Annotated in this window: 56 protein-coding genes and 1 riboswitch (1 of these 57 only partly in view); of the genes, 23 read left to right on the top strand and 33 right to left on the bottom strand. The window is 72.5% G+C overall.

Annotation, left to right across the window (positions count from 1 at the left end; genetic code table 11):
* Window positions 1-288: 288 nt before the first annotated feature.
* A complete protein-coding gene (locus QE359_RS11530) occupies window positions 289-684 on the bottom strand; it encodes a DUF3040 domain-containing protein (protein ID WP_070418646.1) in 396 nt (131 codons plus the stop codon).
* 83 nt (window positions 685-767) lie between these two features.
* On the opposite strand from QE359_RS11530, the gene QE359_RS11525 reads away from it, so the two are divergent.
* A complete protein-coding gene (locus QE359_RS11525) occupies window positions 768-1886 on the top strand; it encodes a polyprenyl synthetase family protein (protein WP_309779268.1) in 1119 nt (372 codons plus the stop codon).
* Window positions 1887-1958: 72 nt separating this feature from the next.
* Here QE359_RS11525 and QE359_RS11520 read toward each other — a convergent pair whose 3' ends face one another.
* Entirely contained in the window at window positions 1959-2324 is a 366-nt protein-coding gene (locus QE359_RS11520; RefSeq protein ID WP_229087087.1) for an Rv2175c family DNA-binding protein, read from the bottom strand.
* Window positions 2325-2487: 163 nt separating this feature from the next.
* Between QE359_RS11520 and QE359_RS11515 the strand changes: the two genes are divergently transcribed.
* Together QE359_RS11515 and pknB are read left to right on the top strand one after the other, a co-directional pair.
* Entirely contained in the window at window positions 2488-3720 is a 1233-nt protein-coding gene (locus QE359_RS11515) for a LysM peptidoglycan-binding domain-containing protein (RefSeq protein ID WP_309779267.1), read from the top strand.
* Window positions 3721-3889: 169 nt separating this feature from the next.
* Entirely contained in the window at window positions 3890-5914 is a 2025-nt protein-coding gene (gene pknB, locus QE359_RS11510) for a Stk1 family PASTA domain-containing Ser/Thr kinase (RefSeq protein ID WP_309779266.1), read from the top strand.
* 500 nt (window positions 5915-6414) lie between these two features.
* Here pknB and QE359_RS11505 read toward each other — a convergent pair whose 3' ends face one another.
* From QE359_RS11505 to QE359_RS11495, 3 genes are all read right to left on the bottom strand, one after another.
* Entirely contained in the window at window positions 6415-7758 is a 1344-nt protein-coding gene (locus QE359_RS11505) for a class II 3-deoxy-7-phosphoheptulonate synthase (RefSeq protein WP_309780425.1), read from the bottom strand.
* A gap of 97 nt (window positions 7759-7855) precedes the next feature.
* The gene (locus tag QE359_RS11500) at window positions 7856-8596 is read right to left on the bottom strand and encodes a 1-acyl-sn-glycerol-3-phosphate acyltransferase (protein WP_070418642.1); all 741 of its coding nucleotides are present in this window, start codon (window positions 8594-8596) and stop codon (window positions 7856-7858) included.
* 32 nt (window positions 8597-8628) lie between these two features.
* On the bottom strand, window positions 8629-9582 hold the full coding sequence (locus tag QE359_RS11495) for an ROK family glucokinase (protein WP_070418641.1): 954 nt from the start codon (window positions 9580-9582) through the stop codon (window positions 8629-8631).
* Window positions 9583-9703: 121 nt separating this feature from the next.
* Here QE359_RS11495 and QE359_RS11490 point away from each other — a divergent pair, with 121 nt between their 5' ends.
* Entirely contained in the window at window positions 9704-11548 is a 1845-nt protein-coding gene (locus QE359_RS11490) for a long-chain fatty acid--CoA ligase (protein ID WP_309779265.1), read from the top strand.
* A gap of 111 nt (window positions 11549-11659) precedes the next feature.
* On the opposite strand, the gene QE359_RS11485 is transcribed toward QE359_RS11490, so the two are convergent.
* From QE359_RS11485 to QE359_RS11470, 4 genes are all read right to left on the bottom strand, one after another.
* Window positions 11660-11791: a hypothetical protein gene (locus QE359_RS11485; protein ID WP_258027649.1), complete on the bottom strand. Its 132-nt coding sequence runs from the start codon at window positions 11789-11791 to the stop codon at window positions 11660-11662.
* Between the two features lie 110 nt (window positions 11792-11901).
* Window positions 11902-13776, bottom strand: coding sequence for a hypothetical protein (locus QE359_RS11480; RefSeq protein ID WP_309779263.1), 1875 nt, complete (start codon window positions 13774-13776; stop codon window positions 11902-11904).
* Window positions 13777-13876: 100 nt separating this feature from the next.
* Window positions 13877-14380 (bottom strand): peptide deformylase, encoded by a 504-nt coding sequence (locus tag QE359_RS11475; protein WP_070418638.1) that lies wholly within the window; start codon window positions 14378-14380, stop codon window positions 13877-13879.
* 1 nt (window position 14381) lies between these two features.
* Window positions 14382-17792, bottom strand: a complete 3411-nt coding sequence (locus tag QE359_RS11470) for a pyruvate carboxylase (protein ID WP_309779262.1) — start codon at window positions 17790-17792, stop codon at window positions 14382-14384.
* 60 nt (window positions 17793-17852) lie between these two features.
* Here QE359_RS11470 and QE359_RS11465 point away from each other — a divergent pair, with 60 nt between their 5' ends.
* Window positions 17853-18665: a ParA family protein gene (locus tag QE359_RS11465; RefSeq protein ID WP_070418636.1), complete on the top strand. Its 813-nt coding sequence runs from the start codon at window positions 17853-17855 to the stop codon at window positions 18663-18665.
* A 545-nt stretch (window positions 18666-19210) separates the two neighbouring features.
* Here QE359_RS11465 and QE359_RS11460 read toward each other — a convergent pair.
* The 5 genes from QE359_RS11460 to QE359_RS11440 all read right to left on the bottom strand — a co-directional run bounded on the left by QE359_RS11460 (window position 19211) and on the right by QE359_RS11440 (window position 23244).
* Window positions 19211-19771, bottom strand: a complete 561-nt coding sequence (locus QE359_RS11460) for a MerR family transcriptional regulator (RefSeq protein ID WP_070418635.1) — start codon at window positions 19769-19771, stop codon at window positions 19211-19213.
* Between the two features lie 193 nt (window positions 19772-19964).
* Window positions 19965-20669 carry a MerR family transcriptional regulator gene (locus tag QE359_RS11455; RefSeq protein ID WP_071301860.1) on the bottom strand — a complete coding sequence of 235 codons (705 nt, stop codon included), beginning with the start codon at window positions 20667-20669 and terminating at the stop codon, window positions 19965-19967.
* Window positions 20669-21148, bottom strand: a complete 480-nt coding sequence (locus QE359_RS11450) for an FHA domain-containing protein (protein WP_071294956.1) — start codon at window positions 21146-21148, stop codon at window positions 20669-20671. The genes QE359_RS11455 and QE359_RS11450 overlap by 1 nt, the downstream gene beginning before the upstream one ends.
* A gap of 123 nt (window positions 21149-21271) precedes the next feature.
* Window positions 21272-22252, bottom strand: a complete 981-nt coding sequence (locus QE359_RS11445; RefSeq protein ID WP_309779260.1) for an iron chelate uptake ABC transporter family permease subunit — start codon at window positions 22250-22252, stop codon at window positions 21272-21274.
* Window positions 22249-23244, bottom strand: a complete 996-nt coding sequence (locus QE359_RS11440; protein WP_309779259.1) for an iron chelate uptake ABC transporter family permease subunit — start codon at window positions 23242-23244, stop codon at window positions 22249-22251. The genes QE359_RS11445 and QE359_RS11440 overlap by 4 nt, the downstream gene beginning before the upstream one ends.
* A 198-nt stretch (window positions 23245-23442) precedes the next feature.
* On the opposite strand from QE359_RS11440, the gene QE359_RS11435 reads away from it, so the two are divergent.
* Window positions 23443-24909, top strand: a complete 1467-nt coding sequence (locus tag QE359_RS11435; RefSeq protein ID WP_309779258.1) for a trypsin-like peptidase domain-containing protein — start codon at window positions 23443-23445, stop codon at window positions 24907-24909.
* A gap of 11 nt (window positions 24910-24920) precedes the next feature.
* On the opposite strand, the gene QE359_RS11430 is transcribed toward QE359_RS11435, so the two are convergent.
* Both QE359_RS11430 and QE359_RS11425 read right to left on the bottom strand, forming a co-directional pair.
* Window positions 24921-26078 (bottom strand): hypothetical protein, encoded by a 1158-nt coding sequence (locus QE359_RS11430; RefSeq protein WP_309779256.1) that lies wholly within the window; start codon window positions 26076-26078, stop codon window positions 24921-24923.
* Between the two features lie 199 nt (window positions 26079-26277).
* Window positions 26278-26535 carry a hypothetical protein gene (locus QE359_RS11425; RefSeq protein ID WP_309779255.1) on the bottom strand — a complete coding sequence of 86 codons (258 nt, stop codon included), beginning with the start codon at window positions 26533-26535 and terminating at the stop codon, window positions 26278-26280.
* A gap of 33 nt (window positions 26536-26568) precedes the next feature.
* On the opposite strand from QE359_RS11425, the gene QE359_RS11420 reads away from it, so the two are divergent.
* The gene (locus QE359_RS11420) at window positions 26569-26931 is read left to right on the top strand and encodes an RNA-binding S4 domain-containing protein (protein ID WP_070418630.1); all 363 of its coding nucleotides are present in this window, start codon (window positions 26569-26571) and stop codon (window positions 26929-26931) included.
* Window positions 26932-26952: 21 nt separating this feature from the next.
* Here QE359_RS11420 and QE359_RS11415 read toward each other — a convergent pair whose 3' ends face one another.
* The 3 genes from QE359_RS11415 to QE359_RS11405 all read right to left on the bottom strand — a co-directional run bounded on the left by QE359_RS11415 (window position 26953) and on the right by QE359_RS11405 (window position 29968).
* Complete coding sequence (locus QE359_RS11415; RefSeq protein ID WP_309779254.1) at window positions 26953-27900, bottom strand: DnaJ domain-containing protein; 948 nt, start codon at window positions 27898-27900, stop codon at window positions 26953-26955.
* 222 nt (window positions 27901-28122) lie between these two features.
* Window positions 28123-29199, bottom strand: a complete 1077-nt coding sequence (locus tag QE359_RS11410) for a winged helix DNA-binding domain-containing protein (RefSeq protein ID WP_309779253.1) — start codon at window positions 29197-29199, stop codon at window positions 28123-28125.
* Between the two features lie 22 nt (window positions 29200-29221).
* Window positions 29222-29968: a phosphotransferase enzyme family protein gene (locus tag QE359_RS11405; protein ID WP_070418627.1), complete on the bottom strand. Its 747-nt coding sequence runs from the start codon at window positions 29966-29968 to the stop codon at window positions 29222-29224.
* Window positions 29969-30107: 139 nt separating this feature from the next.
* Between QE359_RS11405 and QE359_RS11400 the strand changes: the two genes are divergently transcribed.
* Together QE359_RS11400 and QE359_RS11395 are read left to right on the top strand one after the other, a co-directional pair.
* Entirely contained in the window at window positions 30108-30758 is a 651-nt protein-coding gene (locus QE359_RS11400) for a GntR family transcriptional regulator (protein ID WP_309779252.1), read from the top strand.
* Window positions 30755-31999: an MFS transporter gene (locus QE359_RS11395; protein WP_309779251.1), complete on the top strand. Its 1245-nt coding sequence runs from the start codon at window positions 30755-30757 to the stop codon at window positions 31997-31999. The genes QE359_RS11400 and QE359_RS11395 overlap by 4 nt, the downstream gene beginning before the upstream one ends.
* Before the next feature lie 14 nt (window positions 32000-32013).
* Here the strand turns inward: QE359_RS11395 and QE359_RS11390 are convergent, their stop codons facing one another.
* Window positions 32014-32904, bottom strand: a complete 891-nt coding sequence (locus QE359_RS11390; protein ID WP_309779250.1) for an NUDIX domain-containing protein — start codon at window positions 32902-32904, stop codon at window positions 32014-32016.
* Window positions 32905-32972: 68 nt separating this feature from the next.
* Window positions 32973-33068, top strand: a riboswitch (TPP riboswitch).
* On the opposite strand from QE359_RS11390, the gene thiM reads away from it, so the two are divergent.
* The 3 genes from thiM (at window position 33057) to thiD (ending at window position 36133) form a co-directional block, all read left to right on the top strand.
* On the top strand, window positions 33057-33905 hold the full coding sequence (gene thiM / locus QE359_RS11385; protein WP_309779249.1) for a hydroxyethylthiazole kinase: 849 nt from the start codon (window positions 33057-33059) through the stop codon (window positions 33903-33905). (Overlaps the previous riboswitch by 12 nt.)
* Window positions 33902-34594 carry a thiamine phosphate synthase gene (locus QE359_RS11380; RefSeq protein ID WP_309779248.1) on the top strand — a complete coding sequence of 231 codons (693 nt, stop codon included), beginning with the start codon at window positions 33902-33904 and terminating at the stop codon, window positions 34592-34594. The genes thiM and QE359_RS11380 overlap by 4 nt, the downstream gene beginning before the upstream one ends.
* A gap of 45 nt (window positions 34595-34639) precedes the next feature.
* The gene (gene thiD, locus QE359_RS11375) at window positions 34640-36133 is read left to right on the top strand and encodes a bifunctional hydroxymethylpyrimidine kinase/phosphomethylpyrimidine kinase (protein WP_309779247.1); all 1494 of its coding nucleotides are present in this window, start codon (window positions 34640-34642) and stop codon (window positions 36131-36133) included.
* A 272-nt stretch (window positions 36134-36405) separates the two neighbouring features.
* On the opposite strand, the gene QE359_RS11370 is transcribed toward thiD, so the two are convergent.
* From QE359_RS11370 to QE359_RS11355, 4 genes are all read right to left on the bottom strand, one after another.
* Window positions 36406-36915 carry a YfcE family phosphodiesterase gene (locus QE359_RS11370; protein ID WP_309779246.1) on the bottom strand — a complete coding sequence of 170 codons (510 nt, stop codon included), beginning with the start codon at window positions 36913-36915 and terminating at the stop codon, window positions 36406-36408.
* Window positions 36912-37382, bottom strand: coding sequence for a MarR family winged helix-turn-helix transcriptional regulator (locus QE359_RS11365; protein WP_070418620.1), 471 nt, complete (start codon window positions 37380-37382; stop codon window positions 36912-36914). The genes QE359_RS11370 and QE359_RS11365 overlap by 4 nt, the downstream gene beginning before the upstream one ends.
* A gap of 85 nt (window positions 37383-37467) precedes the next feature.
* A complete protein-coding gene (locus QE359_RS11360; protein WP_070418619.1) occupies window positions 37468-37929 on the bottom strand; it encodes a VOC family protein in 462 nt (153 codons plus the stop codon).
* 22 nt (window positions 37930-37951) lie between these two features.
* On the bottom strand, window positions 37952-38248 hold the full coding sequence (locus QE359_RS11355) for a GNAT family N-acetyltransferase (RefSeq protein WP_070418618.1): 297 nt from the start codon (window positions 38246-38248) through the stop codon (window positions 37952-37954).
* A gap of 80 nt (window positions 38249-38328) precedes the next feature.
* Here QE359_RS11355 and QE359_RS11350 point away from each other — a divergent pair, with 80 nt between their 5' ends.
* The gene (locus QE359_RS11350) at window positions 38329-38976 is read left to right on the top strand and encodes an NAD(P)-binding domain-containing protein (RefSeq protein WP_309779245.1); all 648 of its coding nucleotides are present in this window, start codon (window positions 38329-38331) and stop codon (window positions 38974-38976) included.
* Between the two features lie 192 nt (window positions 38977-39168).
* Here QE359_RS11350 and QE359_RS11345 read toward each other — a convergent pair whose 3' ends face one another.
* A complete protein-coding gene (locus QE359_RS11345) occupies window positions 39169-40137 on the bottom strand; it encodes an aldo/keto reductase (protein ID WP_309779243.1) in 969 nt (322 codons plus the stop codon).
* A 98-nt stretch (window positions 40138-40235) separates the two neighbouring features.
* On the opposite strand from QE359_RS11345, the gene QE359_RS11340 reads away from it, so the two are divergent.
* Window positions 40236-41495, top strand: a complete 1260-nt coding sequence (locus QE359_RS11340; protein ID WP_309779242.1) for a hypothetical protein — start codon at window positions 40236-40238, stop codon at window positions 41493-41495.
* Between the two features lie 13 nt (window positions 41496-41508).
* Here the strand turns inward: QE359_RS11340 and QE359_RS11335 are convergent, their stop codons facing one another.
* Window positions 41509-42366, bottom strand: coding sequence for a LysR substrate-binding domain-containing protein (locus tag QE359_RS11335; protein ID WP_070418614.1), 858 nt, complete (start codon window positions 42364-42366; stop codon window positions 41509-41511).
* 143 nt (window positions 42367-42509) lie between these two features.
* Between QE359_RS11335 and QE359_RS11330 the strand changes: the two genes are divergently transcribed.
* Window positions 42510-43835, top strand: a complete 1326-nt coding sequence (locus tag QE359_RS11330; RefSeq protein ID WP_083403507.1) for an MFS transporter — start codon at window positions 42510-42512, stop codon at window positions 43833-43835.
* Between the two features lie 170 nt (window positions 43836-44005).
* Here the strand turns inward: QE359_RS11330 and QE359_RS11325 are convergent, their stop codons facing one another.
* On the bottom strand, window positions 44006-44653 hold the full coding sequence (locus QE359_RS11325; RefSeq protein ID WP_309779241.1) for an NAD(P)H-binding protein: 648 nt from the start codon (window positions 44651-44653) through the stop codon (window positions 44006-44008).
* Window positions 44654-44746: 93 nt separating this feature from the next.
* Here QE359_RS11325 and QE359_RS11320 point away from each other — a divergent pair, with 93 nt between their 5' ends.
* Together QE359_RS11320 and QE359_RS11315 are read left to right on the top strand one after the other, a co-directional pair.
* Window positions 44747-45115, top strand: coding sequence for a helix-turn-helix domain-containing protein (locus QE359_RS11320; protein WP_309779240.1), 369 nt, complete (start codon window positions 44747-44749; stop codon window positions 45113-45115).
* Between the two features lie 44 nt (window positions 45116-45159).
* Window positions 45160-46188 carry an NADPH:quinone reductase gene (locus tag QE359_RS11315; protein ID WP_309779239.1) on the top strand — a complete coding sequence of 343 codons (1029 nt, stop codon included), beginning with the start codon at window positions 45160-45162 and terminating at the stop codon, window positions 46186-46188.
* A gap of 66 nt (window positions 46189-46254) precedes the next feature.
* On the opposite strand, the gene QE359_RS11310 is transcribed toward QE359_RS11315, so the two are convergent.
* Together QE359_RS11310 and QE359_RS11305 are read right to left on the bottom strand one after the other, a co-directional pair.
* Window positions 46255-46440: a hypothetical protein gene (locus QE359_RS11310; protein WP_309779238.1), complete on the bottom strand. Its 186-nt coding sequence runs from the start codon at window positions 46438-46440 to the stop codon at window positions 46255-46257.
* Window positions 46441-46481: 41 nt separating this feature from the next.
* Window positions 46482-47309, bottom strand: coding sequence for a GAF domain-containing protein (locus QE359_RS11305; protein WP_309779237.1), 828 nt, complete (start codon window positions 47307-47309; stop codon window positions 46482-46484).
* A gap of 113 nt (window positions 47310-47422) precedes the next feature.
* Between QE359_RS11305 and QE359_RS11300 the strand changes: the two genes are divergently transcribed.
* The 3 genes from QE359_RS11300 (at window position 47423) to QE359_RS11290 (ending at window position 51368) form a co-directional block, all read left to right on the top strand.
* Complete coding sequence (locus QE359_RS11300) at window positions 47423-48172, top strand: S1 family peptidase (RefSeq protein WP_309779236.1); 750 nt, start codon at window positions 47423-47425, stop codon at window positions 48170-48172.
* 151 nt (window positions 48173-48323) lie between these two features.
* Window positions 48324-49196, top strand: coding sequence for a patatin-like phospholipase family protein (locus QE359_RS11295; RefSeq protein ID WP_309779235.1), 873 nt, complete (start codon window positions 48324-48326; stop codon window positions 49194-49196).
* A gap of 60 nt (window positions 49197-49256) precedes the next feature.
* On the top strand, window positions 49257-51368 hold the full coding sequence (locus QE359_RS11290) for an alpha/beta fold hydrolase (RefSeq protein ID WP_309779234.1): 2112 nt from the start codon (window positions 49257-49259) through the stop codon (window positions 51366-51368).
* A gap of 293 nt (window positions 51369-51661) precedes the next feature.
* On the opposite strand, the gene QE359_RS11285 is transcribed toward QE359_RS11290, so the two are convergent.
* Window positions 51662-52855 carry an acyl-CoA dehydrogenase family protein gene (locus QE359_RS11285; protein WP_071296679.1) on the bottom strand — a complete coding sequence of 398 codons (1194 nt, stop codon included), beginning with the start codon at window positions 52853-52855 and terminating at the stop codon, window positions 51662-51664.
* Between the two features lie 46 nt (window positions 52856-52901).
* Between QE359_RS11285 and QE359_RS11280 the strand changes: the two genes are divergently transcribed.
* Both QE359_RS11280 and QE359_RS11275 read left to right on the top strand, forming a co-directional pair.
* On the top strand, window positions 52902-53477 hold the full coding sequence (locus QE359_RS11280; protein ID WP_309779233.1) for a QsdR family transcriptional regulator: 576 nt from the start codon (window positions 52902-52904) through the stop codon (window positions 53475-53477).
* On the top strand, window positions 53474-53920 hold the full coding sequence (locus QE359_RS11275; RefSeq protein WP_309779232.1) for a thioesterase family protein: 447 nt from the start codon (window positions 53474-53476) through the stop codon (window positions 53918-53920). Before QE359_RS11280 ends, QE359_RS11275 begins: the two co-directional genes overlap by 4 nt.
* On the opposite strand, the gene QE359_RS11270 is transcribed toward QE359_RS11275, so the two are convergent.
* Window positions 53908-54057 carry a hypothetical protein gene (locus QE359_RS11270; RefSeq protein ID WP_309779231.1) on the bottom strand — a complete coding sequence of 50 codons (150 nt, stop codon included), beginning with the start codon at window positions 54055-54057 and terminating at the stop codon, window positions 53908-53910. The two genes, QE359_RS11275 and QE359_RS11270, sit on opposite strands and share 13 nt — an antisense overlap.
* 19 nt (window positions 54058-54076) lie before the next feature.
* Window positions 54077-54517, bottom strand: a complete 441-nt coding sequence (locus tag QE359_RS11265) for a VOC family protein (RefSeq protein WP_070418603.1) — start codon at window positions 54515-54517, stop codon at window positions 54077-54079.
* Between the two features lie 115 nt (window positions 54518-54632).
* On the opposite strand from QE359_RS11265, the gene QE359_RS11260 reads away from it, so the two are divergent.
* The gene (locus QE359_RS11260; protein WP_309779230.1) at window positions 54633-54857 is read left to right on the top strand and encodes a hypothetical protein; all 225 of its coding nucleotides are present in this window, start codon (window positions 54633-54635) and stop codon (window positions 54855-54857) included.
* Window positions 54858-55433: 576 nt separating this feature from the next.
* Here QE359_RS11260 and QE359_RS11255 read toward each other — a convergent pair.
* Window positions 55434-56262: the final stretch of a bifunctional proline dehydrogenase/L-glutamate gamma-semialdehyde dehydrogenase gene (locus QE359_RS11255; RefSeq protein ID WP_309779229.1), read on the bottom strand. Its footprint extends 2633 nt past the window's final position; the window shows 829 of its 3462 coding nt (coding positions 2634-3462); its start codon lies off the right edge, out of view; its stop codon occupies window positions 55434-55436.

The raw sequence follows: 56262 nt of genomic DNA, 5'->3' as shown, positions 1-56262 counted from the left end.
CGCGGACCACCGAGCGGTCACGATCGGCCGCCGCGCGGGCTCGAGCGGGACGTATTTCGCCCGCTCACCGAGCGGTCACGACCCGCCGCATGCGGACCGCCGAGCGGGCACAGTCGGCCGCTGCGCGGGCTCGAGCGGGACCGATTTCGCCCGGTCGCCGAACCGGTCGCGGCGTGTTCCGCACAGTCGGCGCGGCGCCCGCCGACCCGGCGCACCCCGGCCGCGCCCGGACGCACGAAACGGGGCCGGCCCCGAAGGACCGACCCCGTGGAGGAGTGTGGAGGGCCGCTAGCCCTGGTTGTCGTTCCGCTTGTCCCAGCGGTCGTTCATCCGGTCCATGAAGGACCCGCCGCCGCCCTGACTCGGCCGCGAGGCTCCGCCCGTCGACGGCTTGCCGGCCCGAGGCGCCTTCGCCTTGGGGGCTCGCATACCGGGACGCAGCGCGAAGAGGACTCCGGCCAGCATCACGACGAAGCCGAGGATCCCGATGAGCGGCTGGCGCATGACCAACCCGACGATGACGATGGCGACGCCGGCGAGTGCTCCGAGCACCCCGAGCGTGATCGACGTGTACGTCGGACGACCCTGGCGACGCGTGACACGCGCGACGAAGTCGGAGTCATTCTGGTAGAGGCTGCGCTCCATCTCTTCGAGGAGGCGCTGCTCTTGCTCCGAGAGTGGCATCTTTGTTCCCTCTGTTCCTGGGATCGACGCGTGGTTGAGGTGGACCGAGTCTACGACTCGACCGCTCCACTAGGGTAGGGAGTGTGGCTGAGAGTACGCGATTAGTGGACCTCGTGTCGGCGCGGATCGATCGGGCGCTGGACGACCAACGGGAACGGCTCGCCGCGATCAGTCCGGACCTCGCTCCGTTCGACCAGTACGCGCGTGACCTGCTGTCCGGCGGCAAGCGGTTCCGGGCCCTGTTCTGCTACTGGGGCTGGCAGTCCGTCGCGGGGCGGTCGGGCTCGTTCGACCCGCTCGGCGAAGGGTCCCGGCAGACCACGGCCGAGGCGATCGTCACGGTCGCGGCCGCGCTCGAGATCTTCCACGCCGCGGCGCTCGTCCACGACGACATCATGGACCGCTCGGACACCCGTCGCGGGCGTCCGGCAGCGCACCGCCGGTTCGAGTCCCTGCACGAGGAGTCGGGCTGGGTCGGCGACCGGGCGCTCTACGGCACGAACTCGGCCCTGCTGCTCGGCGACCTCCTCCTCTCCCTGAGCGATGCGGTCTTCGACGAGGGGCTCGCCCTGCTCGACCCCGCGCGGGGCCGCATCGTCCGCCAGGAGTTCCACACCATGCGCCTCGACGTCACGGCGGGGCAGTACCTCGACGTGCACGAGGAGACCGCCTGGCCGACCATCGACGAGGACGAGCACCTCGTCCGGGCCCAGCGCGTCATCGTCTTCAAGTCCGCGAAGTACTCGATCGAGGCGCCGCTCGTGATCGGTGCCCTCGTGGCCGGGGCGTCGGACGCGCAGCTCGAGGGGCTCCGGGCGTTCGGCCTCCCCCTCGGCGTGGCGTACCAGCTCCGCGATGACCTGCTCGGCGTCTTCGGCGACCCCGAGGTCACCGGCAAGCCCGCCGGCGACGACCTGCGCGAGGGCAAGCGCACCGTCCTCATCGCCTCGGCCCGCAAGGCGTTGCCGAGTGGCCCCCGGCAGTTGCTCGACGAGCTCTTGGGCGACCCGGACCTCGACGAGGCCCAGGTGCAGATGCTCCGCGCGACGCTCACCGAGTCCGGTGCGGTCGCCGCCGTCGAGCGGTCCATCGAGCGGCACGTGCAGCGCGCGAAGGCGGCGATCGAGGCGGCACCGCTGACGCCGTCGGCGCGCGAGCAGCTCGTCGCACTGGCCGACACGGTCAGCCGCCGCTCCGCGTAGACGCCCCCACCTGCATGCCAGGAGGCACAGTGCGGGCTGGCACCGCGCCTCCTGGACCCGACGTGGGAACCGCTAGAGCAGCGACTGGGCGATGCGACGCACCTCGGCCTTGCGGCCGGCGCGCAGCGCGGCGATCGGCGAGGTGCCCATCGCGTCGTCGACGGAGAGCATCCAGCGGACGGCCTCGTCGTCGGTGAAGCCGTTGTCGGACAGGACGATGAGCGTCCCGCGGAGTTCCGGCAGGGGCTCGGTGTCGTCGAGGAACTCGCTCGGCACACGCAGGACGCCGTCGATGCGCGCGGCCAGCAGCGTCTTCTGCTCGAAGAGCCGATGGACGCGTCCGGGGCTCACCCCGAGCAGGTCCACCAGGTCGGGGACGGTCAGCCATCGCTCGGAAAGGGTCGTGTCGTCGATGGGTGCAGCACTCACAGGCCCCATGTTGCCAGAGTGGGACGGGGCGTCACACCGCCTCGTTCGTCACATTCGTCACACACGCAACATCCGACTCTCTGGTTGACTTGGGAATCACGCCATGCCAGCGTGGGAACACCTGTGAGTGCGCACGCACGTGCAACGGCTCACCGCTCGAACAGGAGACACCGTGGACAACGCTGCAGACGAAGACGCCCGGCGCGCACGATCCGCCCGGTTCGCGACCATGCCCATCGTCCTCGCGGGGACGATCGCGGTGACCGCCGGACTCACCGGCCCGGTCGCCCACGCCGAACCGCGCCACGACGACGACAACCGCAACAAGCGGCACGTCGACGAGGACCGCACGGTGACCGATCGACCGGTCTTCGAGACCGCGGTCGCCCGTCCGTCGCAGACCACCGTGACCACGGTCGCCGCCGTCTCGACGAAGGCGCCCACCACGGCTGTGCCCACGAACTACACCGTCCGTCAGGGCGACACCGTGTCGGGCATCGCCGCCCGCTACGGCCTGTCCGCGCAGGAGGTCCTCGTGCGCAACGGCCTCGGCTGGAACACGATCATCCACCCCGGGCAGACGCTGCACCTCTCCTCGACGCCGGCGGTCAGCACGACGTCGGCGACGACCTCGGCCACGGGCAGCTACCACGTCAAGCAGGGCGACACGGTGTCCGGCATCGCCTCGCGCGTCGGTGTGTCGACCACGGCGCTCCTCAGTGCGAACAAGCTCTCCCAGCGCTCGGTGATCTACCCCGGGCAGACGCTGCGGGTGCCGACCGCGGGTGCGACGGCAGCGCCGGTGGCCGCGGTCGCGTCCGCTCCGGCATCCGCGTCCGGCAGTGCGTCGTCGGCCCGGGCCGGCAGCGTGAGGATCGGGACGGGTGACACCATCGCCTCGATCGCCGCCTCGCACGGCGTGACGGTCTCGGCGCTCCTCTCGGCGAACGGGCTCACCTACACGAGCACGATCTACGCCGGCAAGACGCTCGTCCTGCCGTCGTCGGGTCCGTCGCTCTCCGCCGAGCAGCGGGGCAACGCGGCGACGATCGTGGCGGTCGGCCGCTCCCTCGGGGTGTCCGACCACGGGATCGTCATCGCCCTCGCGGCGGCGATGCAGGAGTCGAGCCTGCGCAACCTCTCCCACGGGGACCGCGACTCGGTCGGGCTGTTCCAGCAGCGGCCGAGCCAGGGCTGGGGGTCCGCTGCGGCCCTGCAGGACCCGGCGACGGCGGCGAAGCGGTTCTTCACGGGCAACCCCGGGCACACCCGCGGGCTGCTCGACATCGCCGGCTGGTCGTCGATGAACGTCACGACCGCGGCGCAGGCCGTGCAGGTGTCGGCGTACCCGAAGGCGTACGCGCAGTGGGAGAAGACCGCGCAGAGCCTGCTGGCGTCGCTCTGAGCCTGGCCGCCGGGCCGTCGCGCGCGCTCGCACGCCCGTCCGTCGGGCCGTCGCGCGCGCTCGCACGCCTGGCCGCTCGGCGGAACCGAGTCATCCGCAAGATCGAGATTCGGTCACGACCGGAGCGTCAGTGCGGGTCCGTGCAGTCCCGATTCGTAGAATGCCGCCGATGACCACCAACGCCGCCACGGATCCGATGATCGGTCGCATGATCGATCACCGGTACCGCGTACGCTCCCGCATCGCGCGCGGGGGCATGGCGACCGTGTACCTGGCGACCGACGTGCGGCTCGAGCGGCGCGTCGCGATCAAGATCATGCACGGCCATCTGGCGGACGACCAGGCCTTCCGGGAGCGCTTCATCCAAGAGGCCCGGTCCGCCGCCCGGCTCTCCCACCCGAACCTCGTCGGCGTGTACGACCAGGGCGCCGAGGACGACACGGCGTACATCGTCATGGAGTACATCCCGGGCATCACGCTCCGCGACCTCCTGCAGGAACACCACGCGCTGACGCCGGAGCAGGCGACCGACATCCTCCGGGCCGTCCTCGCCGGGCTCGCCTCGGCCCACCGCGCCGGCATCGTCCACCGCGACCTCAAGCCCGAGAACGTCCTGCTCGCCGACGACGGCCGCATCAAGCTCGGCGACTTCGGTCTCGCCCGAGCGACCACGGCGAACACCGCGACCGGGGCGGCCCTGCTCGGGACGATCGCGTACCTCTCCCCCGAGCTCGTCACGCGCGGCGCCGCCGACTCCCGCAGCGACATCTACGCGCTCGGCATCATGCTCTACGAGATGCTCACCGGCGAGCAGCCCTACAAGGGCGAGCAGCCGATGCAGATCGCCTACCAGCACGCCAACGACTCGGTCCCCGCGCCGAGCGCCGCCGTCGCCGGGGTCCCGCCGGAGCTCGACGACCTCGTCGCCTGGTCCACCGCCCGCAACCCGGACGACCGGCCGCGCGACGCCCGCGAGATGCTCGACCACATGTCGGGCGACCAGCAGCGCGCCACCGGTCAGTATCGCACCGCCGTGCTGCGCCCCGAGAACGCGACCGCGATCATCCCCGCCGGGTCCGCGACGCCGACCTCGGCGGACTCGGGCGACGCGACCACCATCCTCGAACCGGCCCAGCGTTCGTCGGCCCAGCAAGCCGGCGGCCGCGGTGGCCGGAACGCGCCGGGTCCCCGCCGGACCGGGTCGCAGCCAGGAGCCCTCTCCCCCGCCGGACAGCGGCTCGCCGACAAGTCGACCAAGCGTCGCAAGCGCGGGTGGATCATCCTCGTCGTCGTCCTCGTGCTCATGGCGATCGGCGGCTCGATCGGCTGGGCGCTCGGACCCGGGCCGTGGGGCAACGTCCGCATCCCCGAGGTCACCGGCAAGTCCGTCTCGCAGGCACGACAGCTCCTCGAGGCGCAGGGCCTCCACACGGCGTCGTCGACTGCCACCCGGTTCGACGCCGTCGTCGCGAAGGGCCAGGTGTCCACGACGAAGCCCGCCGCCGAGCGCGAGGTCCGCAAGGGCACCTCAGTGCAGATCGTCGTGTCGAACGGTCCGAAGATGATTGCCCTGCCGGCCATCGTCGGGCAGCCGCTCTCCACCGTCACCGCGGCGCTCGACGACGACTTCCAGCTGCAGGACGACCAGTACCAGTTCTCCGCCGACGCCCCGAAGGACACCGTCATCGCCGCGACGGGTCTCGGCACCGACGGCGAGACGATCGACCTCTCGACGGTCGAGACCTACGGCGAACGCGGCCCGGTGACGCTCACCGTCTCCCTCGGCGCGGTCCCGGACGTGGTCGGCAAGTCCGTGAGCGACGCCACGGCGACGCTCGACACGGTGGGGCTCACGCTCGGATCGCAGGACGGCCAGTTCAGCGACGACGTGCCCGAGGGGCAGATCATGTCCGCGAAGGCCCAGGACGACCCCGTCGTGCGCGGCTCCGCGATCGACGTCGTCGTGTCCAAGGGTCCGGCGCCCATCACGCTGCCGGACGTGCACGGGAAGACGATCAACGACGCCACCTCGACGCTCGACGCGCTCGGGCTCAAGGTCTCGGTGCCGGACTGCACGAACATCCTGTGCGGCTTCTACGACTGGAAGGCCTCGCTCCCCGTCGAGTCCACGGACCCGGCGGCGGGCACGACGGTGCACCGCGGCGACACGATCACGCTCGCCTACAAGCAGTAGGCGCACCGCGCGGCGGCGAGTCTCGGCCCCGCGGACAGTTCCGCGCCCTCGCGCGGCCCGAACTGTCCGCCGGGCCGAGTCTCGGGCCGGGCCGCGAGCGCGTGACGGACGGGAGGCGCGGCGCGGGCTGGCACCGCGCCTCCCGTCCCACGGTCGTGGCTACCACGGCGCGAAAGCGACGGACGTGCGCATCGCGATGCGGCCCGTGCCGCCGAGGCGACAGGGTCCCGCGGCGACTCCGCAGGACCCTGTCGCTTTCGCACGCCGCGGCCGTCGGCGGCGCTGCGAGACTCGGCCCGCACGACGGTGTCACGAGCGCGCGACGGACGGGAGGCACGGTGCGGGCTGGCACCGCGCCTCCCGTCCCACGGTCGTGGCGACCACGGCGCGAAAGCGACAGGCGCGCGCGACGCGATACGGCCCGTGCCGCCGAGGCGACAGGGTCCCGCGGAGACTCCGCAGGACCCTGTCGCTCTCGCAAATCGCTGGCGCGCTACGCGCTACGCGCGCACGTGCGGGTGGGCGCCGAGCTCCTCGGCGACCAGGAACGCGAGCTCGAGCGACTGCATGTGGTTCAGCCGCGGGTCGCACAGGGACTCGTAGCGGGTCGCGAGGGTGGCCTCGTCGATCTGCTCCGAGCCGCCCAGGCACTCCGTGACGTCGTCACCGGTGAGCTCGACGTGCATGCCGCCCGGGTACGTGCCGACCTCGCGGTGGGCCTCGAAGAAGCCGAGGACCTCGTCCACGACGTCGTCGAACCGGCGGGTCTTGTACCCGGTCGGCGTCGTCAGGCCGTTGCCGTGCATCGGGTCCGTCACCCACAGCGGGTTGGCGTCCATGCCCTTGATCGCCTCGAGCAGCTTCGGCAGCTCGTCGCGGATCTTGCCGGCGCCCATGCGGGTGATGAACGTCAGGCGCCCCGGCTCGCGGTTCGGGTCGAGCTTGTCGACCAGGGCCTTCATGTCGTCGACCGAGGTCGTCGGGCCGAGCTTGACCCCGATCGGGTTCCGCACGCGGGACAGGAAGTCCACGTGGGCGCCGTCGAGGTCGCGGGTGCGCTCACCGATCCAGATGAAGTGTCCGGAGGTGTCGTAGGCGAGCCCGGACCGCGAGTCGATCCGGGTCATCGGGCGCTCGTAGTCCATGAGCAGCCCCTCGTGCGAGGCGTAGAACTCGACGTGCTTCAGCTCGTCGAAGTCCGCACCGCAGGCGTCCATGAAGCGGATCGCGCGGTCGATCTCCTTCGCGAGGTGCTCGTACCGGGCGTTCGCCGGGTTCGACGCGAAGCCCTTGTTCCACGAGTGCACCTGGCGCAGGTCGGCGAAGCCGCCCTGCGTGAAGGCACGGACGAGGTTCAGGGTCGACGCAGCCGTGTGGTAGCCCTGCACGAGGCGACGGGGGTCGGCCTGGCGGCTCTCCGGGGTGAAGTCGTAGCCGTTCACGATGTCGCCGCGGTAGGCGGGCAGCGTGACGTCGCCGCGGGTCTCGAAGTCGCTCGAGCGCGGCTTGGCGAACTGCCCGGCCATGCGGCCCATCTTGATGACGGGCATCGACGCACCGTAGGTGAGCACGACGGCCATCTGGAGGATGGTCTTCACACGGTCGCGGATCGAGTCCGCCGTTGCACCGGCGAACGTCTCGGCGCAGTCGCCGCCCTGCAGCAGGAACGCCTTGCCCTGCGCCGCCGACGCGAGCCGTTGACGCAGCTTGTCGACCTCGCCCGCGAAGACGAGCGGGGGCAGCGTGGCGATCTCGGCCGAGGCGGCCTCGGCCGCGCTGGCGTCCGGCCACGTGGGCTGCTGCTTGATCGGGAGCGTCCGCCAATAGTCGAGGCCCTCGATCACGTCCGGATCCTGCAGGGCGACGAAGTCGGTCGACTCGAACAAGGGTGGTACCTCTCGAAGGGATGGCCGTCCGGGCGGATGCCGGAACCATCGAATCCTAACGTGCCGAGGTGCCCCGCCCATTCCGCGTGACCTTGCCGCGGAGGACCTGCTCGCGCGCCGTGCTCGCCCGCTCCTTGACACTCGTCGCGTAGACGTCGACGTATTCCTGGCGGCTCAGCCCGGCGAGCTCGTGCATGACCTCGTCGGTGACGCTGCGGAGGATGAAGCGGTCGGTCTCGAAGCCCTCGAAGCGGGAGAAGTCGAGGGGCTTGCCGAAGACGACGCCCACGCGCTTGAACTTCGGGAAGCGCTGCCCGATCTGCTGCACCTCGCGCGTGCCGACCATGGCGACCGGGACGACGGTGACGCGCCCCTCGAGGATCATGCGGGCGATGCCGGTCCGGCCCCGGTAGAGCTTGCCGTCCGGGCTGCGGGTGCCCTCGGGGTAGATGCCGAGCTGCTCACCCCGGGCGAGGACCTGCAGGCCGGTCCGGAGCGACGCCTCGGACGCCTTGCCGCCGGAGCGGTCGATGGGCAGCTGGCCGATGGCGTTGAAGAACGTCTTCGTCGCCCAGCCCTTGAGGCCGCGACCCGTGAAGTAGTCGCTCTTCGCCAGGAACGACAGCCGGCGGTCGAGCACCGCCGGCAGGATCACCGAGTCGATGAACGAGATGTGGTTGGACGCGAAGATCACCGGCCCCTTCGCAGGGACGTGCTCACGGCCGACGACCCACGGCCGGAAGAGCGTGAGGATGAGCGGCCCGAGCAGGAAGTTCTTCAGCAGCCAGTAGGTCATCGTCGACTCCGAGACGGTGGGGTGGTGCGACCCTACGCCGTGCGGGCGTGGATCCGAGCGAGGTCGGCCGCGCCGACGACACCGGCGTCGTTGACGAGCTCGGCGATCACGAAGTCCGGCTCCGGGTGGTAGCCCCGGGCCGGCAGGTTGTTGAGGTAGGCCTGCTTGATCGGGTCGAGCAGCCGGTCCCCCGCGCTCGCGACGCCGCCGCCGAAGACGAAGAGCTGCGGGTCGAGCACGGCGGACAGCGAGGCGCAGGCCTCGCCGAGGTGCCGACCGAGCCGCCGCAGGGCCGCGAGGGCACCCGGGTCGTCGGCCAGGATCAGGTCGCCGACGATGTGCCCGTCGAGCTCGCCGCCGTTGGCCGCACGCGCGTCGGCGAGGGCGGAACCGATGCCGCCGGCGTCCGCGACGTCGTTCGCCATGCGCTGCAGGGCACGACCGGAGCCGTACTGCTCGATGCAGCCGCGGGCGCCGCAGCCGCACGGGAGGCCGTTCGGCACGATCCGGAGGTGGCCGATCTCGCCACCGGTGCCGAAGCCCCCGCGGAAGAGGCGGTCCTCGGTGACGATCGCACCGCCGACGCCGGTCCCGATCGTCAGCATGGTCATGTCGGACACGAGCCGACCGGCACCGAAGCGGAACTCCGCCCAGCCCGCCGCGTTGGCGTCGTTGTCGACGGTGATGTGCAGGTCACCGATGCGCTGCTGCAGCTTCTGGCGCAGCGGCTCGTTCCGCCACCGGATGTTCGGCGTGTAGTAGACGATCGACTGCGAGGCGTCGATGAAGCCCGGCGCGGCGACGCCCACCGCGCTGACCTCGTTCGCGGCGCGCAGTCGCGAGACCATCGCGACCACGTCGTCGAGCATGGCGTCCGGGTCCGCAGCGTTGGTGGCCACCCGGTCCTCGGCGACGATCTCGCCCAGTTCCGTGACGACCGCTCCCGCGATCTTGGTGCCCCCGATGTCGATTCCGATGGCGTGCACGAGGAACGAGCCTACCGGTTCCCTGCGTCCACACGGAACGCTCGACACCGCGCCCTATGCTGGCGGTGTCGCCTCGACGATGAGGCGCACTCGAATCGAACCGGCCGACAAGGGAGTCACCGTGAACGATCAGCGGCACCCAACCCCGATCACCGCACCCGACCACGGCTCGGCTGCCCGACTGCTCTCCGAGCGTGCGCGGGCGACACCGGACCGTCCGATCCTCGCCGAGCGCCGCGGCGACACCTGGACCCCGATCAGCGCAGCCGACGTCGAACGTCGGGTCCGCGGGATCGCGAAGGGCTTCGTCGCCGCAGGCCTCGAGCCCGGCGCGCACGTGGCGATCCTGTCGCGCACCCGCCTCGAGTGGACGCTCGTCGACTTCGCCGTGTGGACCGCCGGCCTCGTGTCGATCCCGGTCTACGAGACCAGCTCCCCCGACCAGGTGCGCTGGATCCTCTCCGACTCCGAGGCCGTCGCGATCGTCGTCGAGCAGGAGGAGCACGCTCGCCGTGTCGCGTCGATCGCACCGGACCTGCCGCACCTCGGCCAGCACTGGACGATCGACGGCGGCGGGCTCGACGACCTCGTCCGCCTCGGCGAGGACGTCACCGACGCCGAGCTCGACGCCCGCACCGTCGACGTGCACGGCCACGACGACGCCACGATCATCTACACCTCGGGGACGACGGGCCGGCCGAAGGGCTGCGTGCTCCGGCACGACAACTTCACCGCGACCGTGGAGGGCGCGTCGGAGGCGATGCCCGAGGTCGTCGCCGACGACGCCTCGACGCTGCTGTTCATCCCGATGGCCCACGTCTTCGCCCGGTTCATCGCGGTGATGTCCGTCTCCGCGGGCGTCCTCGTCGGCCACGAGCCGGACACGAAGGACCTCATGCACGCGGTGTCGACGTTCAAGCCGTCGTTCCTGCTCGCCGTCCCGCGCGTGTTCGAGAAGATCTACAACTCCGCCGAGCAGAAGGCCGACCTCGGCGGCAAGGGGCGGATCTTCCGCGCCGCAGCGAAGACCGCGGTCGCGCACTCCGAGGCCCTCGCGAGCGGGAAGGTCCCGCTCGGACTCGCCCTCCGGTTCAAGCTCTTCGACCGGCTCGTCTACGCCAAGCTCCGCGACGCGATGGGCGGCCGCGTCCGCTACGCCGTGAGCGGCTCGGCACCGCTCTCCCCGCGGCTGTCGCACTTCTTCCGGTCGATCGGGGTGCTCATCCTCGAGGGGTACGGCCTCACCGAGACGACCGCTCCCGCGACCGTGAACCGAGCCGGGGAGCTCCGGATCGGCAGTGTCGGCCGCGCGCTCCCGGGCGTCGAGATCCGGATCGCCGAGGACGACGAGATCCTCATCCGCGGCGTCGACGTCTTCGACCGCTACTGGCGGAACGACGAGGCCACCGCGAAGGCCCTCGTCGACGGCTGGTTCCGGACCGGCGACCTCGGCCGGCTCGACACCGATGGCGTCCTCACCGTGACCGGCCGAGCCAAGGAACTCATCGTCACGGCCAGCGGCAAGAACGTCGCACCGGCACCGCTCGAGGACGGCATCCGCGAGCACCCGCTCATCGGCCAGGTCGTCGTCGTCGGCGAGGGCAAGCCCTTCGTCGCCGCCCTCGTCACGCTCGACCGGGACATGCTCGCCGGCTGGTGCGAGACGCGCGGGATCACCCCGGCGCTCTCCGCGCACGAGGCCGCCTACGACGAGCGGGTCCACCAGGCCGTGCAGGAGGCGATCGACGCAGCCAACCAGCGCGTGTCACGTGCCGAGTCGGTCCGGTCGTTCACGGTGCTCGACACCGACCTCACCGAGGCGTCGGGGCACCTCACGCCGAAGCTGACGATCAAGCGCGCGGTCGTCCTGAAGGACTTCGCCGCCGACGTCGAGCACATCTACTCGGGGTCGAAGGTGCAGACCACCGCGACGCCCGTCGTCGAGGGTCGCCGCCGCCGGGGCTAGGTCCGCGACGCGTGCCAGGAGGCGCGGTGCCGGTCCCGTGGACCGGCACCGCGCCTCCTGTGCGTCACCCTGCGCGCGGGGCGCGACCCGTGGTCGCGTCCGCCCGCGCGCTCAGCGCTCCTGCGGTTGCTGCGTCTCCGGAGCGTCGAGGACGGCCGTCGAGGAGGTCGTGACCTGGACCTCGGTGGGGCGACGGTTGGTGCGGGTGCGGTGCGAGCTGAGCTCGTCGTTCTGTGCGGTCATGGGGATGTCCTGGGGGTGTGGGAAACGGTGTCGGTGGGAAGCCGACGGCGATACGGTACCTCTTCGTCAGGACAAAGCGACAATCCCACGTTGGGGTGTCACCACGGCGTTCACGGAACGCGGACGGTCCGGCATCCGAGGTCGGTCTCGGGCATGCCCGAGCCGGCGCCGACGGCGGTCGTGCAGAGGGTGTGCGACCCGCTCGCCAGCGGGACCGCGAAGCGGTAGCCGGAGCCGATCGGTGCGTCCGGGTGCACCTTCCGGACGTCGTTCCGGGTGAGGCCGGTCGTGCCGGTCGCGAGGACCCGCCCGGCCTCGGCGACGCGGATCGTCAGCGGCCGGGTCGTGTCCGGGTCGTAGGCCCAGCCCGCGACCGTGACCCCCGTCGCGGTGGCCGCCGGTGCCTGGTCGTGCCCGCGCGGGTCGTGGGCGCCCACCGGGGCCGCCGACATCCGGACGGGCGCCGCGGAGGTGCTCGTCGCGGTCGAGCCGTCCGGGTGCCGGAGCGTGACGGTCGCGTGGTAGCTGCCCGCCGGCAGTGAGCCGAGGACGAACGGCACGCTGTTCGCACCCTTCGCCACGGCCACGCCGTCCACCAGCACGCGCTTCGTCGTCGTGCCGTCGCGCGTCACGGTGACCTTCGCGGTCGTCCCGGCGGTCCAGGCGGCGTCATGGAAGCCGATGCGCGTCCACCCGTTGGCTGCCGGGTCCGCGCGGAGGTGGAACGACTTGAGGTGCCACACGGCGGCGCCGCGGTCCTCGTTCGGGTCCCAGCGGAGGCTCGTGACGACCTGCTTCCACCCGGGGCTGCCCTTCGGCATCGTCTCGTCGAGGGGGTTCGTCGCCGCCAGGTCGATGCGGTTCTCGCCGGACTCGTTCGGGCCGACCGGGGTGGCGTTGGCGCCGGAGAAGGTCAGGACGTCGTTGCTGACCTGCAGGCCCTTCGCGCCGCGGACCGACCACACCAGGCGCGCCATCTTCCCGCCACCGGGGGCGTTGCGGAGGTCGTAGGCGCCGTCGTACGACATCGACCAGGACAGCCAGTGATACTGCTTGCCGTCGAAGGCCGACACCGGGAAGACGACCTCGGGGTCGCGCACGATCGGGCCGGCGTTCTGTGCGGTGAGGCCGACGGAGCTCCAGCTGCGGAACCGGGCGTTCTTCAGCGTGACGCCGCGCCCGGCGACGCCGTTCGTCAGGACCCAGGAGCGCCCGCGCTGGACGGCGGCGAGGTCCTTGCCCTGGTCGGGGTTCGGGCTGTCCACGACCGCGATCGGTCGGGCGACGACCCGGAAGGTGCCGTAGTCGCCCGCCGGCAGGGCGTCCTGCGGAGCGGAGCCGCCGTGGAGCCGGGTCCAGTCGATGCTGACCTTCCCGCTCGGGCTCTCGCCGGTGTGGACGACGATCGGCTGCACGCGGAGCAGCGTCGGCTTCGAACCGGTCCAGGGGACGTGCCCGCCCATGACGGACTTCCCGGTGAGGTCGACGTCGACGACGTGGTTCCCCTTCTCGACCTTCGCCGTCACGCCGCCCATGCAGCTGAGCGATCGTGCCGCGCAGGTGAACCAGCTGATCGCGATCTGCCGGCCGGCGTACGGCTGGTCCATCGAGACGGAGAGGTGCGTGTAGCGCTTCGTGTCGATCGGGTGGAGGGCGCCGTCGCGGCCGTAGGGCAGCGTGCCGGGCATGGTCTCGACCGGGGAGAAGTAGGTGGAGCGTTCGAGGGTGCCGATCAGGTGGCCCTTACTGATCGAGTAGCGGCCGTAGCCGACGCGGTCGGTGTTCTGGTCGGCGGTGTTGCTGTAGTCCCAGGGGTCGCCGAAGGTCTCGGTGGCGTAGTCGGGCGACTCGGTGTAGGTCGGCACGCTCGCGGCGGTGGCGGCTTCGACCGGCGCGGTGGTGGCCGGGCCGACGGCGGTGGCCGCGGCGACGGCGAGGACGCCTAGGGCGGCGACGACGGCGCGGCGGGCTGGTCCCTGTGTCATGGTGCTCCCCTGGTCGACGCGGTCACCGTACCCAGGAGTGCGCACGCACCTCACCCCCGAGTCAGGGTGCCGCCCGACCGAGGGTGGGCACTTCGGAGGACTAGTGGAACCAGTCCTGCGCGCGGATGTCGCGGAGCGCCTGGCGGCGGATCTCCGGGTCGAGCGTCATCACGTAGACGGTGCCGTCGAGGTGGTCCACCTCGTGCTGGAGCGCCTCGGCCATGAGCCCGGTGCCCTCGAGCACGACCTCGGCCCCGTCGACGTCGACGCCGCGGACCTTCGCGTACGGGTACCGGCGCGTGGGGTACGACAGGCCGGGGACGGAGAGGCAGCCCTCGTCCATGAGCTCCGGCTCCCCCGACACCTCGACGATCTCGGGGTTGAGCACGTAGCCGACCTCGCCGTCGACGTTGTACGAGAAGGCGCGCAGACCGACACCGATCTGGGGAGCGGCGACGCCGGCACGGCCGGGCTCCTTGACCGTGTCGACCAGGTCCTGCACCAGGTCGCGGATGCCCGCGCTGCCGAGGGCGTCTGGACGGATCGGGTCGGCCGGGGACCGGAGGACGGGGTCGCCGAACAGGCGGATGGGACGGACGGTCAATTTACTGCAGCACCACCAGGAGGTCGCCGGCGTCCACCTGCTGGGTCACCGGGATCGCGAGTCGGCCGACGGTCCCCGCGACGGGTGCCGTGATGGCCGCTTCCATCTTCATCGCCTCGATGCTCGCCACGGCCTGTCCGGCCTCGACGACGTCACCGACGGCGACCTTGAGCGTCACGACACCGGAGAACGGTGCCGCGACGTGCTTCGAGTCGGTCTTGTCCGCCTGCTCGGCGGCCTTGGTCTCGACCTCGATCGAGCGGTCGCGGACGTACACCGGGCGGAGCTGCCCGTTCATCGTCGCCATGACCGTGCGGACGCCGCGCGCGTCGGCCTCGCCGATCGCCTCGAGCCCGACGAACAGGTCCACGCCCTTGCCGAGCGGCACGACGTGCTCCTGCTCGGGGCGCAGGCCGTACAGGTAGTCGACGGTCGGGACCACGGACAGGTCGCCGTACTGCTCGCGGACGCGCTCGAACTGCTGCGTCGGCTGCGGGAAGAGCAGGCGGTTGAGGGCCTGTCGCCGTTCGGGACCGGGGGTGTCCAGGTGTGCGCGCTCGGCGTCCGGCACGGGCGTGATCTCGAGCCGGACGTCGCGGCCCGCGAGGACCTTCGACCGGAAGGGCTCGGGCCAGCCACCGGGCAGGTCGCCGAGTTCGCCGGCCATGAAGCCGACGACGGAGTCCGGGATGTCGTACTTCTGCGGGTTCTGCTCGAAGTCGACCGGGTCGGCGTCCACCGCGGCCAGCTGCAGCGCGAGGTCCCCGACGACCTTCGACGACGGCGTGACCTTCGTGGGGCGGCCGAGGATCCGGTTCGCCTCGGCGTACCAGTCCTCGACCTGCTCGAAGCGGTCGCCGAGCCCGAGGGCGATGGCCTGCTGGCGGAGGTTCGACAGCTGACCGCCGGGGATCTCGTGCTTGTACACGCGGCCCGTCGGACCCGGCAGGCCCGACTCGAACGGCGCGTACGCACGCCGCACCGCTTCCCAGTAGGGCTCGAGGTCGCCGACGGCGTCGAGGGAGAGCCCCGTGTCGCGCTCGGTGTGCGCCAGGGCGGCGACGAGCGCGGACATGCTCGGCTGGCTGGTCGTGCCGGCCATCGGCGCGGCGGCGACGTCCACCGCGTCGGCACCGGCGCGGGCTGCGGCGAGGAGCGTCGCGAGCTGTCCGCCCGCGGTGTCGTGCGTGTGCACGTGCACCGGCTGGTCGAAGCGCTCGCGCAGGGCGGTGACGAGCTGCTCGGCCGCGCCGGCGCGGAGCAGGCCGGCCATGTCCTTGATGCCGATGACGTGCGCACCGGCCTCGACCATCTGCTCCGCGAGGCGGAGGTAGTAGTCGAGCGTGTAGAGGTCCTCGGACGGGTCGAGGAGGTCGGCGGTGTAGCAGAGCGCCGCTTCGGCGACGGCCGTGTCGGTGGCGAGCACCGCCTCCAGGGCCGGACGCAACTGGCTGACGTCGTTGAGCGCGTCGAACACGCGGAACACGTCGACACCCATCGCGGCCGCCTCGGCCACGAACGCGTCCGTCACCTCGGTCGGGTACGGCGTGTAGCCGACGGTGTTGCGTCCGCGGAGCAGCATCTGGATCGGGATGTTCGGCATCGCCTCGCGCAGCGAGGCGAGCCGCTCCCACGGGTCCTCGCCGAGGAAGCGGAGCGCCACGTCGTAGGTGGCACCGCCCCAGGCCTCGACGCTGAGCAGCTGCGGCGTGAGTCGGGCGACGTACGGGGCGACCGCGACGAGGTCCTTCGTGCGGACACGGGTCGCGAGGAGCGACTGGTGGGCGTCGCGCATCGTCGTCTCGGTGACGGCGAGCTCGGTCTGGCCGCGGAGCGCCTTCGCCCACTCGGCCGGCCCCAGCAGTCGGAGGCGGTCGCGCTGCCCCTCGGGGACCGGGGCGCCGAGGTCGATCGTCGGCAGCTTCTCGCTCGGCTCGACGGTCTGCGGGCGACGCTCGCCGTTCGGCTTGTTCACCGTCACGTCGGCGAGCCAGTTCAGCACCTTCGTGCCGCGGTCCTTCGAGACGTGGCCGCCGAACAGCTGCGGGCGCTCCTCGATGAACTTCGTCGAGATGTCGCCGCGGTCGAAGTCGGGGTCCTCGAGCACGGCCTGCAGGAACGGGATGTTCGTGGAGACGCCCCGGATGCGGAACTCCGCGAGGGCGCGCTTCGCCCGGGCCACCGCCGCCGGGAAGTCCCGCCCGCGGCAGGTCATCTTCGCGAGCATCGAGTCGAAGTGCGGGCTGATCTGCGCGCCGGTGGCGACGGTGCCGCCGTCGAGGCGGACGCCCGCGCCACCCGGGCTGCGGTAGGTCGTGATGCGACCGGTGTCCGGGCGGAAGCCCTGCGTCGGGTCCTCGGTGGTGATGCGTGTCTGCAGTGCAGCGCCGTGCACCCGGACGCTGTCCTGCGACAGGCCGAGGTCGCCGAGGGTCTGCCCGGCGGCGATGCGCATCTGCGACTGGACGAGGTCGACGTCCGTGACCTCTTCGGTGACGGTGTGCTCGACCTGGATGCGCGGGTTCATCTCGATGAAGACGTGCTGGCCCGCACGCTCGCCCTCGGTGTCGAGCAGGAACTCCACCGTGCCGGCGTTCACGTACCCGATCGACCGGGCGAAGGCGACGGCGTCGCGGTGCAGCGCCTGCGCGATCGCCGGGTCGAGGTTCGGCGCCGGTGCGATCTCGACGACCTTCTGGTTCCGGCGCTGGACCGAGCAGTCGCGCTCGAAGAGGTGGATCGTGCCGGCGTCGGTGCCGGTGGCGTCGGCGAGGATCTGCACCTCGATGTGCCGCGGGCGGATGACGGCCTGCTCCAGGAACATCGTCGGGTCGCCGAAGGCGCTGTCGGCCTCGCGCATCGCCTCTTCGAGGGCCGCACGCAGCTCGGGCTTCGTCTCCACCCGGCGCATGCCGCGGCCACCGCCACCGGCGACGGCCTTCGCGAACACCGGGAACCCGATGGCGTCCGCGCCGGCGAGGAGTTCCTCGATGTCGCGGCTCGCCGGGGTGCTCGCGAGGACCGGGACACCGGCCGCGACCGCGTGCTCCTTCGCGGTGACCTTGTTGCCCGCCATCTCGAGCACGTGCTCGCCCGGGCCGATGAACGTGATGCCCGCGGCGGCGGCAGCAGCGGCGAGCTCCGGGTTCTCGGACAGGAAGCCGTAGCCCGGGTAGATCGCGTCGGCACCCGACTCGCGTGCGACACGCACGATCTCGGAGACGTCCAGGTAGGCACGGACGGGATGTCCGCGCTCCCCGATCAGGTAGGCCTCGTCCGCCTTGAGGCGGTGCAGGGAGTTGCGGTCCTCGTACGGGTAGACGGCGACGGTCTTCGCCCCCAGCTCGTACGCGGCCCGGAAGGCACGGATGGCGATCTCGCCACGATTGGCGACCAGGATCTTGCTGAACACGAGGTCCCTTTCAGCCCGGGTTGAGGTGAGACAACCCTACTGGCGGTAACGTTGCTCACCGTGCATGTACTCAGCGTGAGCTCCCTCAAGGGTGGTGTCGGCAAGACGACGGTGACGCTCGGCCTGACTTCGGCCGCGTTCGCCAAGGGACTGCGCACGCTGGTGGTGGATCTCGACCCGCAGTCGGACGTCTCGACCGGCCTCGACATCAACATCTCCGGCCACCTCAACGTGGCGGACGTCCTCGAGAACCCGAAGGAGAAGATCGTCCGTCAGGCGATCGCCCCCTCGGGGTGGACGAAGGGCTCCCAGGGCAAGATCGACGTCATGGTCGGATCGCCCTCGGCCATCAACTTCGACGGGCCGCACCCGTCCATCCGCGACATCTGGAAGCTCGAAGAGGCCCTCGCGAACGTCGAGCAGGACTACGACCTCGTCCTCATCGACTGCGCGCCGTCGCTGAACGCCCTCACCCGCACCGCCTGGGCAGCGTCCGACCGCGTGACCGTCGTCACCGAGCCCGGACTCTTCTCGGTGGCCGCTGCCGACCGGGCCCTCCGCGCGATCGAGGAGATCCGCCGCGGGCTCTCCCCCCGCCTGCAGCCGCTCGGCATCATCGTGAACCGTGCCCGCGTGCAGTCGCTCGAGCACCAGTTCCGCATCAAGGAGCTCCGCGACATGTTCGGCCCGCTCGTGCTCTCGCCGCAGCTGCCCGAGCGGACCTCGCTGCAGCAGGCGCAGGGTGCGGCGAAGCCCCTGCACGTGTGGCCGGGTGAGTCGGCGCAGGAGATGGCGAAGAACTTCGACCAGCTGCTCGAGCGCATCATGCGCACGGGCAAGATCGGCCCGTACGCCGAGGGCGGCGCGGCCTAGGGCGCGTCGCGCCGCGCCGCTGGCGCGTGGGGCGTGGGGCGTGGGTCCGTTCGGCTTCGCCGAGGTCGCGCAACACGCCGCTCGCGTTCGCCGAGGTCGCGCGAAACGCCGCCGGGAGCTGGCCCGAACGGCAGAACGTGCGACCTCGCCTCCGGCATGGCGCGCACGACATCGACCGGGAGGCGCGCCTCGCCTCCCTCGCACCGCCGCCGGACAACACGCTCGGGTTCACCCCGCGAGGTCGCTCGACATGCGGCTCGCGTTCGCCGAGGTCGCACGAACGGCCGCCTGGAACGGGCTCGCACGGCAGATCGTGCGACCTCGTGGTCGGGGCGGTGTGGCACCCGGGGAGGCTCGCTCGCGGTCGCACGACGCCCGACGCGCGCCGCGCGCCGAGGTCGCACGACACGCCACGGCGTCCGTGCCGAGGTCGCACAACGTGTCGCACGGAATGGGCGCGCGCGGCAGAGCGTGCGACCTCGCGACTCGAGCGCACACGGACACGGACGCGGGTTCAGGCCAGGGCAGGGCCCGGCCGCGCGGGACTAGGACGCGCGGGAAGCCCGGCGGGCGGCGAGCTCGTCGTCGGGGTCGGCCGCCGGCGTCGCGTCGAGTTCGACCAGCGAGGACTCGACCTCGCGCAGGACCTTGCCCACCGCGATGCCGAACACGCCCTGACCCCGCGAGACCAGGTCGATGACCTCGTCGTCGGAGGTGCACAGGTACACCGAGGCACCGTCCGACATGAGCGTCGTCTGCGCCAGGTCCGAGACGCCCGACTCGCGCAGCTGGTTCACGGCGGTGCGGATCTGCTGGAGGGAGATGCCCGTGTCGAGCAGGCGCTTCACGAGCTTGAGCACGAGGATGTCGCGGAAGCCGTACAGCCGCTGCGACCCGGAGCCCGCGGCCCCGCGGATCGTCGGCTCGACGAGCTCGGTGCGGGCCCAGTAGTCGAGCTGGCGGTAGGAGATGCCGGCAGCACGGGCAGCGACGGTACCGCGGTACCCGTTCTGCTCGTCGTGCTCGGGCAGACCGTCGGTGAAGAGCAGCCCGAGGTCGTACCGGGTCATCTCCGACTCGGTGCCGGGGGTGTCGTTCCCACTCATCAGGCTGCCTTCCACGACGATCGAGCTCCCAACTGAACGTTCAATGACGGGTTGAGAGTTGTTCCGAGGTCCACGGTAGCGACTCGGACCGCTCCGGCGCGGGACATCCGACTCGGCGCGTCCGGCGTGTCGAGGATACGCCCCACCCACCGACGCGCACCAGCGGTCGACGAGGGACGAGTCACGACGCGCGTCATGCGTCGAGACGCCCGATCGCCGTGCGGATGAGGTTCGACCGGATCACCTCGAGGTGGCCGGCGATCTCGCGCGCGAGCTCGGTCGCCTTCGCCCGGGACGTGGCGTCACCCCGGCGGGACACCGGCATGAGCGCGGACTCGATGAGCCCGACCTCGCGCTCGGCGACGCTGCGCATCGTGCGGAGGTGTCGCGGTTCGATCCCGGTGCGCTGGAGTTCGACGAGGGCCTTGAGCACCGAGACCCCGTCGTCGCCGTACGTGTCGGCGGCGGGCAGCAGCGACGCCGAGACCGCGTCGGCGAGGAGCATCGGCGAGGCACCGGCAGCCCGGACCGTCTCGTCGCGGGTGTAGCGCCGCTCACGGCCGAGGATGGACGGCTTCGGCGCGTCGCCGCCCCCGGGGAGGACCGGTTCACGCCCGGCGTCGAGGTCGGCCAGGTAGTCCTTGATGACCTTGAGCGGGAGGTAGTGGTCGCGCTGCAGCCCGAGGACGACCCGGAGCCGCTCGACGTCGGCCGCCGAGAACTTCCGGTAGCCGCTCGCGGTGCGGATCGGGGTGACCAGCTCGCGCTCTTCGAGGAACCGGAGCTTCGAGCTCGACAGGTCCGGGAACTCCGGCTTGAGGCGAGCGAGGACCTGCCCGATCGTGAGCAGGTCCGGGACCGCGGACCCCGCCCGGGCCGCGGCGGACCGTGCGGCCACTACGCGGTCGCCAGGCGCGCCAGGTCGACCCGGGAGGCGTAGAAGGTCAGGCGGAACTTGCCGACCTGCACTTCGGACCCGTCGGTGAGGAGTGCTTCGTCGATGCGGACGCCGTCGAAGTACGTGCCGTTGAGCGACCCGTTGTCCTTCACGCTGAAGCTCGTGCCGTGGCGGAGGAACTGCGCGTGCTTGCGGGACACGGTGACGTCGTCGAGGAAGATGTCGGCGTCGGGGTGGCGCCCCGCCGTGGTGACGTCCGAGTCGAGGAGGAACCGCGCACCGACGTTCGGCCCGCGACGGACCACGAGCAGCGCCGACCCGGAGGGCAGCGCGTTGATCGCTTCACGTTCTTCGGCGGACACACCGGACTCGGCAGTGAGCGCCGCCCCCATGTCCATGCTGAAGGTCAGTGTGGTGTCGACCAGCCGCTGCTCAGGGGTCTTCTGACCGTCCGGCTGCGGGACCACTGGTTCTGGCATCGTGGACCTCCTCCTCTTGGCGCACCAGCGTATCGGAAACGAGCGGCCGAACGGGAGCCCCGAACGGGGCTGGGGACAACTCGGCAGAACGCGTACAGCGAACGTACCGGGAACACGGATGCGTCACCGCCCGCGCGCGAGCAGCCACAGCAGGTAGGGCGCCCCGATGACCCCCGTCACCACACCGACGGGCAGCGCGTTCCCCGGGATCGCGAACTGCGCGATGAGGTCGCTCGCCAGCGTGATCGCGGCGCCGACGGCGGCGGTCGACCCGAGGGCGACCCGTCCGCCCCCGACGAGCCTCCGGGCGATGGGTGCCGCCATCAGCGCGACGAAGGACACCGGTCCCGCGGTGGCCACGGCGGCGGCGGTCAGGCACACGGCGGTCAGCAGGAGCAGCACCTTCGCGCGGTTCGGCCGGAGCCCGAGCGCCGAGGCCACCTCGTCGCCGAGGGTCAGCACGGTGAGCCGCGAGGACTGCAGGAGGGCGAGTGCCGTGAACACGACGAAGACGACGGCGAGGACCCCGACGAGGTTCCGGTCGACGGCGTTCAGGCTGCCGGAGAGCCAGAGCAGCGCGGTGCCGGCCTGGGTGACCGTGCCGCTCGTGAGCATCCACCCGGTGATGCTCAGGCAGATCGCCGCGACGCCGATGCCCACGAGGACGACCCGGTTGCCGGTGATCCCCCGACGCCACGCGAGTCCGGCGATGACGAGGGAGACGAGGACGGCACCGACGAGCACCACCGAGAACAGGGTCCCGCCGCTCGCGCCGAACAGGACGATGGCGGTCAGGCCCGAGGCGCTCGCGCCCGAGGTGATGCCGATGACGTCCGGACTCGCGATGGGGTTCCGGATGACGCTCTGCACGATGCCCCCGGCCACGCCGAGCGACGCCCCCACGAGGATCGCCCCGGCGACACGAGGGCCACGGAGCTGCCCGATCACGAAGTCCGAGACGGTGTCGCCGTGCCCGACGAGCGCGCTCGCGACCTGCACGGGCGAGAGCGGGATCTCGCCGACGCCGAGCCCGACGAGCACGAGGGCGACGAGCAGGACGAGGACGGCGCCGAGCACGAGCCACTCGCGGCGCACGGCGGTCACAGGCCCTTCACCGCCCGCGACCGCACGAGCCAGATGAACACCGGTGCGCCGATGAGCGCCGTGACGATCCCGACCTGCAGCTCCCCCGGGTACGCCACGACGCGGCCGATCACGTCGGCGACGAGCAGCAGCGCTGGCGCGACGACGGCCGACAGCAGGATCGTCCACCGGTGGTCCGGGCCGCTCAGCCGACGGACGGCGTGCGGCACGGCGAGCCCGATGAACGCGATCGGCCCGGCCGCCGCGACGGCCGACCCGGCGAGGAGCACGGTGACGACTCCCCCGACGGCGCGCACGAGCACGACACGCTGCCCGAGCGACGCGGCGAGCTCGTCGCCGAGCGCGAGCGTGTTGAGCGACCGGCCGAGGGCGAAGGCGATGACGAGCCCGACGAGTACCGGGACCGTGATCACCCCGGCGGTGCCGAGGTCCTTGCCGGCCAGCGCTCCGACCTGCCAGAAGCGCAGCTGGTCGAGGAGGCTCTGGCTCGTCACGAGCACCGCCGTGGTGATCGAGGACAGTGCAGCGGCGACGACGGCACCGGACAGGGCGAGTCCGACGGGCGACAGCCCCCGACGGGCCACGGCGGCGATGCCGTACACGAGGAGCGCGGCGAGGGCGGCACCGAGGAAGGCGAACGGCAGGTACGCGGCGGTGCCGCTGACGCCGAACAGCGCGATCCCGGCGACGACCGCGAGCGCGGCCCCCGAGTTGATGCCGAGGACGCTCGGATCGGCGAGCGGGTTCCGGGTGACGCCCTGCATGACGGCGCCGGCGACCCCGAGCGCGGACCCGGCGAGGAGTCCGACGACGGTGCGGGGCACGCGGTTGCCGAGCACGATCAGGCCGATCTCGTCGTTCCGTCCGGGGTGCAGGACGGTGTCGAGCACGGTGCCGAGCGGGATCGGACGGGAGCCGAAGGCCACCGAGAGCGCCACCGCCACGACGAGGACGACCACCGCCAGCACGGTGGCGCCGACGAGGCGGGACACGGAGCTGGGCGCAGGAGGGGTGGGCGACGGCGAACGCATGGGAAGTAAGGCAACCCTAACGGACGACGTCGTACGGCGACCCCCGAGCAAGCCGTGAGCAGCCGCAGGGTCCGTTCATAGGCTCGTCATGGGAACCGGGCCTGTACTCGTACCCATCGACGCCCGACCGGGCAGCCGAGGGACGACCGGAGAGCACTGATGAACGAGACCCCGAACCCCGCCGCCGACGAGAACGGCACCGCCCGCACCGACGCCGCGCAGCCGCAGGCCGGGGCGACGTGGGAGGCACCGCACGCCGACCCGTCGACCCTCCGCTCGGCCTACGCGTTCGACGGCAGCGGCCCGTTCCTCTACGGACCGGACGGCTCCGGTCCCTACGGCTACACCCCGGACGGCCGCGGCCCGTTCCTGATCGGCAGCCCGTCGCTCCCCGGGTTCCAGCACGGCTGGGTGCACGGCGCCGCCGCAGCGAACCACGCCACGAAGCGGCCCCGGCGACTGGGCTTGATGATCGGCTCCGGCATCGCGGCCCTGGCGATCGTCGGTGCGGCGGGCGGGACCGCGCTCGGACTGTCCTCGCAGCACACGACCACGACCACGAGCCAGTCGCAGGGCACGACGTTGCCGGACACCGGCACGGGTTCCGGCACCGGGTCCGACGGCAGCGGCACGAACGGCTTCACGGTGCCGGGCGACGGCACCGGCAGCGGGTCGAGCGACGGCGGCAGCGGCACGAGCACCGAGTCCGCGGCGACGGCGGCGACGAGCGCCCAGAAGAAGGGCGTCGTGACGATCAACACCGTCCTCAACTACGACGAGTCGTCGCAGGCGGCCGGCACGGGCATGATCCTCACCTCGAGTGGCACGATCCTCACGAACAACCACGTCATCCAGGGCGCGACGAGCATCACGGTCACCGACGAGACGACCGGCAAGGAGTACAAGGCGGACGTCGTCGGGACGGACGCCACCCACGACGTCGCGGTCCTCAAGCTCGAGGGCGCGTCGGGCCTGTCCACGGTGACGCTCGACGACGACGGCGAGCCGAGCACCGGCGACACCGTGACCGACGTCGGCAACGCCGAGGGCACCGGCAACCTCGTCGCCGCCGAGGGCACCGTGACCGCGACCGACCAGGACATCCAGGTGCAGAGCGAGTCGGGCACGGGCACCGAGTCGCTGCAGGGACTCATCGAGGTCGCGGCGGACATCGTCTCGGGCGACTCGGGCGGTCCGGTGCTCGACAGCGAGGGCGAGGTCGTCGGCATGGCCACCGCGGCGTCATCGGGCACGGCGGACGTCACCGGGTACGCGATCCCGATCACCACGGCGAAGTCGATCGCGGACAAGATCCTCGCGGGCGAGTCGTCGTCGACGATCACCATCGGACTGCCGGCATTCCTCGGGGTCGAGGTCAGCGGGACGGCCTCGACGGGCGGCGTCGCGGTCGCCGGCACGGTCGCGGGCTCCGGCGCCGCGTCGGCCGGTCTCGCCGCTGGCGACACCATCACGAGCATCGACGGCACCGCCGTGGCGAGCTCGGACGCGCTGACCTCGGCGATCCAGTCGCACTCGGTCGGGGACAAGGTGACGGTCGGGTACACCGACAGCACCGGTGCCGCGAAGACCGTCACGGTCACCCTGACCGCCGGCCCCGCGGCCTAGCAGAGAACGGCTCAGCCGAGCAGCGCCCGCACCACCGACCGGTACACGTTCGCCGGGGAGTCCGTCGCGAAGACGGTCTCCCCGGCTTCCGTGCGTCCGACGCGCGCGAAGCCCTGCCCCGCCGCGTGCACGACGACGATCGGGTTCGGCTTCCCCGGACGACGCAGTGACGACACCGTCCACGGAGCCGCCCAGAAGCGCGCGAGCCGCGGGTCCGCCTCGGCGATCGCCGTCGGCAGGTCGGGGGCCGCGTCCGCCCCGGAGGTCCGACGCCCGAGCAGGTCCGCCCGGAGCGACCCCGTGCGGAACGGGAAGGTCCATGCCGGACCGATGCCGAGCCTCCCGGCCACGAGCGCGACCACGCGCTCGACCGGCAGCTGGGCGATCACCGCGCCCGTCTCGTCCGTCCCGTCCACGACGGTCTCCGACCAGGCCTGGAGGCGCGTGGTACGCCCGTCGGGCAGCCGCTGTTCCAGGGTGACGGGCTGGGCATCGCCCTCCCACGGAGCGAGGAGCGCCTGCGTCGACTCGGGCAGGGTGCCGAGCCGGCCGACCAGGCCGGACTCGATGAGCTCGCGGCCGGCGGGCGTGCGGAGGAGCGTGGGGTTCCAGCGACGGCCAGCGAGCGAGCGCAGGGTGGCGAGGGCCTCGGAGCCGAGGTGGGTGCCCTCGAGCTCGGCGGCCGGTGCGGGCTCGGGCAGTGCCTCGAGGTCGCGCTGCACCCGCGACGGCGCGGGCTCGGTGGCGCGGACGCTGTCGAGCACGGCGAACACGAGGTCGTCGGTGGCGAGCATCCGGGCGAGGGGCCGCTCGATGGTGAGGTCGACGCGGTGCCGTCCGGTGACGAAGAGCAGGTGCGCTCCCGCGACGTCGCCGCCCTCGTCGGGCCGGACGTACTCGACGAGGCGCGCCGGCGCTCCCGCGGTCGTCCACGGGTCGGAGCCGATGAGTCGGAGCCCCTCGACCGAACCGGGGAGGCGTTCGAGCAGACTCGTGTGCTCCTCCGCGACGGTCCGGTCGCTCGGACGGGATCGGACGATGAGCACGACGTCGTCGCCGGTGACGCGCAGATCCGCCTGGGCCGAGTCCTCACGGCGCCACGCGTCGGGGCGGCGGAGGGTCAGGCGGGCGGTGCGGTCCTCGGTGCCGAGTGGGACGGGGACGGCCATGGCACGAGGCTACGTCGGGGCCGGTGCGGGGGCGGTGGCGGCTCGCCGGGCGCGCGCGCTTCCGGTGCGCGCGGGGCGGGGCCGCAGTGTGCGAGGTTCCGCGCTCCGTGGGACCCGCGCGGCGTCGCACAGCGCCCGGGACCTCGCACGGTGTGGACGCCGGGTCGCACGGTGCGAGGTCCGCGGCAGCGCGTCAGTGTCAGCGCCGGCGCGGGCGTGGCGCGGGCGGCGGCGGGACCGGCTTCGCGGCGACGACGTCGGCGAGCGCCACCTCGACCGGGCCCCGGCGGGTGTCGATCGTCACGGACGACGCGGTCCGGGCGACGAGGACGCCGAGCGCGTCCTGCGCTCCCCCGCCGTGGTGCGCCCGCACGACCAGGCGGTCCCCGACCGCGGCGTCCCGGAGGACCCCGAGCGCCAGCGCCCGGGCGATCGCGTCCTGACCGGTGCCCTCCACGCCCCCAGCGTAGGGCGCGCCTAGAGTGTGGGGATGGCCAAGGCACGCGTGGACAGCTGGATCTGGGCGGTGCGGATCACGAAGACCCGCTCCGCCGCGACCGCCGCGTGCAAGGCCGGCCACGTGCGGGTGAACGGGGAGCGTGCGAAGCCCGCGCAGCCGATCGGCCCCGGGGACGAGGTCCGGGTCCGGCAGAACGGGTTCGACCGGATCGTCGTCGTCACGGGGATCATCCTCAAGCGGACGAGCGCGCCCGAGGCCGCGAAGCACTTCGAGGACAAGACCCCGCCGCGGCTCCCCAAGGAGGAGGCCGGCTTCGTCCCGATGCGCGACCGCGGCGCCGGACGCCCGAGCAAGCGGGAGCGCCGCGACCTCGAGAAGCTCCGCGGCTACTGACGCCGCCGTCCCGCCCTGCCGTCAGACGAAGCGGACGGTCTGCTGCAGGCGGTCGCGGACCTCGAACACGTCGACGCTCCCCTCGGGCGACCACACCCCGCCCAGCACCTGCCCGAGCGCACTGCGGCGGACGACGAGCGCCGTGGGCTTCCGGGGCGAGCCGACGACCTGCACGTCCTCGTCCACCGCGGAGTCCGGCACGACGAGCAGCCGGCCGGTGAACCGCACCCGGGTCTGCTTCTGCACGGCACGGGCGGCACGGACGAGCTCCTTCACGGAGCGCTCCCCTGGTGCCAGGGTCTCCCCCGTGATCTCACCGTGCTCGACGCGGACCGGGGCGCCCCAGTCGATCGACTCGACGGCCCACAGGCCGCTCGGGGTCAGGACCGCGTGGTCGAGCTTGCCCTCGGCACCCGCGTCGAGGTCGTGCCAGACCGTCACGCCGATGCCCATCTCGGAGACGATCGACGCGGTCGCCTCCTCGGCGAGCGCCTCGGCCAGCAGCCGTCGGATGTGCCGGGGAGCGGAGCGGATGAGCGTGGGGTCGTAGGGGTCCTCGATGGGGTCCCCGAGGCCGACCCACTCGCGCTCGGCCTGCAGGAAGACCTCGCGCGATCGCCCGCCGGGGTGTCCGTGGGACCGGGCCCGCGGACGTGCGTCGCGACGCGCTGCCGGGGGTGCGTAGGCGTCGCGGCCGGTGTCGTGCCTCCAGGCGGAGGAACCGGACGGGCCGGACGCGCTCTGCTGGCTGCCGCGTTGGGATCCCGCGTCGTAGGCGCGGCGCGCGGCGGGGGTGCCGATGCGTTCCCAGGCGATCTGCACCTGGCGGAAGCGGCGGGCGTCGCCGCCGAGGTCGGGGTGGGACTCGCGGGCGGCGCGGCGGTAGGCGCGGCGGAGTTCGTCGTCGTCGGCGGTCGCTCGGACGCCGAGGACTTCGTACGGGGTGGCGTCGGCCGGGCTGTCGGTCATGGCCCTGCGACATTACCCGAGGGAGCGTCGGAGTCCGCCGCGTGGCTGCTGGGTGCTGCCTGGGCCCACGCCGCCGGTTCCGGGGCGACGCGCCAGCGGCGGACCGGCCGTGCCGGTGGGGAGACGCGCGGGTCGGGTTCGGTACGTCGGCGCCGGGTCTGCGACGAGGCACCTGTCGATCGACCGGTGCGGTGTCGCGGACGGCGTGCGGGACTCAGATGGTCAGGCGACGGCGAAGGAGACGGGGGCCGCGAGGAACGATCCGTACCGGTCGGCAGCGGCCTCGAGGGCACGGACCGCACCGGCGTCGAGCGGCTCGAAGGGCGTGACGGTGACCCGGACGTCGCGGGTGCGCTCGGTGCGGCTCCAGGTCCCGAGGACCCGACCCCGCACGACGGCCATCGGCAGGAACATGCCGTTGGCACCGGGGACGACCCGGTCGGCGTGCACGGGGTCGAGCTGGACGGAGCGGTCGGCGTATCCGAGGAGGTACTCGTCGAACCCGGGCAGGAGGTGCCCGGTCGGCACACCCCCGGGGTCGGGTCGGTCGGCGAGGGCGAGGAGTCCGTCGCCGAGGTCCTCCACGGCGTCACCGGCCACCGCTCGGGCACGTCGGACGTCGCCGAGCGGCAACTTCGTCCAGGAGGCGGTGTCGGCCTCGGTCACCGGGCCCCTCCCGCGCAGGTGACCGATCAGCACCCGCCGCAGGGCCTCGTCGCGGTCGGGCAGGTCGGCCGTCGCCGGTGCCCACTCGTCGAGGAGCACGAGCCCCTGGCCGACGCGGGCGGTGGGGCCCCAGGCGACCATCCCCTCGAGGGCGAGGCGGAGCAGCACGTGGTACCCCAGCCCTCGCGTCGGGTCGATGCCGGCGCCTCGGTAGACGTCGAAGAGGTCGTCGCGCACGAGTGGTCGGCCGCCGGACAGTGCGTCGGCCGTGGCGTCCCGGGCGGACCGGAGGACGTCGTCGTCGATGCCGAGCTCGGTCGCACGCCGGGCGATGGAGCGGATCGTCCGATCGGCGGTGAGGGAGAGCAGCAGTCGGAGGTCGTCGGGGCGCATCGCGTGGAGGGTGCCGCGCATCGGCCACGAACGGACGACCTCGCCGCGGTCGAACGCGGCGCGGACGTCGTCGCGCGTGGACCCCGGAGCGCGGACGCCGATGGCCCACGTGACCTGCCCGAGGTCCTGCCCCTGGACGGCGAGCATGCGTTCCACCACCGCGGTCGGCCCGAGCCCGGGCACGGCGATCCCCTGGGCGGCGAGGCGCATCGCGCGCAGCTGGGCCGGTGTGGTCGTCATGGCACCAGCATCGCCGTCGCGGTCAGGCGACGGCTGCGGTGATCTCGTCGGCGTGCTGCTCGATGTACGCCACGTCGGCCCGGTAGAGGTCGGCGTGCCCGTGCTGCAGGTCGCTGACGAACTTCGGGTTCCCGGCCGCCGCCTCGGTCTCCATGGTCGTGACCAACGCGACGAGGGAGCCGAGGATCGTCTCGGCGAGGACCTCGCGCGACCGGGCGTCCAGCTCGTAGGCGCGGCAGAACTCGGCGGCGCGGTCGAGCCGTTCGTCGAGCGACGGCGCGGTCGACCCCTCGACGACGCCGGTGGTGAACGGTGCGAACCGGTACACGGCACTGGCCACGTCCCAGACCCGCGGCCCGGGGTGCGCGGTGTCGAAGTCGATGAGCCCGACCGCGGCGATGCCGTCGTAGACGCAGTTGTACGGTGCGAAGTCGCCGTGCACGATCGTCTCGGCGGGGTACCGCTCCGCCTGGGACCAGACGTCGCGGTCGTCGTCGCGCGTGAAGGTGGCGGCGGCGTCGTGGTAGTGCCGCAGCAGCCGGGCGGTCGTGACGAGGGCGGCCTCGCTCGCGACGTCGGCCGTCCACGGGTACTCCCCCGCTTCGCCGGGGACGAACGAGACGGTCTCGAGCGTGTGCCCGAGCTCGATCGGTTCCGGTGCTGCGACGAACCCCTGTTCGTGCAGGTGGGCGAGCAGCCGGTGCACGGTCGGCGTCCACGGCCCTGCCGGGCGGTGCACGCGATCGTCGGCCCTGGTGATCCGCTCCATCGGAACCTCCTGTTGTACGTCTCCGTTGACGTGGTGGCCCAGCGTATCCGCCCGTGCGCCCCGGTGTCGCGGTCCACGTGTGAACAGCGCGTGACACGACCGCATGCACCGTTGCATGCAAGGGGTAGGATCGTCGACCGTGAGCACCCCGAGCCCGAACACCACCGCCCAGGCAGCGTCCGACCGGGCCTACGACCACGTGAAGCGCGCGATCATCCGCGGCGACCTGCCCGGCGGCACGGCGATCAGCGAGAACGCGCTCTGCCAGGAGATCGGCGTGTCGCGGACGCCCGTGCACGAGGCGTTCCTGCGTCTCGCCGCCGAGGACCTGCTCACCCTCGAGTCCCGGAAGGGCGCCGTCGTCCGGCCGATGTCCCCGAGCGAGGCGGCCGACGTGCTCGAGATGCGGGAGGCGATCGAGTCGACCGCGGCGGCCCGCGTCGTCACCGACGGCCGCGTGGCGGACGTCACACCGTTCCTCCAGGCGATGCTCGCGGAACAGGAGCAGGCGGTCGCGACCGGCGACGTCGACCGGTTCATCGAGGTCGACGCGGAGTTCCACGGTGCCGTCATCGGCGCGTCGCGGAACGCGATCGCCGTCATGTTCGCCCGGACCCTGCGCGACCGGCAGCAGCGGCTGCGGCACCACCTGATGCGGCTCCAGCCGTCCCAGTTGCAGGCGTCCCTCGAGGACCACCGGGCACTGGCCGCCGCGCTCGAGGCCGGCGACGCTCTCCGCTACGCCGAGGTCCTCCGCGCCCACGTCGCGTCGCACCGGGGCGCCCTGTGAGCGCCACCACCGGCAGCGTCCCGACCACCGGCTCGCTCGCGGTCCCGAACGCCCGCGTCCTGCCGTGGGTCGCCGTCTGGGGCGCGGTGTTCGTGTGCTCGTGGGGCGGCAACCAGTTCTCGCCCCTGCTGCTCATGTACGAGGAGCGCGCGCACTACTCGTCGCTGCTCGTGAACGTCTTCCTCGGCGTGTACGTGCTCGGGCTCGCGCCGGCGCTCCTCGTCGCCGGGTCCCTGTCCGACCGGCACGGCCGCCGTCCGCTCATGCTCGCCGGGATCGTCTCCGCCGTCGTCGGCAGCGGGCTGCTGGCGTTCGGCCCGCTCGGCGCGGGGTTCCTCATGGCCGGACGCCTGTTCTCCGGGGTCACCGTCGGGATCGCGATGGCGGTCGGCAACAGCTGGGTGAAGGAGCTCTCGCAGGGACGCTTCGACCCGTCGGCCGACGCCGGTTCCGGTGCACGCCGGGCGTCACTGGCGTTCACCCTCGGGTCGGCGTCGGGTGCCCTCGTCGCCGGGCTCATCGCCCAGTGGGGGCCGATCCCCGAGGTCCTGCCCTTCCTCGTGCACATCTGCGTCGCCGTCCCCTTCGCCGTGATCGTCTGGCGAACGCCGGAGACGAGCCGCTCCGGCGGGCTGCCCGGGCCCTGGTGGAAGCAGCTCGCCGTACCGAGCGCCGGGCACCGCCGGTTCACCCGGGTCGTGCTCGTCGCCGCGCCGTGGATCTTCGGGTCCGCAGCGATCGGGTACGGGTACCTGCCGACCAAGCTCGCCGGGGCGACCGGCACGTGGGGGCTCGTGTTCGCCACCGCCGCCACCGTCGTCGCCCTCGGGGTGTCGAGTGCCGTGCAGCCCCTCGCCGGGCGGGTCACCTCGCTCCTGTCGGCACGCGGGCTGCTGACGGCCGTGGCGCTCATGACCGCGGGCATCGCCGTGGTGGTCGTGGCGGTCCAGCTGCAGTCCGTGGCGATCGGGCTCGTGGCGAACGTCGTGATCGGCCTCGGCATCGGGCTGGCGCTCGTGTCGAGCCTGCTCGAGGTCCAGCGGATCGCGGGGGCACGCGACCTGGCCGGGCTCACCGGGGTGTTCTACGCGGCGGCGTACGCCGGGTTCCTGGCGCCGGCGGTCATCGCCGCGGTGGCGAACGTCGTGGCCGTGCCGACGATCCTGTGGGTGGTCGTCGGGCTCGGGGTGCTGTCGTGGGTGGCGATCCTGGTGTCGTCGCGGAAGCACATCCCCGCGTAGCCGGAACCGCGCGGTCAGAACTGGTCGCGCAGCCAGGCCGGCCCGTGCACCGCGGCGCCGAGATCCTCGACGCGGGCCCGGAGCTCGCGGTCGGCGGTCACCACGACGACCGGCGTGTGCCCGGCGTCCACCGCGGCCCGGGCAGCCTCGACGATCGCCTCGTCACCCGACCCCGGCGCGCGCACGACGGACACCGGCTCGTCCGCGCCCACGGCGTCCCGCGCCGCACCCTCGAGCACCACGGTCCACCGCGGCCACCACCGGTCGAACGGCAGCGCGAGCACCTCGGCCGACACACCCGCCCCGGCGAGCGCCCCCACCGACCCGAGCAGCCGCGACGCAGCCTCCGCGCGGTCCTTCCACCACCCGTCCGGCACACTGCCGACCACGTTCGCCGCGTCCACCACGACGTGCGGTGTCGTCTCGATCCGTGCCCGCAGCGCCGGCCACGACGCCCCGAACCCGGGGTGCAGGGGCAGGTCCTCGACGTCACCGACGGGCACCCAGGCCAGTTCGAGGCTCTCGCGGTCCGCGATCACCGGTTCGAAGGCCCTGGAGGCGCGCCCCACCACCGTCGTGTACGTCCAGAACCCGAGGTCCAGCACGGCGGTGTGCCGGAGGTCCACGCCGTCCTCGGGCACGCCGGCTTCCTCCGCCGACTCGCGGAGCGCCCCGGTCACGGCGTCCTCGCCCAGGTGGCGGGCCCCGCCCGGGATCCCCCAGGTGCCGCCGTGGTGGCTCCACTCGACGCGGTGCTGCAGGAGCACGCGCCCGGAGCCGTCGTCGACGAGGAGTCCGGCCGCGCCGAACCGCCCCCAGGCCTTGGTGCCGTCGGGGCCGACCGCCCAGGCGTCGCCGGGGTCGCGGGGGCCGGGAGGCGGCCCGGGAGGCGTGGTGTCTGGCACCCGTCAACCCTGTCACACGGGGACCCGTCATGTGACCGGAGACGTCGGAGCCGCTCGTGTACGGTGTCGGTCGAGACACGGGGTGCCGCAACCAGCGGCTGAGATCACACCCGTCGAACCTGCTCGAGCTCGTACTCGCGAAGGGATCGTCCATGCACACTGCTGCGCCCGCCCCCGACTGGGCCCGTCGGACCGCCGAACTCCTCGAGGCCGTCCGCGCCCGGAGTCCCCTGGTGCACTGCATCACGAACACCGTGGTGCAGAACGTCACCGCGAACGTGCTGCTCGCGCTCGGCGCCTCGGCCGCGATGGTCGACGTCGTGACCGAGGCCGGGCCGTTCGCCCGGGTCGCCGACGCCCTGCTGGTGAACACCGGCACGCCGCACGCCGAACCCCGGGCCGCGTCGCTCGAAGCGGCGTTGGCAGCGGTCGACGCCGGCACGCCCTGGGTGCTCGACCCGGTCGCCGTCGGCTCCCTGCCGGTGCGGACGGCCCTCGCCCGGGACCTGATGGCGCTCGGTCCGACGGTGCTGCGGGGCAACGCCTCCGAGGTGCTCGCGGTGCTCGGCGCCTCGGCCGGTGGTCGTGGCGTCGACAGCACGGTCGGCACCGACGACGCGCGACCCGCTGCGGTCGACGCGGTGGCCGCCAGGCGCCTGGCCGCGGTGGCCGTATCGGGTCCGGTCGACCTGCTGGTCGCGCCGAGCATCGGTACGGTGCGGGTCGCGAACGGCACGGAGCTGCTCACGCGGATCACCGGCGGCGGCTGCGCGCTCGGTGCCGTCGTCGCCGCGTTCACCGCTGTCTCCCCCGAGGACCCGGGCGCGGCCGCCGTCGCCGCGACCGCGGTGCACACGATCGCGGCCGAGCTCGCGGCGCGCGAGGCCGGCGGACCGGGCACGTTCCAGCCGCTGTTCCTCGACCGCCTGGCGTCGCTCTCGCCGGACGACGTCGTGCGCACGGCGCGCATCACCGTGGAGTCCCCGGCGGTGGCCGCGTGAGCGCCGGTGGGTTCGGCGTGTACCTCGTGACCGACCCGGCGCTGTCGGACCGGCACGGCATCGGCGTGCTCGGGGTCGTCCGTGCCGCGGTGCACGGCGGGGTGCGGATCGTGCAGGTGCGCGACAAGGACGCCTCGGCCCGTGACCTGTTGGCGCTGACCGCCGCGGTGGCCGACGCCGTGGGCGACCGCGCGACCGTGGTGGTCGACGACCGGTTGGACGTCGCCCTGGCCGCGCGGCACGCCGGGCACCGGGTCGCGGGCGTGCACCTCGGCCAGTCCGACGTCCCCGTCACCGCCGCTCGCGCCCTGCTCGGAGCGGACGCGCACGTCGGACTGACCGCGAACACCCCGGAGCACCTCGCTGCCGTCGCCGCACTCCCCCGCGGCACGGTCGACCTGCTCGGGGTCGGCGTAGTGCACCCGACCGCGACGAAGGCGGACCACCCGCCGGCCCTGGGCCACGACGGGTTCGGCCGGCTCGCACGCGCGACGGACGTGCCGTGCGTGGCGATCGGCTGGGGTGACGCTCGACGACGTCCTGCCGCTCCGGGCAGCCGGTGCCGCGGGCGTGGCGGTCGTGTCGGGCATCTGTGCCGCAGCCGACCCGGGGTCCGCCGCGGCGGCGTTCGTGTCCGCGTGGGGCCCTGGACCCGACCACGGGGCGGAGGGGCGGCCGTCGGGTGGTGACGATCCGTTCCTCCCGTCCGACGTGACGCACCACGGGGCGGACGCATGAGCGTCCCGCGCGTCCTGAGCATCGCCGGGACCGACCCGACGGGTGGGGCGGGGATGCAGGCGGACCTCAAGGCCATCGCGGCGCACGACGGCTACGGCATGGGCGTCGTGACCGCGCTCGTCGCGCAGAACACGCACGGGGTGCGTTCGGTGCACGTGCCGGACGTCGCGTTCCTGCGCGAGCAGCTCGACGCGGTGTCGGACGACGTCGTGGTCGACGCCGTGAAGGTCGGGATGCTCGGCACCGCCGGGGTCGTGCGGGTCGTGACCGAGTGGCTCCTCGAGCACCGCCCGCCCGTCGTGGTGGTCGACCCCGTGATGGTCGCGACGAGCGGGGACCGGTTGCTCGACGAGGACGCCTCACGGGCGATGACGACGCTGCTCGGGCTCGCCGACCTCGTGACGCCGAACCGGGCGGAACTCGCGGTGCTCGCCGAGCTGGCCACCCTGCACGGACGGGCCCCGGACAGCGCGGAGGACCGGGCGCTCGCCATCGCCCGCACCTGGGACGTGCTCGTGCTCGCGAAGGGCGGCCACGACGACGGCGACACCTCGGACGACGTGCTCGTCGGGCCCGCCGGGGTGCTCCGGACGTTCAGCGCGCCACGCGTCCGGACCACGAACACGCACGGCACCGGGTGCTCGCTGTCGAGTGCGATCGCGACGCTCGCGGCCCGCGACGGCGACTGGGAACTGGCCGTCGGCACGGCGAAGCGCTGGCTGACCGCGGCCCTCCGCGGCGCCGACGCCCTGCACGTCGGCACCGGGAACGGTCCGGTCGACCACGGCGCGCTCGTGCGTACGGAGCGGCCGGAGCCGAGGTGGACCGACCGCTGGTGGGACGACGTCGCCGAGGTCCTGCACGAGACGATCGCGTGCGACTTCCTCGCCGGGATGCGCGCCGGGACGCTCGACCCCGAGGTGTTCGCCGCGTACCTGGCGCAGGACGTCCACTACCTCCGCGCGTACGAGCGGCACCTCGCGCTGCTCGGCTCGTGGACGACCGGGGCCGAGGCCGCGTTCTGGCAGGCATCCGCCCAGGGCTGCGCCGACGAGGCCCGCGACCTGCACCACCGACGCCTCGCCGGCACGCACGCCGAGGACCCCGTCCACCCCGTCTGTGCCGGCTACCTCGCCCACTTGCAGGCCGCTGCCGACTCCGGGTCCGTCGCGGTCCTCGCCGCGGCGGTGCTGCCGTGCTTCCGCGTGTACGCGTGGGTCGGGACGCAGATCGGCACGGTCGGGTCGGACCACCCGTTCGCGGACTGGATCGGCGCGTACGGCGACCCGGGGTTCGCCGAGGCCTCCGCGGACGCGACCGCCCGGGTCGAGCGGCTCGCCGCAGCGGCGACGCCGGCCGAGCGCGGCGCCATGACGCGCGCCTTCCGCGCGTCGACCGCGTGGGAGCTCGCGTTCTTCCGGATGCCGACCGCGGGGACGGGCCCAGAGGCGGGCCCCGACTGTGCCGCCGGAACGACACCGTCCCGCTGAGCGCCGCGGTCCCTGACGCGGAAGCGACAGGGTGCCGTCACGATTCGACGGCACCCTGTCGCTTTCGCGGGCGGGGGCGGGCGGGCGGCGCGCGCGGACGGGTCGGACGGGCGGGCGGGCGGGGCGCGCGGGCGCGTCGGGCGGGGCGCGCGGACGGGGCGCGCGGGCGCGTCGGGCGGGGCGCGCGGACGGGGCGGGCGGCAGCGCGGCCAGGGACGCGGGGCGTCGCGGACGGGAGGCGCGGTGCGGGGCCGACCCGCGCCTCCAGTCCGTCAGCGGGTGGCGGGAGGCAGCCGCACCAGCTCGACCGACAGGTCGCGGCCGTCGACCGCACCGCGCATCCACGTGTGGTCCGGCTGGCGGCGCCGGTCGGTCGGCGAACCCGGGTTGAGCAGCCGCAGCCCCGACGGCGCGACCGTGTCCCACGGGATGTGCGAGTGGCCGAAGACGAGCACGTCGACGTCCGGGTACGCGGCCGTCATGCGACGCTCACGGCCCGTCGCGGCACCCGTCTCGTGCACCAGGGCGAACCGCAGGTCCTCGACGGCGAAGCGGGCCTCGAGCGGCAGGCGGTCGTCGAACTCGGGGCCGTCGTTGTTGCCGCGGACCCCCTCGAACCGCGCCGACCGGGCCTGGACGGCATCGAGCGTCGCGAGGTCCACCCAGTCACCGGCGTGCACCACGAGGTCCGCGGCGTCGATGTCCGCCCAGAGCCCGGCGGGCAGGTCCTTCGCCCGCTTCGGCAGGTGGGTGTCCGAGAGCAGGACGAACGAGGTCGTCACGGCGTGGTGCGTCCGGGCATCGGCAGCCCCGCCTCGTCCGCGGCGCCGAGCCGTTCGAGGAGCCCGGCGAGGAGCGCGATGTCGTCGTCCGACCAGCTCGCGAGCCGTTCGTCGAGCGCGTCGCGGTGCAGCTGCACGGAGCGTTCGAGTGCGGCACGGCCGGCATCGGTGGCCACGAGGGGCTTGGCGTTGCCGGTCCCGCCGTCGACCGTCCGGATGAGCCCGGCCGCCAGCAGCCCGGACAGCTGCCGCGAGATCGTGGAGCGGTTCAGCCGCAGGTACCGGGCGATGTCGATCGCCATGCAGCCCTCGTGCTGGACGACGAAGTCGACGAGGGACTGGTCGACGACGCTGAGGATCGCCTCCGAGCCGCGTGCCCGGATGCTCGCGCGGCGGGTGATGCGGGCGAGTTCCGTGTACGCGCGTCCGATGTCGCTGTTGCGGACATCGGGCCTCGGTTCGCTCATCGGACGGACTCCAGCCTGTCTGCGCCGGGACCTGCCGGCGGTGTTCGGTCCCGCCACCATACCGGCGGGTACGGATCGCGCCGGCTCAGTGACCCGCCGCGGCGGCCCGCAGGGCGGGGATGTCCAGCTTGACCATCTGCATCATGGCCTCGAAGACGCGGGCGTTGGCCTCGGGGTCGCCCGAGCCGGTCATCAGGTCGCCCATCATCGACGGGGTGACCTGCCACGCCACACCCCAGCGGTCGAAGAGCCACCCGCACCGGCTCGGACGGCCACCGTCGGCGAGCAGGGCGTCCCAGATACGGTCGAGCTCCTCCTGGTCGTCGACGTCCACCTGGAACGAGACCGCGTCGGTGTGCTCGTGCCCCGGACCGCCGTTCATCGCACGGTAGGGCTTGCCGAGGAGCGTGAACTCGACGACGAGGGTCTGCCCGTCCGGGGTCTTGCTCACGCTGTCGATGCTGCTGTCGGGGAAGAGCGACACGTAGTGCTCCGCCGCCTGCTCGGCCTGGTCGTCGTACCAGAGGAACGGGGTGATCGTCGGCATGGGCGGGGCCTTCCGGTTCGGCTCAGTCCGCAGCGCCACGGCTGAGCAGGTCTGCCTTCTCGGGGTGTTCGTCGAACCACTTGCCGACGAACCAGCACATCGGGACGATGCGCCGGGTGGAGTTCGCCTCGACGTCGGCGACCGCGAAGTCGACGAGTTCGGCGGCGTACCCGTGCCCGCGGTGCTTCGGCACCGTGTACGTGTGCGGGAACGCGATCGCGTCGCCGTTTTCGCGGTAGTCGAGGACGCTCACGAGTTCGCCGCCGACGTACATCGCGTAGCGGTCCTGGTCGGCTTCGTCGCGGAACTCGTGGTCCATGCCGCCATCATGCACCCTCGGCGCGGGCGCGGGACGCGTCCGGGAATGGGCGGGTCGGGGTCGGGCGTTGCTCGGACACCATGACGACAATCGGCATCATCGGCGCAGGCAACATCGGATCCCAGCTCGCACGGCTGGCGGTGCGGAACGGACACGAGGTGGTGATCGCGAACTCCCGCGGCCCCGAGACCCTCACGGACCTGGTCACGGAGCTCGGCGAGGGTGCCCGGGCCGCGACCCGCGACGAGGCGGCCGCCGCTGGCGAGATCGTCGTCGTCACGACCCCGCTCGCCGCGATCGAGACCATCCCGGCCGGACCCCTCGAGGGCAAGGTCGTGATCGACACGAACAACTACTACCCGCAGCGCGACGGCCACATCGAGGCGCTCGACTCCGAGACCACCACGACCGCGGAGCTCCTGCAGGACCACCTGCCCGGCGCCCGGGTCGTGAAGGCGTTCAACCACATCGGCGCCGCGGACCTCACCGGCCACGCCTCCGCCGCGGGCACCCCGGACCGTCGCGCGCTCGTGGTGGCCGGGGACGACGCCGAGGCCAAGCGGGTCGTGTCGGACCTCATCGACCAGTTCGGGTTCGACGTCGTGGACGCCGGGCCCCTTGCCGAGGGCTGGCGCATCCAGCGCGACACCCCCGGGTACGGCCCGCGGCTGACCGCGGCGGAGCTGCGCGAGGCGCTCGCGTCCGCGGAGCGGTACCGCGACATGTAGGTCGCGACCCCTGCGGGACGGGAGGCGCGGGTCGGTCCGGCACCGCGCCTCCCGTCCCGCACCCGCCCGCCCGCCCACCCGCCCGCAGCTGCGAGGCGAGACTCGGCCCCGCGGACAGTTCCGCGGCCGATCGGCCACGAAACTGTCCGCCGAGCCGAGACTCGGCGCCCGCGGCGCGCCGGCGGTGCCGGCTCAGGCGCCGTCGAAGACGAGCGTCATCTCGGCGAGGTCGTCCTCGGACGGCTCCCACGCCGTCCCGGCCTCGGCGTTCTGCCGGATCTGCTCCGGCTTCGTCGCTCCCGCGATGACGCTCGACAGCCCGGGCTGTGCCAACAACCACGCGAAGGTCGCCTGCAGCATCGTGACGCCGCGCTCGTCGCAGAACCGCTGGAACTCCTCGAGGATCTCCCACGGCGCGTCCTGCAGCAGCTGCGGCTTCGCCGTGGTGAGCCGCCCGTCCGAGGGCCCGCCGGCCTTCGTGTACTTGCCCGTCAGCAGGCCGTTGTAGAGCGGGAAGTACGGCAGGAACCCGAGCGCGTACGCACGGACGGCCGGCAGCACCTCGTCCTCGACGCCCCGGGCGAGCGGGCTGTACTCGTTCTGCGCGGACACGAACGCCGTGGTGCCGGCGATGGAGGCGGTGAGCTCGGCCTCGGCGATCTGCCACCCCGCGAAGTTCGAGTGGCCGATGTAGCGGATCTTGCCCTCGCGGACGAGGTCGTCGAGCACGGACAGCGTCTCCTCGATCGAGGTCACGTCGTCCGGGCCGTGCATCTGGTAGAGGTCGATCCAGTCCGTCCCGAGGCGCTTGAGCGACGACTCGACCGCCAGCCGCACGTACCGCCGGGAGCCCCGCACCCCCCAGTCCGGCCCGTTCACCCCCTGCATGTCCATGCCGAACTTCGTGGCGAGGACGACCTCGTCGCGACGTCCCGCGATGGACCTGCCGAGGAGTTCCTCGGACAACCCTCGCCGGCCGCCGTAGACGTCCGCCGTGTCGAACAGGGTGACGCCGGCGTCGAGGGCCGCGTGGACGACGGCGTCCGTGCCCTCCTGCGTCTCGGTCAGCGTGCCGGGTCGGCCGAAGTTGTTGCAGCCGATGCCGACGGTGGAGACGACGAGCCCCGACGGCCCGAGTGGACGGTGTTCGATTCCGGTCATGCCCCGACCGTACCGGCGACCCCGGAACTGGGGCTGCGCCAGCCGCACGGGTTGCCGTTAGAACTGACGATGGATCAGCCTACGGAGGGAGCACCGCAGTGGCATCGCATCGCATGCCGGACGAGGACCGGCCGCGTCGCGCCGTCCCCGACTGGGTCACGGCTCCCCCCGAGGGCGCGGCAGACGGCCTGGAGGCGCGCCCCGCCCCCGTCGCACCCGCCCCCGCTCCGGAGACGGCCGGCCCCGGCAGCACGCTCCCCGCACCGCCCGCCACACCGGCACTCGTCGACGACGACATCGTGGTGCCCGACTTCCCGCCGGAGGAGCACCTCCTGCCCCCGGCCCCGACCTCGCCCGCGGTGCACACGGTCCCGGTCGACACGGCCTCGGTCGGCCCCGCACCGGTCTCGCCGATCGACGCCGTCGGTGCCGTCGGTGCCGCGGCCGTCACGCCGGGGGCCGCACCCGCTCCCGCCGCGCCGGCCGTCCCGGCGGGCCCCAGCGTCCCGGTCGTCGGTCAGCCCCGGTTCTCCGTGCCGGGCCTCGAGCACGTCGTCGTCGAGGGGTCGGAACCGGCTCCGTCGGGACCGATCGGGTACCGCACCCCCGCCCGGTTCGCTCACCAGCGCCCCGCCGCTCCGTCCGCTGCGGCTCCGGCGACCGCCGCTCCGGCTGCGTCGCCGGCCTTCGACGCCGTCATCGCTCCGCCGGCACCCGGGGGCCCGGGATCGACACCGGCTGCCCGGGCGGATGCACTGCCGCCGACCGAAGCGCTCCCCCTGATCGACCTGCCGACCCGCGGCTCGGACACGGGACGCGGTCGGTCGACGAGCCCACGGACGCCGAAGGGCACGAAGCCCTCGAAGGGCACGAAGGCCACGAAGGCCCCGAGGCCCGCCCGGCCGTCGCGCACGAGGAAGCCGACCGCGAGGACCGCGACCGACGCGCCGCCGGCGGTGGACGCAACCACCCCGGCTGCCGCGACGGTGCGTGGCGGGGGCGGGCCGCGCCTCCAGGCAGCCGGGACGACGCAGCGGGTGGGGACGACTCCCGGGGGCGTCCTCGGCGCCCTCGCCGGCCTCGCCACCCTCGGACTCGGCGCGTGGTGGTTCACCGCCCCCGCGACGGTGCACGGTGTCGGGCTGGTGCTCGGCGTGCTCGCGCTCCTGCTCTCGATCGTGACGCTGCGGCGGCCCGAGGCGACGTGGCAGCGGCCGCTCGCGCTCCTCGGTGCCGTGCTCGGCGGGGTCGGGACGCTCGTGCTGCTGTGGGCCGTGGCCTCGGCGGTGCTGCCGCTCGTCGGCGTGACCCTGCCGGACCTCACCGGGACGGGGACGGTCCCGACGCTCGCGCCGTAGCGCGCCGCGCCCGTCACACCGCGCGGACCACCCCGCGGGACAGGATCGCGTTCGTGAGGGCGTCGATCGGTTCCCGCTGCACCGTCGGGTTCGCGATGAGCACGTAGTCGACCGCCGGGAGGTCCGGCAACGCCAACCGCTGCGACACCTTCACGAGGTCCGCCGGGATGAGCGAGTGCGGGAACACCGCGACCCCGATCCCCGCGCGGACGGCCGCGAGCACCCCGTTCACGTCGCGCGTGTTGCAGGTGATCCGCCACGTGCGACCGGCGGACTCGAGCGCGTCGATCGCCATCTGTCGACTGATGCTCGGCGCCTGGTACGCGATGAGCGGCACGGGCTCCCCCGGCTCCAGCGCGATGCCGTCCTGCGCCATCCAGACCATCTGGTCGGTCGCCACACGGGTGCCCTCGGCGGACTCCCCCGCGGTCTGCTTGATGAACACGAGGTCGAGCTGCCCCGCGTGCACCCGGCGGAGCAGCGGTGAGGACTGGTTCACCGTCAGCTCGAGGTTCACCTGCGGGTGCAGCCGTCGGAAGTCCCGCAGGATCCGGGGCAACTGCGTGATCGCGAGGTCGTCGGCCGCCCCGAACCGGAGCCGCCCGCGGGTTGCCGCTCCTGAGAAGTACGCGTCGGCGGTGGCGTGCGCCGCGAGGATCGTCCGCGCGAACCCGGCCATCGCGTCCCCGTTGTCGGTGAGCGCCACGCCCCGGGTGTCCCGCGCGACGAGGGTCCGGGAGACGGCCGTCTCGAGCCGCCGCACGTGCTGCGACACCGTGGGCTGGCTGATGCCGAGCCGGGCGCCGGCCTGGGTGAAGCTCCCGGTCTCGGCGACCGCGAGGAACGTCTGCAGCAGAACCGGATCCAGCACCGGACACCCTTCGTCGTGACGACCCCATTCGACTTCGCAATGGAGTGATAGCCACCATAGGGGTATCGAATGGGCCGCGCGCAGTTAGTTTCGAGTGGGTACAGTCCCGCCTGCTCCACCTCGACCTCCGGAGACCCCCACTCGTGAGTGCGTCATCGACGACCCTCCCCCCGCCCACCGAACCGCTGCCGATCCAGGCCACCAGACCGCCGTGGCGCCACACCCTCATCGCCCTGTCGGTGCCGAACTTCCGGCTCTTCACCGCCACGAACCTCGTCGCGATGACCGCCGGCTGGATGCAGCGCATCGCGCAGGACTGGCTCGTCCTGCAGCTCACCGGGTCGGTCGCGCAGGTCGGCATCACGGTCGCGTGCCAGTTCGCGCCGATGCTGCTGTTCGGGCTCCTCGGCGGAGTGCTCGTCGACCGGTTCTCGAAGCGCGCCCTGATGATGATCACGCAGGGCTCGTTCGCCGTACTGTCGGCCCTGCTCGCCGTCCTGACGCTGTCCGGGGTGGTGCAGGCGTGGCACATCTGGGCGATCGCGTTCGTCGTCGGCATGGTCACCGTCATCGACAACCCCGCGCGCCAGGTGTTCGTCACCGAGATCGTCGGCCACGAGCACCTGCGCAACGCGATCAGCGTGAACTCGTCGGTCTTCCAGCTCGGCGGCATGATCGGCCCCGCCCTCTCCGGAGCGCTGCTCGTCGCGGTCGGCGCCGGCTGGTCGTTCGGCGTCAACGCGATCGCCTGCGTCGCCGTGGTCGTGACGCTCGGGTTCCTGAAGGTCTCGGAGCTCCACCGCACACCCCCGGCACCACGCGGGAAGGGGCAGCTCGTCGAGGGCCTCCGCTACGCCGTCCGGAAGCCGACCATCATCGTGCCGGTCATCCTCGTGGCGTTCTTCTCGGTCTTCGCGCTGACGATGCCGGTGCTGCTGTCGGCGTTCGCGTCCGAGGTGTACGACGTCGGCGCTGGTGGCTACGGCGTGTTCAACTCCGCGGTCGCGATCGGCGCCCTGGCCGGCGCACTGCTCTCGACGCGACGCGCCACCGTCCGGCTCCGCACCATCGTCGGCGGGGTGTTCTGGACGGGGATCCTGCTCGTGGTCTCCGGCTCGATCCCGGTCATCGCGCCGTTCACCGTCGCGCTCGTCGCCGTCGGGATGTCGCAGCTGCTCTTCCAGACCGCGTCGAACTCGCTCGTGCAGCTGTCCTCGAACGTCGCGATCCGAGGCCGGGTGATGTCGCTCTACGTCCTCGTGCTGCTCGGAGGGCAGGCGATCGGCGGCCCCCTCATGGGCCAGGTGGTCGACCACTTCGGGGCCCACGTCGGGATGGTCGTCGCCGGAGGCGTGCCGGCCGCGGCCGCGGCCGTCGTCGGGCTCGTGCTCGCCCGCCGCGGCGGGCTTCACCTGGCGGTGCGGATGCGGCACCACATGCCGGTGCCGTCGATCGTCGGGCACCGCTGACGCGTCGGACGGGAGGCGCGGTGCGGGCAGGCGCCGCGCCTCCCGTCCGACGCGTGGTCGCGCTGGCGCCGCCGCGTGGCGCCGCGCGCGCCGCACAAGCAAAGTCACCCGGAACCGCGCGGAGGCGCGGTTCCGGGTGACTTTGGTTGTGCGGAGGCGAACCGAACCGCCTAGTAGGCGACCCCGAAGCGCGCCTGGTGGTGTGCCGGCGAAGCGATCTCGTCGACGAACGCGATCGCGAAGTCCTCGCCGGAGATGTCCGAGTTGCCGTCGGCGTCGGTGAGCAGGACGTCGTCGGTGGTGCGGTAGGTGCCACGACGCTCGCCGGGGTTGTAGCCACCGAAGGCAGCGGCCGGGCTCACGTAGAACCAGTCGACCTCGGTGTCCGACGCGCGGAGAGCCTCGAGGACCTGACCGTGGCTCTTCGCCTCGCCCTTGAACGCGTCGGGGAACTCAGCCGTGTCGTACAGCGCCGGGCCTCCCTCGGCGACGAGCAGTGAACCGGCACCCCCGACGATGCCGAGGCGCGCACCGGCTGCAGCGGCGGCGTCGACGAACGGCTGGAACTTGTCCTTGAGCTCACTGCCGTCGGCCTGCACGGCGTGGAGTGCGACGACGATGACGTCGGCGCCCTTCGTGACCTCGGCGACGAAGTCGGTGTCGAAGGCGTCACCCTGCGCGAGGGTGAGCCCCTCGGCCGGCTCGAGCTTCGAGGTGTCACGGGCGACGGCGGTGACGGCGATGCCGCGGGAGAGGGCCTCGCGGGTGATGGCGGAGCCGGCGTAGCCGGTGCCACCAAAGACGACGATGCTGGTCATGGAGCAGTCCTTTCGTGGAACGTTGACACTCACCGTACAAGCGTTACTCTCTTTGAGTAAGTAGGCACCTCACGGTGCGTAATGGAGGTCGTCGTGTCAGCACTCGAGTACAGCCCCTACGCCGCCGAGTGTCCCTCGCGACAGCTGCTCGACCGCATCGGCGACCGGTGGAGCGTCCTGACGATCGGCACCCTCGCCGACGGTCCGGCACGCTACTCGGCGATCGCCACCCGCGTGCAGGGCGTCTCGCAGAAGATGCTCACGCAGACGCTCCGGGCGCTCGAGCGCGACGGACTCGTCACCCGCACGGTCTTCCCCAAGATCCCGCCGCACGTCGAGTACGAGCTGACCGATCGCGGCCGGTCGCTGCGCGAGGTGCTGAAGCCGCTCGAGGACTGGGCGACCTCACACATGGACGACGTCGCGGTCTCCCGCGAGCAGTACGACACCCGGCCTCGCTGAGCGCACCCGGAATCCCCACGCGACCGCCGTGGTTGCCTGGGGACATGCGATCAGTCGTCTACTCGAAGCCCGGTGACTCGTCCGTCCTGACCCTCGAGGAGCGTCCGCTCCCGGATCCCGGTCCCGGCGAGGTGCGTGTCCGTGTCGTCGTCTCTGGTGTCAACCCGACCGACTGGAAGGCCCGCGCCGGCGGCACGTACGGCGACGGCCTGCCGTTCCCCGAGATCACGCCGAACCAGGACGGCGCCGGAGTCGTGGACGCGGTCGGCGAGGGTGTCGACGGACTGTCCGTCGGTGACCACGTCTGGCTGTACATGGCGGCGGCGAGTCGCCCGACCGGCACCGCCCAGGAGTACACCGTCGTGCCCGCCGCCCGTGCCGTCCCGCTGCCGGAGGGTACGAGCTTCGACGTCGGCGCCTCGCTCGGGGTCCCGGCGATGACCGCGCACCGTGCCCTCACGACGCACGAGCACGGTCCGGACCGGCTCACTCCGGGAGCCCTCGACGGCAAGACGGTGCTCGTCGCCGGCGGTGCGGGAGCCGTCGGACACGCGGCGATCCAGCTCGCACGCTGGGCCGGCGCGACCGTGGTCACCACCATCAGCTCGGACGCGAAGGCCGCGCTCGCCACCGCCGCCGGGGCGCACCACACGGTGAACTACCGCGACGAGGACGCCGCCGCGCGGATCCGCGAGATCGCCCCCGACGGTGTCGACATCGTCGTCGAGGTCTCGATCCCGCAGAACGCCGGGCTCGTCGCCGAGGTCCTGGCGAACCACGGCGTCGTGTCGATCTACGCGAACAACGGCGGCGACGAGGCCACCCTGCCGATCCGCCCGAACATGAGCGTCAACGCCCGCTACCAGTTCCTGCTGCTGTACACGATCGGCGACGAGGCGCTCGCGGCAGCGGCCGAGGACGTCACCGCGGCGCTGCGCGACGGCGTGCTCCCCGTCGGCGAGGACGCGGGCCTGCCGCTCGTGCGGTTCGCCCTGGAGGACACCGCGGCAGCGCACGACGCCGTCGAGCAGGACACCGTCGGCAAGGTGCTGATCGACGTCAGCACGGAGTGACGAAGCGCTGCGTCCGCCCGGGTCGGGTGGACGCAGCGCTCCGGTGGTCGGCGCCGCGGGGCTGGTTCAGCGGGAGAGCGCAGCAGCGAGGCGTGCCTCGAAACGGCGGCGGGCAGCGACCCGCTCCCGCTCGATGTTGGCGGCGATGACCTCGAGGTCTTCGTAGTCGGCGTCGGTCGTGTCGTCGGTCCAGTTCGGGGTGTACACCCGGGACCGACCGAAGGGCTTCGGTTCGGGGGTCACGATGGTCATGTGGGGATGGTACGTCGAGCGTCCGACAAATCGTGTGCGCATCACGGGCCTTTCCTGCGGTTGCGGTCGCGGTCCGGGAACGGGGTCGCGAGCGAGAACGCGATGGCCATGAACGAGGCCATCAGCGCGACGTACTTGGCGTCGAGGTCGGTGAACGCGTCCGGCGCCGGCGAGTCCACGGTGAGCATGCCGAACGAGTACTCCTCCGACCGGATCACGACCGAGACGTACGAGCGGTAGCGGGGTTCGAACCCGGGCAGGTCCTCGTCGGCGTCGACGTCGGTGGCACGGTCGCCGACCACCCGCGGGCCGCCGCCGACCAACACCCAGTCGAGGTTGCGGTCGCCGTACGGGGTCCCCGCCCGGAACACGCCGGCGGTGTCCTCCGCACCCCCGTGCCCGATCGGTTCGAGGCCCCGCAGGTCCTCCGACAGCTGGTAGACGTTCGCACGGACGTCGGGCACGCCGGGGAGCAGGTAGAACGCGAGCGCCACGGCGACCCGGTCCGCGAACGCCGGCAACTCCTGCCGGCGGTCCCGCCGATGCAGCTCGGCGAACCGGGCGAGCCGCGTGGCGAGCTGCCCGAACGCGTACCGGACGGCCGTCCCCTGCTCGAGCTCGGTCGACCGCGCCACCGCCGCCGCAGCCGTGACCGACGCCTCGGCCCGTCGGGCGCGGACGACCTGCACGACCACCGCGGCAGCGAGCACGACCAGCCCGAACACGACGAGCGAGACCTTCACCCCTGGAGCCACGACGAGGTTCGGCAGCTGGAAGGCAGCGGTCGGCGCAGTCGCGACCACGATCGGCCACACGACCGCTCCGGCCCGGCGTCGCCCACGACCCGTCGTGGCCTGGTCCCCTGTCATGTCGACGACGCTAGGACACCCCACCGACGCTGACGGAGTTGTCCACAGGGTGACGTTGTTGTCCCCTGCAACGCGGACTTGACCCCCGAACAGGGGGCGAGCACGATCGGGCCATGAAGCAGCGAACGAACCTCAGAGGCCTCGCCCTCGCCGGAGCCGCCGCAGCAGCCGCCGCCATGACCCTGCTCGGCGGTGGCCTCGGCGCGACCGCGGCGAGCGCCGCCACCGTCTCACCGCAGGTCATCGGCGGCGAGCAGGCACCGAGCACCCCGTGGGAGGTGCAGCTCGTCTTCCAGCAGGGCGGCACCGGCACGTACGGGTGCACCGGCGAACAGCTCAACGCCTCGTGGGTGCTCACCGCCGAGCACTGCGTCGACGGCACCACGGCGATGAACGTCTACCACTCGAACAGCACGACGAACCGGGGCGCGGCGACCGCGGCGGACCGGCTCTACTCCGCGCCGTCCGGGGACATCGCGCTCGTGCACCTCAGCACGCCGAAGACCCTCTCCTCGTACGCCCAGCTCGACCTCGCGTACACCACGAAGAGCTCCGGCACCGGCACGATCCTCGGCTACGGCAACCGCGCGAACAGCGTGCCGACGACGGGGCTCTACCAGGCGACCGTCAACCTCACGGGGAGCTCCACGGACGCGTACGGCGGACGCGCGCAGCACGTCACCGGCGTGACCGGCGCCTCCAACCACGGCGACTCCGGCGGCGCGCTCGTCGTGAACGGCAAGGTCGTCGGCGTCTGCTCGACCGGCGACGTGGCCGACCCCGGCGCGAACACCCACGCCGGCTCGAACTACGCCGTCCTCACCCAGTCCGCCAGCTGGATCCGCTCGACCGCGGGCGTCTGACCCAGCGCACCCACCACGGGACGGGAGGCGCGGTGCGGGCCCGCACCGCGCCTCCCGTCCTCCTGTGTGCCGACCAGTGCCCCGCTCGGTCGCTCTCCACAGGTCGCGTTGCGCGCCCCTGCGCGTCGTCTGCACCTGGTAAGCAAGACGCATGACCGACGTCTCCACGCCTGCGCCCGGAACCAGAGCACTCGTCCTCGGCGGTGGTGGCGTCGCCGGCATCGCCTGGGAACTCGGGGTGCTGTCCGCCCTGCAGGACGCCGGGGTGGACCTCGACGCCGCGGACCTCGTCGTCGGGTCCAGCGCCGGCAGCGTCGTCGGCACCTTCGTCCGGTACGGCGCGGTGCAGCAGGCGTACGACCAGCAGCACGCAGCCGTCCCGACGACCTACGAGGAACCCGTCCCCATCGACGGCGAGGACTTCCAGCAGCGCATCGGCGCCGTGCTCAAGGGAGCCTCGTCCGACCAGGACGCCCGCGCCCGACTGGGCCTCCTCGCCCAGCGCACCACCGACGGGCAGACCGACGACGAGCGCACGGCCACCTTCGCCGAGACCCTCCCGTCGACGGAGTGGCCGGCGAAGCCGCTCGCCCTCACCGCGATCGACGCGACCGACGGCACCTTCCGCGTGCTCACCGCGGCCGACGCCGTGCCGCTCCCCCGCGCCGTCGCCGCGAGCTGCTCGGTGCCGCTCGTCTGGTCACCGGTCGGGATCGAGGGCCGTCCCTACGTCGACGGGGGCATGCGCTCCGCCACGAACGCCGACGTCGCCGCCGGGTACGAACGCGTCCTCGTGATCGCGTGCGGTCCTGAGGGTCCGTCGCCGCTCGGGCCGTGGCTCGACGTCGCGGTCGAGGGGCTCCGGGCTGCCGGCAGCTCGGTCGAGGTCGTCGTCGCGGACAGCACCTCGCAGCAGGCGTTCGGCACGAACTCGCTCTCGCTGTCGACTCAGGCACCCGCCGCCGATGCCGGACGGACGCAGGGCGCTGCCGTGGCCGAGGGCATCGCCGCGTTCTGGGCGTGAGTTCTCCACAGACCGCCGGGTGACCGTGTCGGGTTCCGGGAGCGCCGCTAGCGTGGGTGCATGACGACGCCGTTCTCGGACCTCGACCAGTACACAGCCCTCCCCCGCGTGGACGGGATCGCGGTGAGTCCGGACGGCTCCCGGGTCGCGCTGACCGTCAGCGTGCTCGATGCCGACGGCACGGGCTACCGACGGTCGGTCTGGGCGGTCCCCGGAACGGCGGACGCTGCGGCCGCTCCGGTGCGCCTGACGCGCTCGGCCAAGGGCGAAGGCGGCGTCTCGTTCACGCGCACCGGTGACCTGCTGTTCGTCTCCGGCCGCCCCGACGGCGACGGCGACAAGGACAGCGACGCCGCACAGCTCTGGGTCCTGCCCGCTGCCGGTGGTGAGGCACGACCGGTCACGAAGCTCGCGGGCGGGGTCGGTGGCGTCCTCGACACCGCATCGCACACGGACACCATCGCGGTCACGGCCGGGCTGCTGCCGGGTGCCGGCACGGACCGGACCGGCGTGGTCGCCGCCGACGCCGAGCTGCGCGGACGCCGGAAGGACCGGAAGGTGCAGGCGATCCTGCACGAGACGTACCCGGTCCGGTTCTGGGACCACGACCTCGGCCCCGACGAGACGCACGTGCTGACGCTCGACCTCGGGACGCTGCAGGAGCAGGCGACCACACCGTCAGCGACCGCCGCCGATCCCTCCGATGACGATGCCGGACCGTCCTACCCGGCGCACCTCCCCGCGCTCACCGACCTCACCCCCGCTCCGGGGCGATCGCTCGAACACGTCGACGGGGTCCTCACGCCCGACGGCTCGGTCGTCGTCGCCACGGTCGGCGTGCAGGAAGCCCGCGGGTCCCGTTCGACGATCGTCGCGTTCGACGTCGCGACGGGCACGCGCACCGTGCTGCTCGACGACCCCGATGTCGACCACGAGATGCCGACGATCAGCCACGACGGCCGGACGCTGGCATGGGTCCGGACCGAGCGGTTCACACCCCGCGGTGCGACCGAGCAGGAGATCTGGATCGCCCGGCTCGACGGGTCCGCGCTGTCCGACGCACGGCGGATCGCGGCCGAGTGGGACCGTTGGCCGAACGAGCTCGTGTTCGCGCACGACGACGGTGCGCTCCTGGCGACGGCGGACCACGACGGTCGCGCACCGGTGTTCCGGCTCCCGCTCGACGGCGGCGCCGTCGAGCAGCTCACCCACGACGACTGGGCGTACTCGAGCCTGCGCGTGGCGGCGGTGAGCGGGACCGTGGTGGCGCTCCGTGCCTCCTGGGCCGCGCCGCTGCACCCCGTCCGGATCGAGGCCGACGGCACCGTGACGACCCTGCCGACCCCGGCGCCGCTGCCCGAGGTGCCCGGCCACCTCGAAGAGGTCGAGACGACCGCGGCCGACGGCTCCCGCGTCCGCGGCTGGCTCCTCCTGCCGAACGACGACGCCGGCACCGCCCCGCATCCGCTGCTGCTCTGGATCCACGGTGGTCCGCTCAACTCGTGGAACCAGTGGTCCTGGCGGTGGAACCCGCAGCTCGCCGCGGCCCGTGGGTACGCCGTGCTGCTGCCGGACCCGGCACTGTCGACCGGGTACGGACTCGACTTCATCAACCGCGGCTGGAACGCCTGGGGGCAGGCGCCGTTCACCGACCTCATGGCGATCACGGACGCGGTCGTCGCCCGTGACGACGTCGACGAGACCCGGACGGCCGCGATGGGCGGGTCCTTCGGCGGCTACATGGCGAACTGGGTCGCCGGGCACACCGACCGGTTCCGGGCGATCGTCACGCACGCCAGCCTCTGGGCGCTCGACCAGTTCAACGGCACGACGGACATGTCGCAGTACTGGCAGTCGATCTTCGACGAGACCGGGCTGCACGAGAACGACCCGCACCGGTTCGTCGCGGACATCACGTCACCGATGCTCGTGATCCACGGCGACAAGGACTACCGGGTGCCGATCGGCGAGGGGCTGCGTCTCTGGTCGGAGTTGGCGGAGCACCACGCGGCGGACGACGGGACGATGCCGCACCGGTTCCTGTACTTCCCGGACGAGAACCACTGGGTGCTGAAGCCGCAGCACTCGGTGGTCTGGTACGAGACGGTGTTCGCGTTCCTCGAGCAGCACGTGCTCGGGGGCGACTGGCGGCGGCCGGAGTTGCTCGGGTAGCGGGGCGGCGCGCGGCGTCAGTGGGGAGGCGCCGAGCCGGAACGACATCGTCGCTGTCGTACGACATCGGCGATGTCGCACCCGCGCGCCCGCAACCGTTGCACACGCAACGAACGACATCGTCGCTGTCGTACGACCTCGGCAATTTCGCACCCGCGCGTCCGCAACCCTTGCACGCGCAACGAACGACACGTCCACTGTCGTACGACAACGATCGTGTCGTTCCGCAGCGGCACCCGAACGCTTCCGCTGCGGCCCGGCCCAGCCCAGCCCAGCCCCGCCCGGCCCGCCCCTCAGACGAACGCAGCCTGCCCCGTGATCGCCCGCCCCACGATGAGCGTGTTCACCTCGCGCGTCCCCTCGTACGAGTAGATCGCCTCGGCGTCCGCGAAGAACCGCGCGACACCCTTCTCGAGCACGATCCCGTTGCCGCCCTGCACCTCGCGGCACCACCCCACGGTCTCGCGCATCTTCGCCGTCGCGAACGCCTTCGCCATCGCCGAGTGTTCGTCTGCCCCGGTGCCGGCGTCCTGCATCGCCGACGCCTGCGTGCACAGCGCGATCGACGCGGTGATGTTCGCGAGGGACTTCACGAGCAAGTCCTGCACCATCTGGTGCGCTGCGATCGGCTTGCCGAACTGCACGCGCGAACGGGCGTAGTCGAGCGCGGCCTCGTAGGCGCCGACCGCGATGCCGATCGCCTGCCACGCCACCTCGGTGCGGGTCAGGCGGAGCACCTCGGCGGTCGCGCGGAACGAGTCGGCGTGCTGCAGCCGGCGCGACTCCGGCACCCGGACGCCGGTCATGACGATGTCGGCGTTCTGCACCCCGCGGAGTGCGATCTTGTCCTCGATCTTCGTCGCCGTGAACCCCGGCGTGTCCGTCGTGACGAGGAAGCCCTTCACCTGACCGTCGGCGACGTCCTTCGCCCAGATCACGACGACGTCCGCGAAGGTCGCGTTGCCGATCCAGCGCTTCTCGCCGTCGAGCACCCACGTGTCGCCCTCGCGCCGGGCCGTCGTGCGGAGCCCCCGAGCGGAGTCGCTGCCGGACAGCGGCTCGGTCAGCCCGAACGCCCCGACGAGCTCGCCGGAGGCCATGCGCGGCAACCACTCCTGCTGCTGCTCGTCACTGCCCGCCACCGCGATCGAGTTCATCGCCAGGCCGGACTGCACCCCGATGAAGGTCGCGACGCTGGCGTCCACACGCCCGAGCTCGAGCGCCGCCCACCCGCGGTACACCGCCGAGTTCTCGAACTGCCGGACGAGCGGGATGCCCGGCCCGTACATGCCGAGCTCGGACAGCGGCTTGATCACCTGCATCGGGAACTCGGCGCGCGCCCAGTACTCGTCCGCGATCGGGCGCACGTCGGACTCGAGGTACGTGCGCAGCCGTCCGAGTGACTCGCGCTCCTGGTCGGTCAACCCCTCCTGGAACCGGTAGAAGTCGGACTCGAGGAGCGCGGGGATGGCCGTCGTCAGTGACATACACTGATCGTGCATCATTCTGCGAAACGTTGCAAGGGAGGAGCGCGTGTACACATCGGATTCTGCGCTGCGCGCGTTCCGGGAGGCGCGACACACCTTCATCGCCGGCTCACGCATCGACATGGGCGCGCTCGCCGCCTCGCTCGGCGTGGACCGCACGTCGCTGTTCCGGTGGGTGGGCAACCGTGACCGGTTGCTGTCCGAGATCCTCTGGTCCCTCGCCGTGCCGACGTTCGACGCGGCCGCCGCCGCGGCTGCTCCCGCCGGAGCCCCGCGCATCATCGACGTGCTCGACCGGTTCACGGCGGACCTGATCGACGCGCCCTACTTCCGGTCGTTCCTCACCCGCGAGCCCGCACGGGCACTCCGTCTGCTGACCACGACCGAGAGCGACGTGCAGAGCCGGTTCGTCGGCCGGGTCACCGCCCTGGTCGAGGAGCAACGCGTCGCCGGTGCGTTCGACCCGACGCCGCTCTCCGCCGAGGAGCTCGCCCGGCTGCTCGTCCGGATCTCCGAGTCCTTCACGTACGCCGACCTCATCTCCGGGGAGACGCCGGACCCCGAACGCGCACGAGCCACGTTCGAGTACGTCCTCCGACCGACCACGACAGGAGCCCGATGACCATCGCCGACTACCCCTTCGTCCGGCTCTACCCCACCCGGTGGAACGACAACGACATGTTCGGGCACGTGAACAACACGATCTACTACAGCGCGATGGACAACGCGGCCACCTACTGGTTCCGCGAGGAAGCCGGCCTCGACCCGTTTGCGTCCGAGTGGATCGCGGTGCTCGTGTCGTCGAGCTGCCGGTTCGTCGAGTCGGCGGTGTGGCCCGACGTCATCGAGGTCGGGATGCGGTCGAAGCACCTCGGGAACACGAGCCTGTCGTGGGAGTTCGGCCTGTTCCGGCAGTCCGACGGCGCGCTGCTCGCGACCGGGGAGTTCGCGCACGTCATCATCGACCGCGAGGGCGCCCGTCGGCCGATCCCCCTCCCGGACGACCTGCGCGAGCTCGTCACCGCCACGATGACCATGGCGGCGAACGAGCCTCAGGGGCGGTAGTCCTCGCGGCGGGGGTTGTTGAGCCGCACCGCGAGGTCGTCACCGGCCGAGTCGTGGCCGTTGCGCGTGCCGATCACCTTCACGATGGTCGACAGCACGAAGCCGATCCCCCGGCCGATGACCCGCACGATGCGCATGCGTCGAGGATAGCTCGCGTCAGCCCTTCAGAGCCGCCAGCTCGAGGTTGATGTCGTCGGGGTCCTGCACCGACAGGATGACCATGCCCGCGTCACCGAGGTCAGTCACCTCGCCGTGCTCCACCCCGGCCGCGTCGAGTCGCGCGGCCGCCTCGTGGAGTTCGTCCACCGACCCGACGACGAAGCTCACGTGGTCGAGGCCGACCGTCTCCGAGTCGAACCGCTGCCCCGCCGGCGCCACTGGACGGAGCCCGAACACCTGGTCGCCGAGACGGAAGACGCTGCCGCCGTAGAAGCGCTCCCGGTCCTCGCGGACGCCCGGCTCGTCGACCTGGTCGCTGAAGTCGATCGCCGGGTCGGTGCCGAGCAGCTGCTGGTAGAAGGCCTTGCTGCGGTGGATGTCGGTCACGGTCACGCGGACGTGGGCGAGTGCGGTGGGTCGGGCGAACGGTTCGGTCACGGGAGTGCTCCTCAGGGAAGGGGGCCGGCAGGGTCCGGCACCACCCCGACGCAACGCGCCCCACCTGACCGGACGCCCCGACCGTGCGGCGACCGGACAGCCGTAGGCTCGACGCGTGGGCTCGTGGTTCTGGATCTCGATCGTCCTCATGGCGTACGGCGTCGTGCTGCTCGTGTTCCCGAAGCAGTTCGCCCGCTGGGGCCGGAAGCTGGAACAGCTGCAGGGCGACCACTGGGCGGCCTCGATCATCACGCCGGGTTTCATCCGGGTGATCGGCTGTCTCTTCATCGTCGGCCCCGGCCTGACCCTCATCGAGCTGCTCCTGCACCGGGGCCCGTGACCGCCTGACGCCGCCCGGCGCGGATCGTCCCCGAACAACCAAAGCGCTCCCGAACCACGGGTTCGCGTGGTTCGGGAGCGCTTTGGTTGTGCGCCGCAGTCGACGCGCCGCCGGGCCGACGCACCGCGCGGCGCGCGACGCACCGCGGCACGGCGCCGGCAGCCGCGCTCGATCAGGTCGTCCGTCAAGTGGTCCGGCGTGCCGACGCGGTCATAGTGCGCTCCGAACTACGACAGCAGCGACAACCCACCCGAGCATCAGCACCAGGACAGTGATCAGGAGAAGCGATCGACGTGGTCGGTTGGAGCGCCGCGCCATCGCGAACATCCAGATCACAACGGCCAACAGTGCAGCAAGGAGTATCGCCCAGGTTGCCCACCAGGCTCCGCCGTAGGCCAGAGCGAGAGCAAGCCACCCACCCTGTGCTGGGAGAAGCAGGGCAGCACCTACCCGGTCTGCGACCTTGACTCGTCGCTCCCGGGGTTCATCTGGGAGTGTCCCTCGATCCACTCGCTCAACCTATTCGATCGAGCCGACCGCCAGCCTCGCGCAAGCGGCTGCAGGCTGCGTACCGCGCTAGATCAGGTCGTCGGTCAGGTGGTTCGGCGTGCCGAAGCGATGCGCCGTGATCGACACCGCCTGCTCCCGCACGAACGGCAGGACCTCGAGGCGCCCGGCCTCGGTCACCGGCTCGCCGTACACGGCCACGTCAGGCCGCCCACCGATCGCCGTGTACAGCGCCGACGTGTCGCCGCCGATGAGCCGCACGCGCCCGGACGGACCACTCGCCACCGCCGAGGCGAACGCCGCGTCGGAGTGCGACTGCGTCAGCGACCGGACGTTCGGCAGCGCCCGGACGGCCGATGCGACACCGGACGGCAGGGTCGACACGGTCGAGACGTCGATCGTGGTGCCGGCGCGGACGGACGCCGCGACGACGCGGACCAGATCGGCGACCCCGTCATCGGAGGCAGAGGCAGCCAGGCGCACCCGAACCGCCGGGTACGGCAGGTACCGCGCGATGTTCCGTTCCGCCGTCAGCGCGGACACGTCGGTCGCCGTGCCGAACAGCGACGCCCACGCCTGCTCGTCGGACTCCACGGCCCGGTCGAGCGACGGCGACGCCACACCGGCGGCACGCACGAACGCGGCGACCGGAGACGAGGGAGCCGAACCGGAGACGGCCGGAGCGGGCGCCCACGACCCGAGCCCGAGCAGGTAGTTCAGCCCACCGGCCTTCGTCCCGGCACCGACGGCCGACTTCTTCCACCCGCCGAACGGCTGGCGTCGGACGATCGCGCCCGTGATGCCACGGTTGACGTAGAGGTTGCCCGCCTCGATGCGCCCGAGCCAGGTGCCGATCTCGGCGCGGTCGAGGGAGTGCAGGCCCGAGGTCAGGCCGTAG

This window comes from Curtobacterium sp. SORGH_AS_0776, from assembly GCF_031453355.1.
GTDB lineage: Bacteria > Actinomycetota > Actinomycetes > Actinomycetales > Microbacteriaceae > Curtobacterium.
Note: the sequence above shows the minus strand (reverse complement) of the source record. Positions and strands in the feature narration are given on the sequence as shown.

Coding starts and splice junctions, on each gene's coding strand:
- QE359_RS11530 (WP_070418646.1), bottom strand. CDS start 684: ATGCCACTCTCGGAGCAAGAGCAGCGCCTCCTCGAAGAGATGGAGCGC.
- QE359_RS11520 (WP_229087087.1), bottom strand. CDS start 2,324: ATGGGGCCTGTGAGTGCTGCACCCATCGACGACACGACCCTTTCCGAG.
- pknB (WP_309779266.1), top strand. CDS start 3,890: ATGACCACCAACGCCGCCACGGATCCGATGATCGGTCGCATGATCGAT.
- QE359_RS11500 (WP_070418642.1), bottom strand. CDS start 8,596: ATGACCTACTGGCTGCTGAAGAACTTCCTGCTCGGGCCGCTCATCCTC.
- QE359_RS11485 (WP_258027649.1), bottom strand. CDS start 11,791: ATGACCGCACAGAACGACGAGCTCAGCTCGCACCGCACCCGCACCAAC.
- QE359_RS11480 (WP_309779263.1), bottom strand. CDS start 13,776: ATGACACAGGGACCAGCCCGCCGCGCCGTCGTCGCCGCCCTAGGCGTC.
- QE359_RS11460 (WP_070418635.1), bottom strand. CDS start 19,771: ATGAGTGGGAACGACACCCCCGGCACCGAGTCGGAGATGACCCGGTAC.
- QE359_RS11450 (WP_071294956.1), bottom strand. CDS start 21,148: ATGCCAGAACCAGTGGTCCCGCAGCCGGACGGTCAGAAGACCCCTGAG.
- QE359_RS11435 (WP_309779258.1), top strand. CDS start 23,443: ATGAACGAGACCCCGAACCCCGCCGCCGACGAGAACGGCACCGCCCGC.
- QE359_RS11430 (WP_309779256.1), bottom strand. CDS start 26,078: ATGGCCGTCCCCGTCCCACTCGGCACCGAGGACCGCACCGCCCGCCTG.
- QE359_RS11420 (WP_070418630.1), top strand. CDS start 26,569: ATGGCCAAGGCACGCGTGGACAGCTGGATCTGGGCGGTGCGGATCACG.
- QE359_RS11415 (WP_309779254.1), bottom strand. CDS start 27,900: ATGACCGACAGCCCGGCCGACGCCACCCCGTACGAAGTCCTCGGCGTC.
- QE359_RS11410 (WP_309779253.1), bottom strand. CDS start 29,199: ATGACGACCACACCGGCCCAGCTGCGCGCGATGCGCCTCGCCGCCCAG.
- QE359_RS11405 (WP_070418627.1), bottom strand. CDS start 29,968: ATGGAGCGGATCACCAGGGCCGACGATCGCGTGCACCGCCCGGCAGGG.
- thiM (WP_309779249.1), top strand. CDS start 33,057: ATGCACACTGCTGCGCCCGCCCCCGACTGGGCCCGTCGGACCGCCGAA.
- thiD (WP_309779247.1), top strand. CDS start 34,640: ATGAGCGTCCCGCGCGTCCTGAGCATCGCCGGGACCGACCCGACGGGT.
- QE359_RS11365 (WP_070418620.1), bottom strand. CDS start 37,382: ATGAGCGAACCGAGGCCCGATGTCCGCAACAGCGACATCGGACGCGCG.
- QE359_RS11360 (WP_070418619.1), bottom strand. CDS start 37,929: ATGCCGACGATCACCCCGTTCCTCTGGTACGACGACCAGGCCGAGCAG.
- QE359_RS11355 (WP_070418618.1), bottom strand. CDS start 38,248: ATGGACCACGAGTTCCGCGACGAAGCCGACCAGGACCGCTACGCGATG.
- QE359_RS11350 (WP_309779245.1), top strand. CDS start 38,329: ATGACGACAATCGGCATCATCGGCGCAGGCAACATCGGATCCCAGCTC.
- QE359_RS11345 (WP_309779243.1), bottom strand. CDS start 40,137: ATGACCGGAATCGAACACCGTCCACTCGGGCCGTCGGGGCTCGTCGTC.
- QE359_RS11325 (WP_309779241.1), bottom strand. CDS start 44,653: ATGACCAGCATCGTCGTCTTTGGTGGCACCGGCTACGCCGGCTCCGCC.
- QE359_RS11315 (WP_309779239.1), top strand. CDS start 45,160: ATGCGATCAGTCGTCTACTCGAAGCCCGGTGACTCGTCCGTCCTGACC.
- QE359_RS11310 (WP_309779238.1), bottom strand. CDS start 46,440: ATGACCATCGTGACCCCCGAACCGAAGCCCTTCGGTCGGTCCCGGGTG.
- QE359_RS11305 (WP_309779237.1), bottom strand. CDS start 47,309: ATGACAGGGGACCAGGCCACGACGGGTCGTGGGCGACGCCGGGCCGGA.
- QE359_RS11300 (WP_309779236.1), top strand. CDS start 47,423: ATGAAGCAGCGAACGAACCTCAGAGGCCTCGCCCTCGCCGGAGCCGCC.
- QE359_RS11295 (WP_309779235.1), top strand. CDS start 48,324: ATGACCGACGTCTCCACGCCTGCGCCCGGAACCAGAGCACTCGTCCTC.
- QE359_RS11290 (WP_309779234.1), top strand. CDS start 49,257: ATGACGACGCCGTTCTCGGACCTCGACCAGTACACAGCCCTCCCCCGC.
- QE359_RS11285 (WP_071296679.1), bottom strand. CDS start 52,855: ATGTCACTGACGACGGCCATCCCCGCGCTCCTCGAGTCCGACTTCTAC.
- QE359_RS11275 (WP_309779232.1), top strand. CDS start 53,474: ATGACCATCGCCGACTACCCCTTCGTCCGGCTCTACCCCACCCGGTGG.
- QE359_RS11270 (WP_309779231.1), bottom strand. CDS start 54,057: ATGCGCATCGTGCGGGTCATCGGCCGGGGGATCGGCTTCGTGCTGTCG.